The following is a 57,671-nucleotide window of genomic DNA, read 5'->3' on the forward strand; positions in this document are numbered from 1 at the left end:
CAAGATCGACACCGTCCACCTCCCAAACTTCGAACAAAGTCGAACAGAAAAGACCAGGAGAGGACATTACTCCAGGTGCAGCGGGTCTTACCCCGTGTTGATGATCACCAAACCACGAGGTGACCCGGGTCGCTCACTGAAGCCGGGAGGTGGGGAAATAAGGGTGCGCTGAAGCACGCTCGGGCCCAACACTGATCACGTGACCGAGCACCGTCCCGCCGCGCGCGAGTTCGTCGACGGCCTGCCCGCGGAACGCGCGGGCGTCGAGCTCGCCTGCCCGGACTGCGGCGAAGCCAGCACGTCCGGCGAACCCTGCTCCTGGTGCCGGATCCTGCGGACCTGGCGCGCACTGCCGCAGTCCGTCCGCGACGAACTCCGCCCAGCGATGGAGGCGAGGCAGACCACCGTCGCGGTGATCGAACAGATCCGTACAGCACTGGGCTGCGGACTCAAGGAGGCGGTCGAGTTCGTCCACCTCCCCCACTACCGCGACCTCGACTAGAACAGCCGGAACTCGTCCGGCTCGATCCCGCGCAACGCGTCGTAGTCCAGCACCACACACCGGATCCCGCGGTCCTCCGCCAGCGTGCGGGCCTGCGGCTTGATTTGCTGCGCCGCGAACACGCCCTGCACCGGCGCCAGCAGCGGGTCGCGGTTCAGCAGCTCCAGGTACCGGGTCAGCTGCTCGACGCCGTCGATCTCCCCGCGCCGCTTGATCTCCACGGCGACCGAGCCGCCCGCGGAGTCGCGGCACATCAGGTCCACCGGGCCGATCGGCGTCGGGAACTCGCGGCGCACCAGGGTCCAGCCGTCGCCCAGGGTGGTGACGTGCTCGGCCAGGAGCTTCTGCAGGTCGGCCTCGACGCCGTCCTTCTGCAGGCCCGGTTCGGGGCCCAGCTCGTGCTTGGAGTCGTGCAGGACCTCTTCGAGGGTGATGATCAGCTTCTCCCCCGCCTTGTTCTGCACCGTCCAGATGTCCGGGTCCTCGATCAGCCAGCAGGGCGGGCTCATCCAGTTCAACGGCTTGTACGCGCGGTCGTCGGAGTGGATCGACACCGAGCCGTCGGCCTTGATGAGCAGCAAGCGCTGGGCCATCGGCAGATGGGCGGTGAGTCGGCCTACGTAGTCGACCTTGCAGCGAGCGATGACGAGACGCACCGCGACAGGCTACGGGGTGCGTCCAGCATCCGGACGTTAGGTACGGTCCGTGGCGTGGAAAGCCTCGGCACCCGTCAGGTGTACGCAAACCCGTGGATGACCGTTCGCGAGGACGAGATCCAGCGCGCGGACGGATCGAGCGGCATCTACGGCGTGGTCGACAAGCCCGACTTCGCGCTGGTCATCCCGCTCGACGGCGAACGCGTGCGGCTCGTCGAGCAGTTCCGCTACCCGATCGGCCTGCGCCGCTGGGAGTTCCCGCAGGGCACCGCGCCGGACCGCGCCGACTCGGACCCGTTGCAGCTCGCCGCCCGCGAGTTGCGCGAGGAGACCGGGCTGCGGGCCGGGAAGATGATCGAGCTCGGCCTGCTCGACGTGGCGCCGGGCATGTCGTCGCAACGCGGCCGGGTGTTCCTCGCGACCCAGCTCACGGAGGGCTTCCACGAGCGGGAGCACGAGGAGCAGGACATGCGGTCGCGGTGGTTCCCGCGCGCCGAGTTCGAGGCGATGATCTCCAAGGGCGAGATCACCGACGCCCAGTCGATCGCCGCGTACACGCTCCTGCTGCTGCACGAGCACTCCCAGCCCTAACTCCGCTGGAAAGCCGCGCGGTAGCTCTGCGGTGAGGTGCCGGCGATCCGCTTGAACCTGTCGCGGAACGCCGTGGCCGAGCCGAATCCCACCCTGCTCGCGATCAGCTCGACCGGGTCCTTCGTCGTCTCCAGCAGGTGCTGCGCCTGGCGGACCCGTGCCCGGTGCAGCCACTGCAACGGCGTCGTGCCGGTCTGCTCGCGGAACCTGCGGTTCAGCGTGCGCGTGCTCATCCCCGCCTGCCGCGCCAGGTCTTCCAACGCCAGGTCGCGTGCCGCGTTGCTCTCCATCCACAGCAGCAGCGGTTCGAGCTCCGCGCCCTGGGGCGCCACGGGTGGCGTCACGATGAACTGCGCCTGCCCGCCCTCCCGTTCCAGCGGCATCACGGCGAACCGCGCCGCGTCGGCCGCCACCGCCGAGCCGTGGTCGCGCCGGATCATGTGCAGGCACAGGTCCAGCCCCGCCGCGGCACCGGCGGACGTGAGGAACTGGCCGTTGTCGACGTAGAGCACGTCCGGATCGACCTCCAGCGCGGGGAACCGCGCGGCCAGCTCCTCGGCGCCGAGCCAGTGCGTGGTCACGCGGAGCCCGTCCAGCAACCCGGTCTCCGCGAACACGAACGCGCCCGTGCAGATCGACGCGATCCGGGCGCCCCGTGCCGCGGCCTTCCTCAGCGCCTCGACCAGCGGCCGCGGCACGACCATCGCAGGGTCGTGGCCCGGCAGCACGATCGTGTCCACTTCGGACAGCAACTCCAGGCCGTGCGGCACCTTGATCTCGAAGCAGCCCGCGTCGACCGTCCTCTTCGGACCGCAGACGCGCACCCGGTACCGCCCGACCCAGTTGAACGCGTCGACCCCCGTCGCGAAGTCGAACGGGACCACGCTGTCCATCGCCACCACCGCCACCTCGTGCACGTCCACCACCGTAGCTGGCGAGAATCCGTTGGAACATGGCATTCCAGCCAGTTCTCGACGGGATCCGGCCCTCCTACGGTTTTGATCACCGACGCGAGGAGTGGGCGCAGTGAAAGCTCAAGTGGTGTTGTTCGACGGCTTCGACCCGTTGGACGTGATCGGCCCGTACGAAACGCTGACCGCAGGCGGCATCCCGACCGAACTGGTGACCGTCGAGGGAGACCGCGAGGTACCCGCCGGTCTGGACCTGCTGTCCCTGAAGGCGACCGCCCGGCTCGACCCGGCCGTCGGCCTCGTGGTCGTGCCCGGCGCGGCGGCCCACGCGGAGGACGAGATCTTCGCCCTGCTCAGCGCGGGTGCCGCCACGGTCGGTCCGGCGCTGAAGGACACGAGCGGGATCATCGCGACCGTATGCGGTGGCTCGCTGCTGCTGGCCATCGCCGGGCTCATCAAGGGCCGCAACGCCACCACCAACCACCTCGGCCTGCACGCCCTGGAAGCCATGGGCGTCAACGCCGTCCGCGCCCGCGTGGTCGACGACGGCGACCTCGTCACCGCCGCCGGCGTCACCTCCGGCGTCGACCTCGGCCTGCACCTGCTCGAACGCCTGGCAGGCGCCCAGAAGGCCCTGGAGGTCGAGGAGATGTTCGCCCACGAGCGGCGCGGCACCGCGTGGAGGGCCGCGTGAGCAAGCTCTTCCTCTCGCTGCACGTCCTGGCGGCCATCATCGCCATCGGCCCGGTGACGGTGGCCGCCAGCATGTTCCCGAAGGCGGTGACCACGGCCGGCAACCCCGAGCTGTTGCACCGGATCTGCCGCGTCTACGCGCTCATCGGCATCTCGGTGCCGGTCTTCGGGTTCGCGACGGCCGGCGTGATGGGCGTGACCGGCCACCCCTGGGTGGTCGTGTCGATCGCGCTCACCACCGCCGCCGCGTTCGTGCTCGCCCTCAAGATCCTGCCCGGCCAGGAGAAGGCGCTGAAGACCAAGGACGTCAAGCACCTGGCGATGTACACGGGGATCTTCAACCTGCTGTGGGCCACCGTGACGGTGCTGATGATCCTCCGGCCGGGCTCGACGACGGGCGCCTAGCGCGTCGCCACCGGCCGCACCACGATCTCGTTGACGTCGACGGACTCCGGCTGCGAGATCGCGTACGCGATGGCGTCACCGATCGCCGACGCGGGCAGCGCGTTCTTGCGGTACTCGTCCATGAACGACGCCGCGTAGTCCTCGGTGATGGTGTCCGCCAGCTCGGACTCCGTGACACCGGGCGAGATCACGGTGACGCGCAGGTCGTCGCGCTCCTGGCGCAGCCCCTCGGACAGCGCCCACACCGCGTACTTGGTCGCGCAGTACACCGCGGCCGTCGGCGTGACCAGGTGCGCACCGATCGAGGCGACGTTCACGACGTGCCCGCCGCCGGTGAAGAGGGGCAGCACGGCGGCGAGGCCGTTCAGCACGCCCTTGATGTTCACGTCCACCATGCGGTCCCACTCGTCGACCTTCAACGAGTCCATGAGGGACAACGGCATCACGCCCGCGTTGTTCACCAGCACGTCGACACGGCCGTGCTCGGCGAAGGCGGCATCCACAAAGGACTGGAAGGACTCGCGCGAGGTCACGTCCAGCGGCGCGTAGGAGGCACCGATCTCGGTCGCCAGCGCCTTCAACCGGTCCTCGCGCCGTGCACCGAGGAACACCTTGTGCCCCGCCGCGGCCAGAACGCGGGCCGTGGCCTCGCCGATACCGCTGGAAGCTCCACTGATCAGAACGACTTTGCTCATGGCCACAACACTCGGCGCACAACCCAGGTCCGACCAGGACACCTTCTCCCTAGGAGTGGCACACCCAGGCAGGGAACGACCCCGGCGCCTAGGCTCGCAGGCATGCTCGGCGAGTTCCTGAAAGCACACCGCGCCCGCGTCAACCCCCAGGACGCGGGCCTGCCGAGTCACACCCAGCGCAAGGTCAAAGGCCTGCGGCGCGAGGAGGTCGCGGTGCTCGCCGGGGTGAGCGCCGACTACTACGCCCGCCTCGAACAGGGCCGCGAGACCAACCCGTCGGCGCAGGTCCTCGACGCCCTCAGCCGCGCGCTGCAGCTCGACACCGACGCCCGCGCGCACCTGCACCGCCTCGCCGGCGTGGTGGCGGACGAGGGCCACACGACCGACAAGGTGAGCCCGGAACTGCGGCGGCTCATCAGCGGCATGCACGACATGCCGGCGTTCGTGATGAGCTCCTACCTCGACCTGCTGGCCACGAACGCGCTGGCCGACGCCCTGTACGAACCGTTCGCGCCCGCCGACAACCTGGCCAGGATGGCGTTCCTCGACCCCGCCGCCACGAGCTTCTACCCGCGCTGGAACTGGGTCGCGCAGAGCACGGTCGGCAACCTGCGGCTGACGGCCGACCCGAACTCGGCACGGCTCGGGCGGATGGTCGCGGAACTGCGCCGGAACCCGGTGTTCGAGGAGCTCTGGGAGAACCACGAGGTGCGCGGGAAGACCCAGGACGCCAAGGAGTTCGTGCACCCCGCGGTCGGTTCGATCAAGCTGAGGTACCACTCGTTCGACGTGCGCGAGGCACCCGGCCAGTTCCTCGTGATCTACCAGGCCGAGCCGGGCCCGAACGCAGACGCGCTGAAGCTCCTCGCGACTAGTCGGGCCACACGGGAGGGCGCTTCTCCAGGAACGACGCCCGTCCCTCTTTGGCTGACGGGGACTGGGAGGTCTCGGCCATGACGTTCAGCGCGACCTTGTAGGCGTCCGCCTCGGGCCGGTCGAGCTGCGCGTAGATCGTCCGCTTGCCGATGGCCTTCGAGGCCCGGCTCCCCCGCGTGGCCCTCGCCAGCAAATCGTCGACCTCGGCGTCCAGGGATTCGGCGGGCACCGCCCGGTTGATCAGACCCCACTCCACCGCCGTGGCCGCGTCGATCACGTCCCCGGTCAGCACGAGCTCCATCAACCGCTTGCGCCCGATCGACCGCGCCACCGGCACCGCGGGCGTGTGGCAGAACCAGCCGGCCTTGCCACCGGGCAACGAGAACCCGGCCGTGTCCGCCGCCACCGCGAGATCGCACGACGCCACCAGCTGACACCCGGCCGCCGTCGCCAGCCCCTGCACGCGCGCGATCACCACCTGCGGCGCGGACTGGATGGTCTTCATCAGCACGGTGCACAGCTCCAGCAGCAGCCGAACACCCTCTTCGTCCCGTGCGTGCACGTCCGCGAAGTCGTGGCCGGCGGAGAACACAGGCCCCTCGGCGGCCAGCACGATCCCGGCCGCGTCGGACGCCCTGACCTCGCGGAACGCGTCCAGCAGCTCGGTGAGGTGCTCCGCGGACAGCGCGTTGCGCCTGGCCGCGCGGTTCATCGTGATCCGGACGACCGACCCGTCCCGCGAAACGTCAACCATGCATCGACGCTAACCCAGAATCTCGTCCGCGAACCGCTGGAGCACCGGTAGGTCGACCTTTCCGAGCGCAATGAGCGCTCTCGACCAGTCCTTCGTGGCAAGCACGTCGGCCACGAACTTCCGGGATCCGGTCGTCTCCCTGCCGTCCGCCACGGCCCGCAACCGGATGTCCCGCAACGTCTCCTCCCGCACCGCCGGATCGTCGATGAGCTGCGCGATCCGCAACGCTTCCGCGTGTTCGCCGTCCTTGTCGCGCATCGCCGCGAAGTTGCGGTAGACCCCGTCGCGGAAGTACGGGCTGGGGATTGCAGCGGCTGAGGCCAAACACCGAACCGTCAGGTCATGACGCTGCCTGAGGTCGTCCGGGGCGACGTTCGGCACGGCACGCAGCGCAACCGACTTCCTCATCGACTCCGTGCTGCCGTCCACCAGGGACAACGCGAGGTCGTTCTCGCCTGCCGACACCAGGGCCTTGACCAAGTCCTCGATCCAGAGCTCCTGTCCGTTGACCAGAACCCCTCGTGCCAGTTGTGTCAGGACGGCTCGCGCGGTGTCACCCACGGGGCTGGCCGACGCCATCCGCGCGATGTCGGCCAGCGCGTAGAACTTGTCGGCATCGCCGCGAATCTCGTCCACGAGCGCGTATGCCTGCGCACTCCGACCCAGGGTGGCCAACGCCCTGGCCAGCACCGAACAGTAGCGTGGGCGGTCGAACTCGTCAGTGGTGGTACGCGTGAGTGCTTCAACCGCCGCGGCGAACTGTTCGACGGTCTCCCGAGCGCCCGTGCGTTGCAGGAACTCGATCGTTTGCTGAAGGTCCCACGTCTCGTCGCGACCACGGATCCTCGCCGCGTCCGCGGCGAGCGCTTGGGCGCGTGCGACGTCTCCGCGATCCAACGCGGCGAGGCTCATGCCGGACAACGCGAGAAACCGCAGGTTGCCGCTCTTGGGAATCAACGCGTGCCGATCGGCACGGCTCTCGTCCCCTGCGAGGTCGAGTGCTTTCACCAGAGCACCGTGCACCTGGTCCAGCAAGCCTCCGCCAACGTCGTCCCTCACGACTTCCTCGGCCTCGACGCACAACGCCCGAGCACGTTCGGAGTCACCCGACGCGGCGACAGCCGCGGCAAGCGCGGCCATCCCGGCCGAACGCTTGGACTTCATGGGCACCGCGGCCAGGAACGTCCGCGCCCTGGCGAGTTCACCTCGGCGGCAAGCGGTCAGTGCGCATTCGGTCAGCAGGTCAGCAAGGCGGAGGTCATCGTCATGGGCACTCACGTAGTGAACAGCCCGGTCGTAGCACCCCTCGTCCACCAGTGAGGTGATGATCTCGCCGAGAACCTGATTCTGGTGGTACGCCGTTCCGATGGCGGTGATCAGCAACCGCGCGTGGTCGTCCTTGCCGAACGCCATGGCGGCCTTCGCAGCACCGATGAGGCGCTGGCTCCGGTCGAACACCCGATCGCCGCTGTTCGCGACGACGATCGCAAGGTCGATCTCCTCCAACTGCACGAGCAGTTCGACAAGCTCTTGCCGCGCAGAAAGAAGCGGTCTCCCGGCTGCGGCGTCCATGATCTGGTGAGCTCGCTCGCGGTCACCCGCGAAGACCGCGGCGGCGAGCAACGAATGAACCACCTCGGTCTTCTCATCGAACTCCAGCAGACGCAGTGCCAGATCAACGGCTCCGATTTTCGCGACGACACTCAGGGCGGCACCGAACAGACGAATTCTGGAGCGCCACTCGTCGATCACGTTTCCCACGAGCCGCCGCGCCCGTGCGTCGTCCTCCACGTCAGCGGCGACATGGGCGAGATCCAGCAGAGGCCGCATGTCACGGGTCTGCCCGATGACCGGCCCCGCGACGGCCTCCGCCAGGTCCATCAGCCCGACGTACCGGTCCCGGTCGCCGCACAACGAGGCCACCGCCGCCATGGCGCTGAGCGTCTGAACGCGGACGAGCGGGTCCTCGATCGTCGCCGCCTGCTCGTCCGCCTGCGCCGACAGCCGTCCGACCTGACCCGTCCCACCCGTCACACACGCGATCCTGGCCAGTCCGACGAGGACGCGTGCCTGGTCCTCCGGCTTTTCGAGGTCGGGGAGCAAGGCTTTCACCGAGGCCATCAGTCCTGCCGCCCGCTCCATCTCCCCCGCTTTGGCGCACATGGTGGCGAGCTCGCACCACGCCATCGCGCGCAGCGCCGGTCCCGAGATCTCATCAGCGCACCGGGAAGCGCGCGTCACATCGCCCTCGTCCACGGCCTGCTCCACCAGATCTGCGAGCAGCTCGTCAGGATCGTTGCACGCCAACGCGTACACCACCGCGCTGTCGTCATCACCGGCCGCCATAGCCGCGACGCCAAGGGCGCGCAACCGGTGTTCGCGCAGCTTCTCGTCCGCCTCCCGGAGCAAACCCAGCGTTCGCTGGGCGTCGTGCCGCACCTCGGAGAGGAGCAGTTTCAGCGAACGGGAGCGATAGTAGGAATCCGTCATCGCCCGCAGGAAACGCGAGGCCAGGGCGTCGTCCGAGGCTCGTATCGCGACCAGCGCCCTCTCCTCGCAGGTCGCGCTCTGCTGGTAGTCGGAGCTCATGGCCGCGATGTGAGCCAGAGCCTGGTCGTGGTCACCTCGTGCGCAGGCGACTCGGACGAGGTGCCCCAGCGACACGTCGTGGAGGTAGGAGTCTCCGAGCAGAGGCACGTTGGCGTGGATCTCCGCGGCGAAGCGGAGCGCTTTTTCGTCTTCCGCACCACCCGCGAACGCCATCGCCAGGGTGGCCAGCGTCTCGTGGAGTGTGAGCGGATTACCCGTTCTTCTGGCCAGCCGTTCCGCTTCGTCGGCGAGACGGGGCACCAGGCGGAGGTCGTCTCGGGTGACGAGGGCCGACACGATGCCCGCCAACGCCTTCGCGCGCAGCATTTCCGACGTGAAGCTCTCGGCCAGGGCGATCGCCCGGTCGACGTGACCGATGCGGGCCCAGACACCAGGCAGTTCGGCAGGGATGCCCTGGTTGCGGGCTCCGAGTTCCGTGCGGGCCGCCGCCACCCGCAGCATGGTCAACAGGTCGGGCTCCGGTGCGCGGGCGAGAAGACCGATTGCCGAGACGATCTCCGTCAGCGCCAGCGAGTCCGCACCGGTCAGCAACAGCATGCGGTCGTGGCGCGGCCGGTCGACCGCCAGCGCCACCATCCGGTCGGTGTCGCCGAGAGCCGCGAGCAACCGGGGATGGCCGCGGAACAGGTAGACGGGCGTGTGCTCGGGCCACCCGTCCGCCCGGTACCGCTCCGCCCACGCGTCCAACTGCTCGCGGTAGGCGGCGAGACCGGTTCCGTACTTGTGCTCGGCCTGCTCACGCAGGGTGTCGTGGGTGAAGAGGTACACGCGCTCCGCTGGGTCCCTGCCTGCGCGGGCGCCGACGCTGCGGCCGAGCATGCCTCCGAAGAGCGCGTCCAGTTCGTAGCGCGGGCGGCCGGTGAGCTCTTCCAGATCGCGTTGGGTGAGACCACCGCCGGATGCGGTGATGAGGCCCAGCACGTCGCGTTGCAGACCGGGTTTGGCGAGCAGGGTGGTGAGTTCGCGCTTCGCCTCGCCCTCCAGGTTCTTGGCGTAGGGCGAATCCCTCAGAAGGCGTGGCACGACCGTCCTGAGCGGATGGTCGCCGACGACGTCGTCCGGCAGCTCGGGGTGCGGGCGGCTCGCCACGAGCACGCGGACCGAGCGGGGCAACCGGCGCGGGAGCAGGCTCGCGATGCTGGGGCGGTCCAGCCCTTCGGCCCGGCTGGTGTCCTCGTCCAGGCCGTCGACGACGAGCAGCAGCGTGCGGCCGGTGGCGGCGCAGGCGGCGGCCGCGGTGTTGAGCAGGCGCAGTGTGTGGCCGCGGCGGGCGCGCGCTTCCAGTGCCTGGTTCGGGGGTTCGCCCACGAGCGCGGCGAGTTGGTCGATCAGCGCCTCGGTGAAGGCGTCGCTGTCGGACTGCCCCGCCCAGCGGCCGGTGACGAAGAAGGACACCACGTCCACGCCGTCCGGAGGATGCTGGGCGAACCACGCGAGCAGCGCGGACTTGCCCGCCCACGGACCCGCGTGCCACCACGCGTACGGCTCGTCGCCCGCGCAGAACCGGACCAGTTCGCCCAGCTCCCAGTTGCGGTCGTGGAGGTGCTGGGGCGCGGCCTCTGCGACCAGGGCCTGGTAGGCGTTCGTGATCAACGCCGACCGGGCGGGAGGCAGCACGCCCGGCAACGGGGCGGGCACGCGCAGCACGTCCCTCAGCGGAGTGCCCTGATCTGGATCGACCCGGTCCAGTGCCAGGTCGACACGGGCGGCCGCGAGCCTGCCGAGTCCGTCTCCTGGGTGGTGCTTCGCGATGACGCCGACGACGTGGCCGCCCGACCACAGCGCCGATCCCGACATCCCCTGCCAGGGCGAGGAATCACCGTCGGACGAACCGGCCGGCTCAACCACGACCTCCAGGGTGCCCTCCCGCCAGTTCGACAGGACGGCCACGGTTCCGCTCGCGTGGCACGAATCGCGGTACTTCAGACCGGCGGCGTCCGCGCGCATCTTCCACAGCGGGAACCCGACGGCCTCGACCGCCAGCACGGCGGCGCGGTTCTCGATGCGGCCGAAGCTGACCGGTGACACGGGATCTTCCGCCTCGATCGTCACGACGGCTATGTCCGACACCGGGTCTGACCACCAGGAGACTGCGTCGACGACGCGTTCGCCGGGAAGATCGGGTTCGAACCGGATGCGCACGGAGGACGCGCCATCGACCACATGCGCCGCGGTCAGCACGGCATCGGTGCGCACGCGGTAACCGGAGCCGCGCTGCCGTTCGCCGTCCCGGGTCACGATCAGCTCCGCGACCCGGGAACGGTCGAGCGGCGCCCCGGTCATTTCTCGTCCGCCACCTCGCCGCCGGAGATCTCGACCTTGCCGGTCTGTCCCTTGCGGCGCGGGTCGAGCACGAGCTTGATCGTCTGCGTCGTGCTCGACCCAGCGGTGACGTCGGCGCCCAGCTCGACCACCCAGAACTTGACCTTCGCGCCCGGCTTGGCCTCCTTGGTGACCTCGACGGTCAGCTCCAGCTCGACCGGCCCGACCTCGAAGCGCAGTTCCTCGTTCTCACCGGCGCGCATCGCCTCGGTCAACTCGGCACGCAGCTGGCTGATCAGCTCCGCGAGCTCCACCTTCATCGGACGCCTCCCCGCATGTGAAAGATCTACGGGGACTTTCTGCTCAGGCCTGGGATTCGTTACGCACCGAATGATCAGCTCAGGCCGTGGACCTCCCGGATCACGGTGACGATCTCGTCCATGATCTCGGTCAGCTCGTAGTCCTTGGGCGTGAACACCCGCGCCACCCCGCGCTCGCGCAGCTTGGCCGCGTCGTCCGGCGGGATGATGCCGCCGACGATCACCGGGATGTCCCCCGCGCCCGCCGCGCGCAGGCCGTCGACCACCGCGGGCACGACCTCCAGGTGCGAACCGGAGAGGATCGAGAGACCGACGACGTGCACGTCCTCCTGCACGGCCGCCGCGACGATCTGCGACGGCGTCAGGCGGATGCCCTGGTAGACGACCTCGAAGCCGACGTCGCGGGCCCGCACGGCGACCTGCTCGGCGCCGTTGGAGTGGCCGTCGAGGCCCGGCTTGCCGACGAGCATGCGCAGCCGCTCGCCCAGGTCGTCGCCGGTGGACCGCACGCGGTCGCGCACGCGGGCGATCTCCGAGCCCGCCTCGCCCGAGGCCGAGGCGCCGGAAACGCCTGTGGGGGCACGGTATTCGCCGAACGTCTCACGCAACGCCTGCGACCACTCGCCCGTGGTCACGCCTGCGCGCGCACACGCCAGCGTCACCTCCACGAGGTTCTGGTCGGTCTTCGCGGCCTCGCGCAGCGCGTCCAACGCCGCTTCGACAGCGGAGTTGTCGCGGTTCGCGCGCCACTGCTGGATCGCTTCGACGGCGTGCATCTCGACGATCGGGTCGATGGTCTCGATGGCGTTCGCGCCCTCGGCCTGCAGCGGCGACGGCTCGGTCGTGTCGAACTTGTTGACACCGACGACGACCTCCTCGCCGGACTCGACGCGACGACGCCGGTCCGCCAGGGAGGACACGAGCTGGGACTTCATGTAGCCGGACTCGACGGCCGCGACGGCGCCGCCCATCGCCTGCACGCGGTCGATCTCCTCGCGGGCACCGGCGAGGATCTCGTTCACCTTCGCCTCGATGACCGGTGAGCCGTCGAAGATGTCCTCGTACTCCAGCAGGTCCGTCTCGTAGGCGAGCACCTGCTGCATGCGCAACGCCCACTGCTGGTCCCACGGGCGTGGCAGGCCCAGGGCCTCGTTCCACGCCGGGAGCTGAATGGCGCGCGCACGGGCGTTGCGGGACAACGAGACGGCGAGCATCTCCAGCACGATGCGCTGGACGTTGTTCTCGGGCTGCGCCTCGGTGAGGCCCAGCGAGTTGACCTGCACGCCGTAGCGGAACCGGCGGTGCTTCGGGTTCTCGACGCCGTAGCGCTCGCGCGTGATCTCGTCCCACAGCTGGGCGAACGCGCGCATCTTGCACATCTCCTCGATGAACCGCACACCGGCGTTCACGAAGAAGGAGATGCGGGCGACGACGTCACCGAACTTCTCCTGCGGCACCTGACCGGAGTCGCGCACCGAGTCGAGGACCGCGATCGCCGTGCACATCGCGTACGCGACCTCCTGCGCCGGCGTCGCGCCGACCTCCTGGAGGTGGTAGCTGCAGATGTTGATCGGGTTCCACTTCGGCACGTTCGACACGGTCCACGCGACCATGTCGGTGATCAGCCGCAGCGACGGTCCCGGCGGGAACACGTACGTGCCGCGGGACAGGTACTCCTTGATGATGTCGTTCTGCGTCGTGCCGGCCAGGGCGGACGGGTCGGCGCCCTGCTCCTCGGCCACGGTGACGTAGAGCGCGAGCAGCCACATGGCCGTCGCGTTGATCGTCATCGACGTGTTGGCGCCGCCGAGCGGGATCTGGTCGAAGAGCTGCCGCATGTCGCCGAGGTGGCTGATGGGCACGCCGACCTTGCCGACCTCACCCTTCGCGAGCTCGTCGTCGGGGTCGTAGCCGGTCTGCGTGGGCAGGTCGAACGCCACGGACAGGCCCGTCTGGCCCTTGGCGAGGTTCCGGCGGTAGAGCGCGTTGGACGCCGCTGCCGAGGAGTGACCCGCGTACGTCCGCATCACCCAGGGGCGGTCGCGTTCGCGGTCAGCTGGATACGGCACAGCAACCTCCCACATCGTCGTTCTCCGGAGCGTACTGGCCGGTAACCATTGCTGCGCGTGCGCTTGCTCACTGAATCGAGACCAATGGGCGCATGATGGAGAGGTGACGGGGATTTACCAGACGGTCGTCGTGTTCGGCGCGCTCGCACTGCTGGCGCTGACGCTCCGGTACTTCGCGGGCAACGACAGGCGGCCCGTGCCGGATCTGGACGGCACGGACTTCGGGTTGCTGAGCGAGGTGGCGGTCGTGCCCACCGAGGAGGCCGCGAAGGTCCTCGTGCAGAAGCTGAAGAAGAACGGTGTGCGGGCCACGCGTTCGCGGAACGCCCCCTACCAGGTGATGGTCTGGCCGCAGGACGTCCCGAACGCGCGGCTCGTGCTCAAGAGCTGACGCGCTCCACGTCGGCACCCAGCTTGCGGAGGTTCTCGACGAACCCGGGGTAGCCGCGCTCGATGTGGAAGATCTCGTAGACCTCGGTGGCCCCGTCCGCGCACAGACCGGCCAGCACGAGCCCGGCACCGGCGCGGATGTCCGACGCCCACACCGGCGCGCTGGACAGCTTCTCGATGCCGCGGATGACGGCGTGATGCCCGTCCGTGCGCGCGTCGGCCCCGAGGCGGATCATCTCGTCGATGAACCGGAACCGGGACTCGAACAGGTTCTCGGTGATCATCGAGGTGCCCTCGGACACCGTCGACAGCGCGATCGCGAACGGCTGGTTGTCCGTGGCGAACCCGGGATAGGGCAGCGTCACGAAGTCGACGGCCTTGGGGCGGCCCTCCATGACGACGCGGAAGCCCTCGTCCTCACCCTCGTAGACGGTGACCTCGGCGCCCGCCATGCGCAGCTTCTCGAGCACCAGGTCGAGGTGGTGCGGGTTCACGCCGCGCACCCGGACGTCACCACGGGTCATGGCGGCGGCGAAGCCCCAGGTGGCGCCCACGATCCGGTCACCGATCACGCGGTGCTCGGTCGGCTTGAGCTCCGTGACGCCGTGCACGGTGAGCGTGGACGTGCCGGCGCCCTCGACCTTCGCACCCATCTGGTTGAGCATCAGGCAGAGGTCGACGATCTCGGGCTCGCGGGCGGCGTTGTCGATGACCGTCGTGCCGTTGGCCAGCACGGCCGCCATCAGGATGTTCTCGGTCGCGCCCATGCTGGGGAAGTCGAGCCAGATCTGCGTGCCGTGCAGCCCCTCGGCCTCGGCGACGATGCAACCGTGCTCGATCCACGTGGTCGCACCGAGCTTCTCGAGACCGCTCTGGTGCATGTCGAGCGGCCGCGACCCGATCGCGTCACCACCGGGCAACGCCACCACGGCACGCTTGCAGCGCCCGACCAACGGCCCGAGCACGCAGATGGAGGCCCGCAGCTTGCCCATGGCCTCGGAGTCGGCCCGGTGACTCAGCTCGGCGGGCGTCGTGATCCTCGCCACGTCGCCTTCGAGCTCGACCTCGCACCCGAGGCTGCGCAGCGCGTCGGCCATCAACGGCACGTCGAGGATGTCCGGGCAGTTCGTGATGGTCGTCGTGCCCTCGGCCAGGAGGGCGGCCGCCATCAGCTTGAGCACGCTGTTCTTGGCGCCGACGACATCAACTTCGCCGACCAGCCTTGCGCCACCGTGTACCCGGAAATGCTCGCTCACGCGGCAATCCTACGTACGGCCTTAAAGTGCCAGCCATGGCGGTACATCTCACCAAGATCTACACCCGAGTCGGCGACGACGGCACGACCGGCCTCGGCGACTTCTCGCGCGTCCCGAAGACCTCACCACGCATCGAGGCCTACGCGGACGTGGACGAGACGAACGCCTCCCTCGGCGTCGCTCTGGCCCTCGGCAACCTCGCTGAGGACGTCCACGACGTGGTCCGCAAGGTGCAGAACGACCTCTTCGACGTCGGAGCGGACCTCTGCACCCCGATCGTCCCCGACCCCCAGTACCCGCCCCTGCGCATCACCCAGGCCTACGTGGACCGCCTGGAGGGCTACTGCGACAGGTTCAACGAACGACTGGGCAAGCTCGACTCGTTCATCCTCAACGGCGGCACGCCGGGAGCGGCCCTGCTGCACCAGGCCCGCACCATCGCCCGCCGGGCGGAACGCCGGGCCTGGGCGCTGATCGAGGACGACGCCGAGCACACGAACGTCCTGACGGCCAAGTACCTGAACCGGCTGTCGGACCTGCTGTTCATCCTGGCCCGGGTGGCGAACCCGGACGGCGACGTGCTGTGGCAGCCGGGCGGCAACGCCTGACGACGAAGGGCGCGTTCCGAGGTGGAACGCGCCCTTCGCGGTGTTCAGGAAGCCCAGGGGATCGATCGGCCCGGAGGCGCGGACTCGAGCCAGGAAAGGAACCCCGTCAACGCGTCCGGCCCCATCGCGATCTCGACCTCACCGGAGGCCGACCGGCACCGCAGCACCGTCGCCCCCACGGGCATCGCATAGGCCTCGGGCCCGGTCGGCTCCCGCCGGGCGTCGATCTCCAGCCCGTCCCGCGAGATCAGCTGGTTCGGACCCGACCCGAGCGACAGCACCCGGAACCAGGCGAACTTGTCGCCCCGGTAGTGCCCCACGCCCAGGTGCCAGCCACGCCCGCGATCGTCGAACTGACTGCGCAGGGCGACGTGCACACCGCCCTCGCGCAGCAGCCGGATCCGGCGCCAGGCGAAGTAGGTGATGACGATCGCCACCCCAAGAAGGATCAGGCCGGCAATCTCGGTGATCCCCACGGCTGCGGCCTCGTGCCCGGTCTCAGGCCGACTGTTCCACGGCCCGCACGCGCGCTGCCGCCCGTGCGCGCTCTGCGTCGTCCGCGTCCTGCAGCGCCGTGCGCGCCGCGTCCACGTCGATCTCGCCCGCGAGCTCGGCGTCCTCGGCGAGAATGGAAACGCCGGTGCCGGTCACGGAGAGGAAGCCACCGTGCACAGCGGCGGTGACCAGGCCACCGTCCGTCGTGCGCACACGCACCACGCCACCCTCGACCAGCTGGCCGAGAACGGGCTCGTGACCGGGCAGGATGCCGATCTCGCCCTCGGTCGTCTGTGCCGAAACAGAGGTGGCCTTACCGGACCACAGGCGGCGTTCAACGGCGACCAGTTCAACGGTCATCTCGGCCACGCGTATCTCCCTCGTCGTCTGGAGTCGAACTGAGTCTAAACGGTCGCCTGACAACCTTGCCGCCCCGCCCGGTGTCAGTACCTTCGACGACCGCCGAAGGGGGGACATGCAGGACTTCGAAGACTTCGTGGCGTTGCGTTCGCAGGCACTGCTGCGCACGGCATACCTGCTGTGCGGCGGCGACAAAGGCGCCGCAGAGGACATTCTGCAGGACGTCCTGATGAGCATGTACGGCAAGTGGCGCCGCATCAGGTCCTCGCCGGAGGCGTACGCCCGCGCGGCGCTGGCCAACGCGGCCGCGAACCGCTGGCGCCGGCGTTCCCGCAAGCCGGAGGCACCGCTGGAGCTGGGGACCGTGCCCCCGGCCCCGGGCCACGAACAGCAGGTCGTGGACGCGGACAGCGTCGTGCGCGCGCTGGCCCGGCTGCCGGTGAGGATGAGGGCCGTCCTGGTGCTGCGGTTCTTCGACGACCTCAGCGAGGCCGAGACGGCCCGCGTGCTCGGCTGCGGCCTCGGCACGGTGAAGAGCCAGACCTCGCGCGGCCTCGCCCGCATGCGGGAACTCATGGGTGAGCAGGTGCTGACGTGGAACTGAAGCAGGCGATGGAGACCGCGACGGCGGGACTGGACGTGCGACCGGGATTCGTGGGGGACGTGATGGCCGGGGGACGGCGGAGGCAGACCCGCAAGCTGGTGACCTTGACCGCGGTGGTGGCGCTGGTGGCCGGTGCGACCGCGGGGGTCGTGCTGACGCGCCCCTCCTCCGACGACCGCGCGTCCGGCATCGATGCACGACTGACCGCTCCTACGGCCGGCGACCTGTCCTCCAGCAAGGACGACGTGGACCGCGCACTCGACGTGTGGCACAACGCACAGAAGTCGCCGACGGTCGGTGAGGGCATCACGGACTTCTCGATGGCCTCGCACGTGTACTGGATCGGCACCACCGAGGACGGCCCGGCCGCGGTGGTCGTCCAGCCTGTCCAGGTGAGCGGAGTGCCCGAGCCCAAACCGCTCGTCGGCCTGGTCGCGATGGGCAAGGTCGTGGACCGCGAGGTCGTGATCGAACCGGGCGAGGAGCGCGGCCGGTACGACCTCGGTTCCCCCAGCGGCACGCAGGTCGTGCTGAGCCTCGGCAAGAGGCTCTTCCTGTCGCAGGACCCCGTGCGCGGCCAGGACAACCGGCTGTCCCGCGAGTGGCGCGAGGTCGCGGCCGACGCGGCGGGGGTCGCGGTGGTGTCCGCGCGGCCGCAGAGCAAACCGGTCTTCGTGCGCGCCGACTCCCCTCCCCGTCCGGACGACTTCACCGCGCAGCCCGTCCGGTCGAAGGCCGAAACCGGACAGGGCAGGGCCTTCCTCCCGCGTTCCGGGCTCGGCTGGTCGACGGTGAACTGCAAGGCGGAGTCCGCCCCGCCGACCCACTCCCCCGCGCAGGTGCAGGAGGACCTGCAGAGGCGCGCCCTGCTCGACTTCCTGGTCGGCTTCGACGCCGCCGGCAGCTGGGAGGCCTGCGCGTGGACGCCGGACGGACGGTTCGCGATGGCCTTCGAGGCCTTCGGCCAGCTCTACGGCGCCCTGTACACGGCCCAGGGCACGTTCAGCGCCGGCGTCGTCGGCGGGCCCGCGGTCAAGGACACCGTGGCCCCCGTCCGGCTCGCGCTGCCCGACGGGCAGGGCACGATCGTCGCCGACGCCGGCACCCTGATCGGGCCGGAGCAGCGCGAGAACGTCTGGCTGGCGCCCGCGGGCACGACCGAGGTCACGGTCGTGCGGAACGGAACTCCCACGGTGGTGCCGCTTCCCTAGCAGGTGTTCGGTGTCTGCTGTGGCCTCGTCGCAGAAGCGGCAGACCCAGCGGTGAGCGCACAGCCGTGACACACCGTCACCAATGTCCGGCCGGGTACGACTAGCCGTGCCACGAACGCCAGAGCGTCGCGTAGACCCCCTCTCTGGCCACCAGGTCGGCGTGGGAGCCCAGCTCCACGATCCGCCCCGCGTCGACGACCGCGATCCGGTCGGCGTCCCGCGCGGTCTGCAGGCGGTGCGCGATCGCGATCACCGTGCGGTTCTCGCGCACGGCCGCGATCGCGCGCTCCGCCTGCCTGGCCGTGGCCGGGTCGAGCGAGGACGTCGCCTCGTCCAGCACCAGCGTGTGCGGGTCCGCGACCTCGACCCGTGCGAGTGCGAGCTGTTGCGCCTGCGCGGGATCGAGCTCCACCCCGCCCGCACCGAGCTGCGTGTCCAGCCCTTCGGGGAACTCGTCGAACCAGCTCGCGCCCACCGTGCGCAACGCTTCGAGCAGCCGGTCGTCCCCGGTGTCCGGGGCCGCCATGGCGAGGTTCTCCCTCACCGTGCCGATGAAGACGTGATGCTCCTGCGTCACCAGCACGATGCGTTGTTCCCCCGCCGCCACCAGATCCGCGACGGGCACTCCCCCGACGAGCACCGACCCCTCGGCAGGCCGGTCGACACCGGCGATCAGTCTTCCCAGCGTCGACTTGCCCGCACCCGAGACGCCGACGATCGCCAGCCGTTCTCCCTGCTGCACCACCAGGTCGACGCCGTGCAGCACCTCGTGGCCGTCCACATAGGAGTACCGGGCGCCGCTCACCTCGACGCGGTCACCGTCCGGTTCCCCGACGGCGGGCGCGGGTTCGACCTGGACCCCGATGCCTTCGACCCGCGCGAACGACGCAGCACCCCGCTGCAGGAACTCGACCCACAGCATGACCCGTTCCAACGGCTCGATGAGCCGCCACACGTAGAGACTTCCGGTGACGACGACCTCGATGCCGGCACCGTCCGCCGGGTAGAACAGGCCACCGATCAGCAGCACCAACGCCGTCGGCACGGCGCTCACGAAGCTGACGACGGGGAACAGCACGTTCCGCAGCCGCAAGGTCCGCATCCTCGCGCGGAACGACCGCGCGATCGCCCCTTCCGCGACCGCCACGAGCCGGTCCCGCAGCCCGTAGGTCTCGATCGTCCTACTGCCCTCACCGACCGCGGCCGAGATCTCCGCCACGTCGCTGGCCGCCTGGCTCTCCACCAGGTACGCGTCGCGCGCACGGACCAGGTACCAGCGCAGCACCCACGCCACGAAAGGCATGCCCACCAGCGCGGCGAGACCCAGCACGGGATCGAGCAGGAAGAGGGCCACATACACGACCACGAGGTGCACGAGGCCCGTGAGGACCTCCGGCACGCTGTCCCGCAACGCCTGCCCGACCGTGCCGATGTCGCTCGTCATGCGGGTGAGCAGGTCGCCGGTGCCCAGCCGGTCGACCACCCGTGCCGGCAACGCGAGCGTGCGCGTCACGGCCTCCTCCCGCAGCGAGGCCAGGAACCGCTCACCGAGCCGCGCGGACCGCAAAGCGCTGTACCGCACCAGGAGCAGGTGCGCGACGGCCGCACCGAGGACCCCCAGGGCGAACCTGTCCACAGTGGACGTGGTGAGGCCGCCGCCTTCTATCCCACCGACGATCTTGCCCAGGAGGTACGGCCCGACGAGTCCCGACGCCGCGGTGAGGGCGGTGAGCGCGAGCACCACGGCCAGCGCCCGCCGTTCGCCCCGCAACAGCCTCACGGCCGCCTGCCGCACCTCACGGCGGCCGGCGATCGGCAGCTCGCTCACCGGCCGGTCTCCAGGTGCACGACCTGGTCCGCCTGCCCCGCCCACAGCGGCGAGGACGAGACAACGACGGTGGTCCGCCCGGACCGCCTCTCCCGCACCCGTCTCGCGACCGCCGCCTCGGTCACCGCGTCGAGCGCCGAGGTCGGTTCGACCAGCACGAGCAGTTCCGGCTCGCTCAGCAGGGCCCGCACGAGCCGCAACCGCTGGCGCTGACCACCGGACACGTTGCGCCCCTGCGGTTCCAGGCGCGAGTCGAGCCCGTCGGGCATCGCCTCCACGACGTCCACCGCGGCCGCCGCCCACAGCGCCTCGTCGAGCGCCCTGTCGTCGTGCTCGGTGACCGACACCGCCTTGCGCACCGTCCCGGGGAACAGGTAGTCGTCGTTGTCCGCCACCACCCCCGGCAACCGGTCGACCGCGTCCCTCGCCAGCGCGGCGTTGGCCGACACCACGACCGTGAGCGCGCCGGTCTTCACCTCGAGCGGCCCGGCTCCGCCGTCCTCCTCGTCGGGCCGCAGCCGCAGCACGTCCACGACCCGCCGCGCCGACACCAGTGCACGCGGGATCGTGTCCGCGCCCTCGACGAAGAAGCTGACGGGCACGATCAGCGTCGTGACGTACAGGTAGACCGCGATCATCTCCTCGACCGAGATCGCGCCGCTCACCGCCAGCCGCGCCACGATCCACGTGACCACCGCGAGGAACAGCGCGGGCAACCCCCACGTGAGCGCCTGGACCCAGCTGAGCCAGGTCGACACCCGGTACCCGTCCCGCAGCACGTCCTGCGACATGCGCCGGAAGCGCTCCTCGAACGCCGGCTTCCCGCCGATCCCGGACAGCACCCGCAACCCGCCCACGATGTCGCCCGCCCGCGAACTCAGCTCCCCGACGCTGTGCCGGTAGCCGGACTCCACCGCGTGCAGCCGCTGCAACACCGGCCCCGTCACCAGTGCGAGCACCGGCACGCCGAGGAGCACGACGACGGCGACGACCGGTGAGATCCGCACCAGCAGCACCGCCGTGACGGCGTACGCGACCACCGCCCCGACGCCGGGCCCGGTGCTGGTGAGCGCGTGCGCGATCCGCTGCGTGTCACCGTTCTGCAGGTACGTCAGCTCCCCGGTGGACAGCTTCCGCCGCACCACCCCACCGAGCCGCGTGACGTGCCGGACGACGACCTGCGCCGTCCTGAGAGCGGCATCCGTGCGCACCAACGTCATCGTGCTGTGCCGCGCTATCCCGACGAGCGCCAGCGCGGCGGCGGTGAGGACCAGCGCCACGCACCACCACACCAGCGCGGCGCGATCACCGCCCCGCAGACCGTCCTCAATGGCCTGCGAGATGAGGTACGGCGGCAGGATCAGCCCGCACATCCACAACGAGCCCCACCACGCCCCGGCCAGCACCCGCCGGCGCTGCGCGACGACGAGCCACCACAGGTACCGCGCGGGCGAGCGGACGTCGGGCGTGCCGGGGTCGGCGTGCGGAGCATGTCGGGCCATGCACCTGACCTTGCCATCACCCGGCGGGCTCGACGACCGATTTCGCCTTCAGCCCAATCGCACCAACGGCCGTTGCACCCAACGCCGCAATGAACGCAAACGCGTAGAAGCCCCACGGGTGCGCCAATCCAGCCGTGAGCAACGCACCGCCGAGCAACGGCCCACTGATCGCACCAAGCCGTCCGACGCCAGCGGCCCACCCGATGCCGGTAGCGCGGTTCTCCTCGTAAACCCGCCCCGCATAGGCGTAAACGAGCACCTGCGCGCTGAACACGAAGCATCCGGCCAGGAACACGGCCACATACACCCCGGCCCCGGGCAACTTGATGCTCAGCAAAGCCAGGAACACCACGGCTCCGGCGAACCACCCGATGGCCGCGGGCCGGATCCCGACCCGGTCGGCAACCGCACCGGCGACCAGAAGTCCCACGACAGCACCGATGTTCAGCGTCAACAACAACGCCAGCGCCGTCCCGAGCTCGTACCCGGCGCTGCGCATGATCTGCGGCAACCACGTGTTGAGCCCGTACACGAGCAACAGCCCCATGAACGAGGCCACCCAGAACGCGACGGTCGCCTTCCGCAACCCGGGCCGGAACAACGACCCGACGGCTTCCAACGCGGGCGCCTTGCGCGTGGCGGTCTCCGGCAAGTGCTTGACCATCAACGGAATCAGCACCAACGCGGGCAACGCACCCACCACGAACAACGACCGCCACCCGAGCTCAGGGATCAACACGATCCCCAGCAACGCCGTGATGACCGCACCGACGTGGTACCCGGTCATGATGAGCGTGGTGGCCCGCCCGCCCTGCTGAGGCCGCGCCTCGTTGACCAACGCGATGGCGGTGGGCAGACACCCGCCGAGCCCGAGCCCGGCGAGGAACCGCAGCACCCCGAACGTGGTCGCGTCCGGAGCGAACGCACAGGCCAGCGTGAACACCGAGAACCCGGCCACCGCGTAGATCATCACCTTGCGCCGCCCGATGACGTCGGTGACGGTCCCGATCACGAGCGCGCCGAGCATCATCCCGACCAGCCCGGCCGTGGACACCACGCTCGCACTCGCCGTGGTGAGCAGCCCGTCCTGCAACAGCACCGGAATCACCGTGCCGAGCACCACGAGGTCGAAGCCGTCGAGCAGGACAGCGGTCCAGCACAGCGGCAGCACCCATTTGTTCACGCGCTTCTCCTCCTCGCTGAGGACCTGGTGATGCCGTGCATCGTGCGGCGGAGGAGGCCTGGATCGGGAGGGCGGTTTCCGGTGACCGGAAAGCGGATGGTCGTGCGGCGGCGCACATCCCGCCTGCCGGCAGCCGTGGTGGCGACAGGTGGGGTGGCGGTGAAAGGGCGGGTGGTGGCCTGTGACGGCGACACGTGGCGATGGCGTTGGTTCAGGTACCGGAGTGTTTGGGGGGTTGCGGCGTGCCGTCCAACGCAATGGCGAAGCCGAGGCGTCCTACCTCAACCACTCTGAGCAGCGGTAATGACTCAACCCCGACGGCGATTGGGGCTTGACTTCGGGTGCGAGGCCTTAAACTTGACCACTCGGCCGGCTTCACAGACCGGCCTTTACCAGGCCGAGAAAGGCCTCGCAAGGGCCCCGAAGTCAAGCCCCAATCGCGATCGTCGCGAAGCGGCGATGACATGACCCGGCTCGACACCGCCCATGCACACCAGCCCACGCAACCCCGAAAACGCCCGAAGGGCCGTCCCTCCACAAAGGAGGAACGGCCCTTCGAAAAGCCGAACTACAACGTCAGTTGCCGGCCAGCTTCTTGGCGTTGGCCTCGACGTCGTCCAACCCGCCGCAGGAGAAGAACGCCTGCTCCGGGAAGTGGTCGAACTCGCCCTTGCAGACGCGGTCGAAGGCCTCGACCGTGTCCTTGATCGGCACGAACGAACCGGGCTGACCGGTGAACTTCTCCGCGACGAAGAAGTTCTGGCCCAGGAAGCGCTCGAGACGACGCGCGCGACCGACGAGGACCTTGTCCTCCTCGGAGAGCTCGTCCATACCGAGGATGGCGATGATGTCCTGCAGCTCCTTGTACTTCTGCAGGATCCGCTTCACCTCCTGCGCCACCCGGTAGTGCTCCTCGCCGACGATCGACGGCTCGAGGATTCGAGACGACGACGACAGCGGGTCGACGGCCGGGTAGATGCCCTTCTGGGAGATCGGACGGGAAAGCTCCGTCGTCGCGTCCAGGTGGGCGAAGGTGGTCGCCGGGGCGGGGTCGGTGTAGTCGTCCGCGGGCACGTAGATGGCCTGCAGCGAGGTGATCGACTTACCGCGCGTCGAGGTGATGCGCTCCTGGAGCTCACCCATCTCGTCGGCCAGCGTCGGCTGGTAACCCACGGCGGAAGGCATGCGGCCCAGCAGGGTCGACACCTCGGAACCCGCCTGGGTGAAGCGGAAGATGTTGTCGATGAAGAGCAGCACGTCCTGGTTCTGCACGTCGCGGAAGTACTCCGCCATCGTGAGAGCGGACAGGGCGACGCGCATACGCGTGCCCGGCGGCTCGTCCATCTGACCGAAGACGAGCGCGGTGTCCTGGATGACACCCATCTCATCCATTTCCAGCAGGAGGTCGGTGCCCTCACGGGTGCGCTCGCCGACGCCGGCGAACACGGAGGTACCGGAGAACTCACGCGCGATACGCGTGATCATCTCCTGGATCAGAACGGTCTTGCCGACACCCGCGCCGCCGAACAGGCCGATCTTGCCGCCCTTGACGTACGGGGTGAGCAGGTCGATGACCTTGATGCCCGTTTCCAGGATCTCGGTCTTGCCCTCGAGCTGGTCGAACGACGGCGCCTTGCGGTGGATGCCCCACTGCTCGCCGTCGCGGCCGAGGCCGGGCTGGTCGAGGCAGTCGCCGAGGGCGTTGAAGACGTGGCCCTTGACGATGTCGCCGACGGGCACCGAGATCGCGGCACCGGTGTCGCTGACGACGGCGCCGCGGACGAGGCCGTCGGTCGGCTGCATCGAGATGGTGCGGACGAGGTTGTCGCCGAGGTGCTGCGCGACCTCGAGGGTCAGCGTCTTGGCGACGGCCTCGAAGGTGATCTCCACCTTCAGGGCGTTGAACAGCTCGGGCACGGCGTCGCGCGGGAACTCCACGTCGACGACCGCACCGATCACCCGGACCACACGGCCGGTGCGGGTGGTGGTGGCAGTAGCACTCATGTCACTCATCACTTCCTGCGCCACCGGTAAGCGCGGCAGCGCCACCGACGATCTCGCTGATCTCCTGGGTGATCTGGGCCTGACGGGCCGAGTTCGCCGCCCGGCTGAGGTTCCGGACCAGCTCCGTCGCGTTGTCCGTCGCGGCCTTCATGGCCGTACGACGGGCAGCCGACTCCGAAGCCGCAGCCTCCAGCATGGCGGAGAACAGACGCGTCTTCACGTACTTGGGCAGCATCGCACCGAGCAGCGTCTCCGCGCTGGGCTCGAAGTCGTACACCGCGCGCGGACCCTTGGGGGTCTCGCCGGTGTACTCGACCTCCATCGGCGCGATCCGCCGAGCAGCGGGCGTCTGGCTCAGCATGGACTTGAACTCGGTGTACACGACGTGGATCTCGTCCACGCCCTGCGCGCCGTTGTCCGTGCCCTCCAGGAACGCCTGCACCAGCGCGTCACCGGCCTCGACGGCGTTGACGTAGTGCGGGGTCTGCGAGAACCCGCTCCACGCACCGACCACCTCGCGGCGACGGAACTGGTAGTAGCCCTGGCCCTTGCGGCCGGTCACGTACAGCACCGGCTCCTTGCCCTCCGACCGGAGCAGCTGCAGCAGCTGCTCGGCCGCCTTGAGCACGTTGGCGTTGTAACCGCCGCACATGCCCTTGTCGCTCGTGATCACCAGCACCGCGGCGCGCTTCGGGTTCGCGCGCTCCGTCAGCAGCGGGTGGTCGAGGTTCGCCGAGGCCTCGGCCAACGCGGAGAGCACGTTCGTGATCTCGTCCGCGTACGGCCGGGAAGCCGCGACCCTGGTCTGCGCCTTCGCGAGGCGAGACGTCGCGATGAGCTCGTAGGCCTTCGTGATCTTCTTGGTCGAGTTGACCGTTCGGATCCGTTGGCGGAGCTCCCGAATCTGTGCGCCCATGGCTCAGATCACTTCTTGGTGGGCTCGGGCTTGTTGACCTTCACCGACTCCTGGCCGACCTTGTCGGCGTCGAGCGCCTTCTCGGGGGCCTCGTTGACGATGGTCGTGCCGTCGGAAGCGGTGAACTGCTTCTTGAACTCGTTCACGGCGTCCACCACGCGCTTCTGGGCGTCGTCACCGAACTGCTTCGTCTCGACGATGCCGTTCAGCACGTCCGCGTGGTTGCGGCGCAGCGAGTCCTTGAAGTCGGCCACGAAGCGGCGGATGTCGCCGACCGGGACGTCGTCCAGGTGGCCCTTGGTCGCGGCGAAGATCTCGACGACCTGCTCCTCGACGGGGACCGGCGAGTACTGGCCCTGCTTGAGCAGCTCGACCAGACGGGCACCGCGGTCCAGCTGGGCGCGCGAGGCGGCGTCGAGGTCGGACGCGAACGCGGAGAAGGCCTCCAGCTCGCGGAACTGCGACAGGTCGAGGCGCAGCGAGCCCGCGACCGACTTCATCGCCTTGATCTGCGCGGCACCACCGACGCGGGAGACCGAGATACCCACGTTGACGGCCGGGCGGACACCGGCGTTGAACAGGTCGGACTCGAGGAAGCACTGACCGTCGGTGATCGAGATGACGTTGGTCGGGATGTACGCCGACACGTCGTTCGCCTTGGTCTCGATGATCGGGAGACCCGTCATCGAGCCGCCGCCCATCTCGTCCGACAGCTTCGCGCAACGCTCGAGGAGACGCGAGTGCAAGTAGAAGACGTCGCCGGGGTAGGCCTCGCGGCCCGGCGGACGGCGCAGCAGCAGGGAGATGGCGCGGTACGCCTCGGCCTGCTTGGTCAGGTCGTCGAAGATGATGAGGACGTGCTTGCCCTCGTACATCCAGTGCTGGCCGATGGCGGAACCGGTGTACGGCGCCAGCCACTTGAAGCCGGCCGAGTCGGAGGCCGGGGCGGCGACGATCGTCGTGTACTCGAGCGCGCCCGCCTCCTCCAGCGCGGCCTTGACGCCCGCGATGGTGGAGCCCTTCTGGCCGATGGCGACGTACACGCAGCGGACCTGCTGCTTGGGGTCGCCCGACTCCCAGGCCTTCTTCTGATTGATGATCGTGTCGATGCAGACCGCGGTCTTGCCGGTCTTGCGGTCACCGATGATCAGCTGACGCTGGCCGCGACCGATCGGGGTCATCGCGTCGATGGCCTTGATGCCGGTCTGCATCGGCTCGGACACCGGCTGGCGCTGCAGCACGGTGGCGGCCTGCAGCTCCAGGGCGCGGTTGTCGTCGGCGACGATGTCGCCGAGGCCGTCGATCGGCTGGCCCAGCGGGTTGACGACGCGGCCGAGGAAGCCGTCGCCGACCGGCACGGAGAGGACCTTGCCGGTGCGGCGGACTTCCTGGCCTTCTTCGATCTTGTCGAAGTCACCGAGGATGACCGCACCGATCTCGCGGACCTCGAGGTTCAGGGCGACGCCGAGGACGCCACCGGGGAACTCGAGCAGCTCGTTGGTCATCGTGCCCGGAAGGCCCTCGACGATGGCGATGCCGTCGTAGGTCTCGGAGACGGTACCGACCTCTTCCCGGCTGACCTCCGGGGAGTAGCTCGAGACGTACTTCTCGATCGCACTGCGGATCTCGTCCGACGAGATCGTCAGCTCCGCCATGTCGTTCCTGCTCTCACTTCTTCGTTCTTGGGAAAGGGCTCGGGGGCTAGCTGGCGAGATTGCGGCGCAGTGCCGCCAACCGGCCGGCGACGCTTCCGTCGATGATCTCGTCGCCGATCTTGATCGAGAGGCCGCCGCCCAGAGCGGGGTCGACCTCCACGTGCAGCGCGATCGGGCGCGAGTAGATCGTGGTCAGCGTCGCGGTCAAGCGGTCGACCTGCTCGGCGGTCAGCTCCACGGCGGACTTCACGTGCGCGACGGAACGCTGACGGCGCTTGGCCGCCAGGTCGGCGAGCTCGGAGAGCCCGTCCGCCACGCGCACTCCGCGCGGGTTGCGGACCAGCTGGTCCACCAGCGTCTTGGTGACCGGGCTGACCTTCCCCTGGATCAGGGAGCCGACCAGCGCGACCTTGCCCGCGGCGTCGCCGGCGGGGTCCGCCAGCAGCAGCTCGAGCTCGTTCGAGCCGGCGACGATGCGGCCGAGCCGGAACAGCTCGTCCTCGGTCGAGTCGAGCTGACCGTCGCGCTCGGCACGCACCAGCAGCGCGGTGCGAGCGAGCGACTCGACACCGTCCACGAGCTCGCGCGGGCTGGACCAGCGCGCGGTCACGACGGCGACCAGCACCTGCAGGGTCGCGTCGCTCACCTTGCCCGCGAACAGGCCGCGGAGCAGCTGCTCGCGACCGGCGGGCTCGGACGAGGCGTCGGCGAGCGCGCCGCGCAGGCTCCGCTGCTCGATCAGCAGGCCGAGCACGGCGAAGAGCTCCTCGCCGAGCTTGGCGAGGTCGTCCGTCGACGTGGTGGCGTCGGCCAGCTCCAGCAGCCGCAGTTCCGCGGCTGCCAGAGCTTCACGACTTGCGGCATGCAACGTCATCGGCAGCCTCTACTTGCTCGCGGGCGCCGCGACGGCGTCCAGCTCGTTGAGGAAGCGGTCGACGGTGCCACGGCGGCGGGAGTCGTCCTCGAGGGACTCGCCCACGACCTTGCTCGCCAGTTCGACAGCGGTGCGGCCGAGGTCGGCGCGCAGCTCCGCGACGATCTGGGCGCGCTGGGCGTCGAGCTGGTGCTGGCCCTGCGCGACGATGCGCGCGGACTCGGCCTGCGCCTGCTCACGCAGCTCCTCGACGATCTGCAGGCCTTCGGCCCGTGCGTCGTCGCGGATGCGGGCGGCCTCGGCGCGAGCCTCGGCCAGCTGCTCCTTGTACTGCTCAAGAGTGCGCTGAGCCTCGGCCTGAGCCTGCTCCGCCTTCTCGATGCCACCCTCGATCTTGGCCGTCCGCTCCGCGTACAGCGCCTCGAACCTCGGCGACACGAACTTCTTGATGACGAAGAGCAGGAGCAAGAACGCGACGAGACCGAGGATGATCTCCGAGGTGTGCGGAATGACCGGGTTGACCGGACCCTCCGCCGCCAGGATGAGGGTGTCCATCACGGTTTCTCCTAACGCGATCAGAATTCGGTCAGGCAGTCGCGATGAAGTACACGACGAAGCCGATCAGCGCGAGGACCTCGACGATGGCGAAGGTGGTCCACGCGAGGCCGAGCAGCACGCCGCGGGCCTCAGGCTGACGGGCGGTGCCGCTGATGACCGAGGAGAAGATCAGACCCACGCCGATGCCGGGGCCGATGGCCGCGAGGCCGTAACCGATGGCCGCGAGACCCGGGTTGATGGAGCCGGCGTCCTGGGCGATCTGGAGAGCGCTCACTGTTGCTGTTCCCTTTCACTTCGGTCCGCCGGGAGTTGGCGGATCGGAGGCTTTGTGTTTCTCAGTGCTCTTCTGCCAGCGCCATGCCGATGTAGCTGGCAGACAGCAGCGCGAAGATGTAGGCCTGCAGGCACATGATCAGTGCCTCCAGGAAGGTCAGCGCGATGGCGAAGGCGAAGGACACCGGCGCCACGATGACGGTCAGCCCACCGTTCAGCAGCAGGAACTCACCAGCCAGGGTGAACACCAGCAGCAGGAGGTGTCCCGCGAACATCGCGGCGAAAACTCGGATCGCCAGCGTGAGCGGGTTCAGGATGAACTTCTGGAAGAACTCGATCGGGATCAGCAGCGGGAGCACGAACCACGGCGCGCCCGGCGGAACCGTCTGGTGCTTCAAGTAGCCCACGAAGCCGTGCCGCTTGAACCCGACGAAGTGGTACACCGGGTAAACGACGAGCAGCGAAACGGCGAGCGGGAAGCCGATGTGCGACATCGTCGGGAACTGGATGATCGGGATGAGCCCGAACAGGTTGTTCACCAGGACGAAGGTGAAGATCGTGAGGATCAGCGGGATGAAGGGCTTGAAGTCCTTCGCACCGATCTGCTCCCGGGCGATGTTGTTGCGCCCGAAGTCGTAAACCGACTCGGCGGCGAACTGGAACTTGCCGGGAACGACCTTCAGGTTGCGGGTCGCCGCAATGAAGAAGGCTCCGATGATCAAGATCGACAGCACCAGCAGGACCATCGGCTTCGTGACCGAGCCGAAGATCGGCGGGAGGAAGAAGTCCTTCACACCGGGAGCGACGAACTCACTCCCCGAAGCCAGCAACTTGGTCACTGTGTTCCTTCCGGTTCTCCCGGCCGGCGTTCACTCCGCCGGGGGAATCGTCACGATCTGGACTTAACGTACCTTACGGTCCGCAAGCGACTACCAGAGGCACCCCTGCGATCGGGTGTCCCTGGTCACGCGGACCATATCAGCAGGTCTAGGCGCCTTCGGAGGCGGGGACCACCATCTGGCTGCGACTGCGCTTGGAGGCTCTGGCCTCCAGGAACGACGTCACCAGGACAGTCGCCACCAGGGTGATTCCGAGCGCCTTGGGTTCGAGCCACGACTGGTTGCGCAGCAGGATCACCGCGAGCAGCAGCACGATCAGCTTGCCCATGAATCCGCCGAGTGCGGCGACCATCACGAACATGGGATCGAGCGCCGCGGTCTTGCGCATCAACAACAGCGTGAGAAGGCTGGATCCGATGGCGATCGCACCACCGATCAATGATCCGAAAAGACCAGCGGTCCCCCAGATCACCGTTGACACGACCACGCCGAGGACAAACGTGCCGAGCGCGGCCCACGCGGCCTCGCGGAACATTTCCCCGGCGAGTCGCTGGACGGTCAGCTCGTGCGTGACGGCCTTGTCCGCGTCGCTCATGTCTCGAAGTGTAGGAACTGGCTCGTGAGGTCCTGCGCGCAGCCCCTCGTTAACGACGGTTAAGCGGCCCCAAACAAGATGGTGGACCAATTTCCCGGCTGTTCAGGATCTGTTCGCGCAACACCGCCTGCGCTCGTCATCAGGACTTGCTGCGGGCGTCCCTCAGCCTGGGGATCACCGAGACCACGAACGTCACGATCAACCCGATGACGAAACAGGTGGCCACGATGATCGGGTCGAACAGCGTCAACGCCACCGCGCCGAACGCCAGCACACCGGCCCACAAGTAGATGAGCAGCACGGCTCGGCGCTGCGAGTGCCCGATCTCCAGCAACCGGTGGTGCAGGTGCATCTTGTCCGGGGAGAACGGGCTCTCGCCGCGGCGCGTGCGGCGGATGATGGCCATCAGCAGGTCGAGCAACGGCACGAACAGCACCGCGGCGACCACGATCAGCGGCGAGAGCAGACCGAGCAGGTCGGCCGCGCTGCCGGTGGCCTGGTTGATCTTGCCGGACGCGCTGGTGGTGGCGGCGGCGAGCATGAGGCCGATGAGCATGGAGCCCGAGTCGCCCATGAAGATGCGCGCGGGGTTGAAGTTGTGCGGCAGGAAGCCGAGGCACGCACCCGCCAGCACGGCGGCGATCAGGGCCGGCGGGTAGGCCTCGACGGCGCCCTGGCGTTCGACGAGCAGCCCGATCGAGAACACCGCGGTGGCCGCGGCGGCGATGAGGCCGATGCCGGCGGCGAGTCCGTCGAGGCCGTCGACGAAGTTCATCGCATTGATCATCGTGACGGCGAGCAGCACGGTCAGCAGCGCGCCCTGGTTCTGGTCGAGCGAGATGGTCGCGCCACCGTCCCACGGCACCCACGCGATCATCCACTGGAGACCGAACAGCACGAGGATGCCCGCCGCGGTGACCTGGCCGGCGAGCTTGGTGAGGGAGTCGAGTTCGAACCTGTCGTCGATCGCACCCACGAGCACGATGACGCCACCCGCGACGATGACGCCCCACGGGTCGTTGGAGAAGTCGAACGCCGCCCGCAGCACCGGCAACTGGTGCGCCACGAACATGCCGCACAGGACGCCGCCGTAGATGGCGACACCACCCATGCGCGGCATCGGCTGCACGTGCACGTCTCGTTGCCGCGGGTAGGCCACCGCCCCGAGCCGGAACGCCAACGCGCGCACCAGGCCCACGAGCAGGAACGTCACCACGGCAGCGATCAACGCGACGAGCAGGTACTCGCGCACGGGAAGGACGAACGAGGATGCGGGCCCCACGGGCCTACCAATCAATCGGGGGTGTCGGGGTGCTCGCCACGGTACTCGCGGCGACCATGATCAATTCTGGCAGCCGCCCGCTACCGGGCGATCTCGACCTCGACGCCGAGCACCTCGTTGACCTCTGCCCTGCTGACCGCACCCTCGCGCAGGATCAGCGCGTCGGGCCCGGTGAGGTCGACGATGGTCGAGGCGATGTTCTCCCCGCTGAGCCCACCGTCGAGGTACACGGGCACGGCGTCGCCGAGCTGGTCACGAGCCTCCTGCGCACTGGCGGCGGGCGCGTGCCCGGTCCTGTTGGCGCTGGACACGGCCATCGGCCCGACGTCGCGGAGCAGTTCCAGAGCAACGGGGTGCAACGGCATGCGCAGCATCACCGTGCCGCGCGTCTGCCCCAGGTCCCACGCCAGGCTCGGCGCGTGGGGCAGCACGATGCTCAGCCCACCGGGCCAGAACGCCTCGATCAGCGCGCGGGCCTGCCTCGGCACGCTCAGCACGAGCCCGTCGATCGTGGTCCAGGACCCGACCAGCACGGGCACGGGCATGTCGGGCCCGCGCCCCTTGGCGTCGAGGAGGCTCCGCACCGCTTCGGCGTCGAACGCGTCGCAGCCGATCCCGTAGACGGTGTCGGTGGGCAGGACGACGAGGCGCCCGCTCCGCACCGCACCAGCGGCGGCGGCAAGACCCGCCGCGCGGTTTTCCGGTTCGCTGCAGTCGTAGACCGTGCTCACCTCGGTGAGCCTAGCCAGCCACCACGACAGGGTGACGAAGAGCCCGCCTACTCACCGCTCGAAGAGGGCTGACAACGGCGGCGCCGCGGGCACAGACCTGCGTTCTCGTTCTCACTTGGAGAATCCGCCAGCCCTCCTACCAGGGCAGGTTTCCGCACGAACGGGTCAAGTAGTTCAACGCATCCCCCGAACGGCCGCACAACTGTAAGGTCATGGGTCGACCACAGAGCGCAATGGGGGAGGGTCGGGCATCGGTGTCTGAAGAAGTGGTGACGAGCGGCAAGGTCGGTGGTTTCGCCGACAAGGCCTCCGGGGGAGCTTGGGACAGCATCTTCAGCGGGGGCTTGAGCGCCGTCATGGCCGCCGGCCAGGCCGTGGCGGTAGCCGTGGAGACCCAGCAACTGTCCGTCGACCCGCACCTGGTCGACTCCATGATCAAGAAGCTGACGGCGATGAAGGACGCGATCGACGACGTCCAACAGAGGGCCGCGGACCTCAGCGCCGACACCAAGCTCGGTGGCGGGTACGCGGAACAGATCAGCCAGAACAACAGGACTTTTGGTCGAGCAGCACAACAGACGCTCAAGGACATGGCCAAGGCCATCGACGATCTGAAGTTGCAGATCGAGAAGAGCCGTGCCTCCTACAAAGCAGTCGACCGCAGCTCCGCCGACTCCATCAAGAAACTCGACGGGAAATGATGAAGCGCATCCTCATCGCCACAATCGGTCTGGCCGCCCTCAGCGCGGGGTGCACCGGCAACACGGTCGGCGGCGACCCGGCCCCCACCAGCGGGGGGTCGACTTCCACCAGCACCTCCAGCTCCGCTTCGGGCTTGGAGGCGGTCAAGCCGTGTGACCTGCTCACCGAGGCCGAGGTCTCCGGTCTGGGCCTCACCTACCCCGGCACTGCGTCGCAGGTGGGAACGTCGGACGGTTGCGCCTGGAACATCAGTGGCAACGGGGGGCTCCGTGCCGGTATCCGCACCAAGTCGGGCATCAAAGACCTGAACCTGGACGGCGACAAGGTCACGCAGACCAAGATCGGCAAGTACGACGCGACCAAGGTCGAGGCGCAGGACGGCGCCAAGAACATCTGCACGTTCGCGATCTCCGTCACCGAATCGTCCTCGGTCGTGGTGATCGGAAACCTGACCGCGACCTCCGATGACACCGCTGCCGCCTGCGAACGGTCGTCCAAGGCCGCCGAACTGATCGCACCGAAACTGCCGTAACGCCGTTCATAAGGGGGGAAATCCCATGGCGCCCGTCAAACCCACCGTTCCACATCCGAACGCGAACTACCCCGGCCAGCAGCACGAAGAGATGAAGAAGCTGGTCACCGAGAAGTACAGCCCGGACGCGGCGAACCAGGTGATCGACGCCTGGGGTGCGCTCGGCGGGAGGTTCAAGGAGCTCGCGACCGACTTCAGCATCCTGGTCAACGGGTCGCAGTCGGCGTGGACGGGCAAGGCCGCCGAGGGGGTTCGGGCCGCGCTCTCCAAAGTCGGCACGTTCGCCGAAACGACGGGTGACGGGTTCGTGCGCACCTCGAACGCCATTGCCCAGCAACGGGATGCGGCGGTCCAGGCGAACCGCAGCATGCCGGAGCCGGTCAAGTTCAGCCCCCTGGACTCGCTCAAGAAGTTCGCCGTTCCCGCGGTCATCTTCCCGCCGGCCATGGTCGGCGCCCCCTTCGACATGATGGCCCAGCACAGCGCGCAGCAGGAGGCCAAGGCCGAGGCCGTCCAGGTCATGCAGACGCGGGACAACACGATGATGGCCGCGGCGATGTCCATGCCCACCATGGAGTCCACCCCGCAGGTCACGCAGGACCAGGGCGTCACGCAGACGAGCAGCAGCACGAGCTCGAGCAGCTTGAACAACGTCAACCCGAACCAGCGGTTCAGCAACAACACGGGCATGCCGTCGATGCCTTCGAGCTCGAACAACGGCACCACCAACGCCGCGTGGGTCGCGCCCCAGACCAAGGACCCGTCGCTGCAGCAGCCCGGCGGCAACGGCCAGAACAATCCCGGCGGGCAGAACCGGCCTCCGTTCACACCTCCGGGCGTGTTGCCGCCCGGCATGCGTCCGCCCGGTGGTGGCGGGCAGGGGCGGCCTCCCGGCGGCGGGCCCGGCATGCGTCCCGGTGGTGGTCCTGGCGGTGCCGGCGGTGGTGCCGGTGGCGGCCGCGGCATGGGGCCCGGCGGCATGGGTGGCATGGGCGGTTCGGGTCGCGGCATGGGCAGCTTCGGGCCCGCCACGCCCGGTGGCAGTGCGGGTGTCGCCGGTGGTGCCGGCGCCGGCGGTCTCGGTGGCGCGGCGGGTGCCGGCGCGGGTGGCCGGGGCGGCGCGGGTGCCGGTGGCATGGGCGGCGGAGCCGGTGCCGGCGCGGGTCAGGGCGGCCAGGAGGACAAGGAGCACAAGTCGAACTACCTCGTGCCCACTGACGAGTTCTTCGACGACGATCGCATGGTCGCGCCGCCGGTGATCGGCGGATGAAGCAGATCGCGCAGCTCTCCCTGCCCGCGTTCGAGGTCCTCTGGGAGGACCTGCGGGCGGGGAGCATCCCGTACCCCTTCGAGGTCAGCTCGCACGGCGAGACGCTCGACGAACGCGCGCGCATCAAGGCCGCGGTGCACGCAGACCTCGAACGCCGGAACCTGGCACGCCGCGGCAGGCCGGAGCCGGAGCTCGAGGACGCGCTGAACCTGTTGGCGCGCCCCGAACTCCGCGTCGTGGCCCTCTGCGTCCCGAACGTGAACCAGGAGAAGTTGGTCCGGGCGAGCGTGGTTGCGCGCGGCGGTTACGCGGTGCTGGTGACCCAGGAGGACACCTCCATCACCCTGAACCTGGTGCAGCCCAACGAGATCGCGACCAGCCTCGCGAACGCGATGCCGCCGGGCAGGCCGGGACCGGGCAAGCCGGTGACGGTGCCGGCCCAGGCGTTCGAGGCGCAGCCGCGGCAGGAGGGCTTCCGCCAGTCGGTCCGGACGACGGAGAACGAAGACGTCCGCCTCGCCAAGCAGATGCTGACCGGCCCGGCCATCGGCAACGGCCACTTCGTCGTGCAGATGGGCCAGGGCCGCGCCAAGCGCGACTTCCCGCCCGTCACCTGGATCGACACGAACGCGGGCCGCTACGCCAACGTGCCGGCCCGTTCGGGCTGGTTCACGATCAGCCCGGTCGACAACACGGGCCTGGCACGCCACCTCGGGCAGGTCCTGGCGATGACGAGCGAACGATGAACTCCGAAGCGCTGGACGGATGACGAGACCTCCGACGAGACCGCTCATCTTGCTGGTCGACGCGGCGTTCATCGCCTTCTTGGGCTAGGCGTATGAGCACGACCCAGCAGACCCCGCACCGGCGGCGGTTCGCGGTGATACTCAGCCTCGCGCTGGCCGCCGCATTCGTCGCCGGCTTCCTCGTCGGCATGCCCGGCATGGCGCCGTTGATCGCCGTACCTGTTGTGATCGTGTGCGTCTTCGCCGCCGGCTTCGCCATGCTGAAGCTCAGACCGGCGTCGACGAGCGTCCTCGCCGCCCCGCTCGCCGTGATCGCAGTGGCCGGACTGTGCGCCTTCGGCGGTCATTCCCTGTGGCTCACGGCCTTCGGCGAGCACGTGCCGGACTGCGAGGTGGTCTCGGTGAACAAGCACACCAGCAGCAAGTCGGCGACCACCTTCAGCAACGACCTCCTGTGCGGCTCGCGGACCATCTCGAGCCACTCCCCCGCCGGCGGTCAGGACGAGCTGCGTGAGCCTGGTGATCGTGTCGCTCTCGTCCTCGACCGGACCGGGTCCTTCAGGGTGCTCGAACCGGGTGAGCCGGCTTGGTGGCGCAACGTCCTGGCGCCCGTCGCGGCGGCTCTGGGCGTGGCCTTCGTCGTGGCCGTCCTGAGAGCGCCGCGGTGGAAGCCGGGCAAGCCGGTCGCGCGGCGTGACCTCCTCGTGCCGCCATATTGCTGATCAACGCGGCACCGAGCACCAACGGAGGTACCTGGACCTGTGACCGAGACGTCCGACCGCCGACTGTGGATCGTCCTGGCCGGACTCTGCCTGTCGGTCCTGGGCATCGCCGGCTTCGTCGCCAACGGCGCGGGCCGCTGGGCCTTGATCTGCGCGCCCGTGGTGCTGCTCGGCCTGCTGGCCCTGATCCCCTGCCTCGAACGGCTCCGGCCGAAGAGTTCGTTGGACGCCTGGGTGGGTTTCCTGGCGGTCTTCATCCCTCTCTTCACCTTCATCGGCGGCCATTCGCTCTGGCTCACGGTCGTCGGCGAGCACCTGCGCGGCTGTGAGGTCACGTCCGTCGACACCCACACCCACACGCGGTCGCCCGACTCCCACACGAACGACATCACGTGCGGTGATCGCAGGCTCGTCTACACGCCCAGCTGGGGTGTGGACGCCAAGGAGAAGGGTGAGCGGGTCGACCTGGTCGTCGACAGGACCGGGTTCACCGGAGACCTCGAACCGGAGAAGGTGTCGATCGGCAGGAACCTGCTGGTCCCGCTCGCCGTCGTCTGGGGCGTCGGCTCTGTCGTCCTGGTGCTCCGGCTGCCTCGCAGGGAGCCGCGGGAGAAGCGCCGGACCGGTCTGCGGGGAGACTTCGTCTGACGAGCAGGCGCACACGCGGTCACGCGCGAGGCGGCGGTTCCTCCAGCGCGTGACCGCGTGCCCTCCCCGCCGACGAACATACGGCCGTTCGGCCTCAACGTGACGAAACGTCGTCTTATTGGCCAGGATTTGGCCATTGCAGCGGTGACCGATCCACCTGGATGCGGGCGGTCTCAGACGGAGAGCAACGGGGTGACGACGGGCGGCAATTGCGCTCGTTCGGCTCATTGACAGATCTTTCTTGCGCCAATCCCGTTCCATTCCGATCGGGAACGGCTATTGTTCCCGATGCGGTACGAGAATGCGTGTTGTTGTTGTCTCATCATGTCCCTGACCAGCACAGATGCGAAGTGCTTGAATCAATGACAGAAAGTGGACAGGACAATGTCAACTCCCGCGGGGGCGACGGGAAACGATTCGACGAGGTTGCGCGACGACACGACCCGCTTCCTCTGCGGAGCCGCTCACCGCGACGAGGAGTTCGCGGATTCGGCCATTCGCGAGTACCTGGTGGAGGCCACTCGGTCGATTCCTCGGTCGCCGGGGGTCAACTCCGGCGCGGTGTTGCGGGAGGCGGTGGCGGCTCGGACTCGGCGCAAGGTGCGCGACGGCGTGTTGCTGGCGTTGGCGTTGCTGGTGTTGATCGCCGCGAGCGGTACGTTCCTCGGGGTCTGGCTGCTGGTCGCGGTGGTCGTGGCGGTCGGGACGGGGATGCGGCCGGGGTTCCGCCGTCCGCGGCGGGTGCTGCCGCCGCACACGCGCGGGCCGGCCGTGCTCGGCGCGATCGTCAGCGCGATCGCGCTCTACTTCTTGCTGTACAAGTACATCGCCGAGATCGAAGCCGCCGGCAGGTACTCCAGCAGGTACTGCAGGCGCAGCTACGTGGAGTGCGCGGAGGAGAGCAGCGGCGGCGGGGTCGCGGTGTCGATCATCGTGATCGCGCTGATCTTCGCGGTGCTGCTGGGCGACCGGGTCGTGACGTGGTTGCTGGTGACGAAGAGCTTCCGGCGCGCCCGGTTCCGCACCGGCAGAGGGACGCGCGAGCTGTGGCGAAACGAGTGGACCTTCCGAAGGCTTGGGCACTCGAGCTACGCCGAAGCGCTCGCGCTCTACCCGGTCGACGACGAGGACGGGCCTGACGAACCCGGCGCCGCGCAGGTGATCGTCTACCACGGGTACCGGCCGTTCGTCGGCTCCGGCACGATGTTCGAGCCGTGGTCCATGGCGCTGCCCCTCAAGCCCGCCGCGGACGGCACCGACGCGCCGCTGCCCGGGTTCGCGCTGCCTGAGCTGTACGAGCGCATCACGGCCGAGCTGGTCAAGACGGGTCGTTCTCCGTCGTTGTCGCCGGGGCACCGGCTGAGCGAGCTGCAGACCGGTGACCGGGTCGTCATCTCGTCGGTCGAGCTGGTCGACCACATCGAGGACGCCGAGGCGCGGATCGTGTTGCCGCACAAGGACCACTCGCCGCAGAAGGCGGTCAGCAGGTCCGTTGTGGACGATCTGATCAGCAGGCCGATGGAGTGGATGCGCTACTTCCGCTCGTTCCAGGTCGAGACGTGGGACCGCGACGTCGTCGTCTCCGCCTACCTGACCTTCGGCCTCGACGAGCAGATGCTCTACGTCGAGTGGACGCCCTGCATCCTGTACCCGATCCGCCCCGAGCACCGCAAGATCGACGTGCTGCCGGAGCAGTCGCTGCGCCCGTTCCTCGAGGCGGTCGTCGACCTGCTGAAGTTCCCGGCGTCGGTGCCGAGGCGGGTCGCGTCGGCCGTCGGGTGGATGAGCCCGATCCGCCAGCCCGAGGGCACCTTCGTCGCGGAGCGCTACGGCGCCAGCACCAGCCTGCGCGAGCTCGTGAGCACGAGCCAGGTCGACAACTACTTCCAGCTCACCGACGTCGAGCGCTACATCAAGGTCCTGGAGTCACGGCTGCTGCGCACGCTCGGCGAGTTCCTCGAGAGCAAGGGCATCTCGGTCACCGAGTTCATGGAACAGGCCATGCAGGTGACGAGCAACAACGTGCACATCACGGGCCCGGTGATCTCCAGCAACATCGGCACGACCGGCAAGGCGCGCACGGGCAAGACCAGCGTCCGCGGGGGAACCTCATGAACGAACGCAACTTCGACGTCCACGGCCCGGTGATCGGCAGCAACATCGGCACCAGTGGCCGCGCCAGGACCGGGGACGTCCACATCGGACACATCAAGGACGTGAGCGCCGTGCTGCGGCTGCTCGACGAACTGCGCGAGGAGCTCAACGAGGCCCAGGCGCCCACGACGACGATCGAGGCGGTCGACGACCTCCGCGCCGAAGCCCGCAAACCCAGGCCCAGCAGGGACGTCGCGGACCACCTGATGGACAAGCTGGCCGACCGCGGCCTGGGCGAGCAGATGAAGGACCTGTCGAAGGCCTTCGACGCGCTGTTCTAGAGACGCGCTGTTCTAGACCTGACCGGCTCGGCGGGCGGTCGCGAACCTCGGCCGCCCCGCCAGGTCGGCGTGGTCCGCCACGTCCGTGAGCGCACGACGTGCGGCCAGCAGCGCCGGCACGGACTCGCCCTGCGTGTCGTCGTGCTCGATGCCGACGGACCCGCCGGGCTTGAGCCACCGCGCGGCCGCCCACACGACGTGCCGGATCACGTCCAGCCCGTCGGCGCCCGAGAACACCGCGTGGTGCGGGTCGTGCTCGCCCACCTCGGGCTGCACCGGGGTTCCCTCCGGCACGTAGGGCGGGTTGCACACCAGGAGGTCCACCTGACCGTCCAGGTCGGACAGCAACGTCGGGTCGGTGGCGTCCCCGGAGTGCAGGCGGATCGGCGTGTCTCCGGCGGCCACCCGCGCGTCGGCGTTGCGGCGCGTCCAGGCAAGCGCTTGCGGATCGATCTCCACCGCGTGCACCACGGCGTCCGGGCGGGCGGCCGCGATGGACAACGCCAGCGCGCCCGTGCCCGTGCACAGGTCCACGACGACCGGCGACGACACGCCGACCAGCGCTTTCAGGCCCCACTCCATCAGCAGCTCGGTCTCGGGCCGCGGCACGAACACGCCGGGCCCGACCTCGACGGAGATGGCGCCCATCGGTGCCCAGCCGAGGATGTGCTGCAAGGGGATCCGCGAGGCGCGGGTCCGGACGAGCTTGTGCAGCTGGTCGATCACCGACGGGTCGACCAGCGGGATGAGCGGCAGCCGCCCGCGCTCGACGCCGAGCACGTGGGCAGCCAGGTACTCCGCGTCGACGCGCGGACTGTCCACCCCCGCCTCGGCGAGGATCTTCGCCGCCTCGGAGATCGCGAGGCGCAGCGGCTGCCGGTTCATCATCGAGGACATCGAGGAGAAGCTATCTCAGAAGTTGATCATGTGCCCGGCCAGGCCGTGCACCGCTTCCTTGACGGCTTCCGAGAGGGTCGGGTGCGCGTGGACGTTGCGCGCGACCTCGTGGACGGTGAGGTCCCACTGCTGCGCCAGCGTGAGCTCGGGCAGCAGCTCGGTCGCCTCGGGGCCGATGATGTGGCCGCCGAGCAGCTCGCCGTGCTTGCCGTCGCTGATCAGCTTCACGAAGCCGCCGGGCTCGGCCAGGCCGTGCGCCTTGCCGTTCGCGGTGAACGGGAACTTCGCGACCTGGACGTCGAAGCCCTTCTCGCGCGCCTGCTTCTCGGTGTAGCCGAAGGAGGCGATCTGCGGCTGGCAGAACGTCGCCCGCGGGATCATCACGTAGTCGAGCTCCATGGTCTCGGCGCCCGCGATGGTCTCCGACGCGATGATGCCCATGGACTCGGCGGTGTGCGCGAGCATCAGCTTCGCGGTGACGTCACCGATCGCGAAGATGTGCGGCACGGACGTGCGGCCGCGGCCGTCGATGTCGATCGCGCCGCGGTCGGTCAGCTTCACGCCGGTGTTCTCGAGGCCGTAGCCCTCGACGCGCGGCACGAAACCGATGGCCTGCATGACCTTGTCGGCCTCGAGGACCTCTTCGGCGCCGTTCTTCGAGACGGTGACGCGGACCTTCGGGCCCGACTCGTCGATCGACTCGACGCGGGTGCCGACGCGCACGTCGACGCCCAGCTTCTTGTAGCGCTTGAGCAGCTCGGCGGAGACCTCTTCGTCCTCGAGCGGCACCATGCGGTCGAGGAACTCGACGATGGTGACCTTCACGCCGTAGTTGTGCATGACGTACGCGAACTCGACGCCGATGGCACCCGCGCCGGCGATGATGATCGACTCGGGCAGGTCCTCGGTCATGATCTGCTCTTCGTAGGTCACGACGCGGTCGGACTTCTGCGTGTTCGGCAGCATCCGGGTCGTGGCGCCCACGGCGATGATCGCGTGGCCGAAGGTGATCGTCTCGTCCCCGACGGTCAGGGTGTGGTCGTCGGTGAAGTTGGCCCAGCCGTTGTACTCGGTGATGCCGTTCTTCTTCATGAGGAAGTGCACGCCCTTGACGCGCCCGTCCGCGACCTTGCGGCTGCGCTGCCACGCAGCGCTGTAGTCGAAGCTCACGTTGCCGTCGACCTTGATGCCGAACGTCTTCTGCTCGTGCGTGAAGATGTGCGCCAGCTCGGCGTTGCGCAACAGCGCCTTCGACGGGATGCAGCCGACGTTCAGGCAAACGCCGCCCCAGTACTTCTCCTCGACGATGGCGGTCTTCAGCCCGAGCTGAGCCGCACGGATCGCGGCGACGTACCCGCCGGGACCCGCACCCACGACCACGACATCAAAGTGTGCGCTCATAGGCACAACCTAGCTCTTGAGCTGCACCTGCAAGAACTCAACCGTCCGTTTCCAGGCGTCCGCGCGGGCGTGCGCCGTGGCCTGCGGAGAACCGCCACCCGAGAAGGTGACACCGGGCCCCGGATACGTCACGTCCGTGGCAGGGCGGTGCGGCGGGCCCGCGATCAGGTGTCCTGCCTCGGGATACACGACGTGCTCGTACGGGAACGCGTGCTCGTGGTCCTTCAACCGCCGCATCGCGACGTCGCTCAGCTCGGTGCTCGGCCAGCTGTCGTCCTGTCCGGACGAGATGAGCAACACACCCCCGGAGATCCGCTCGACCGCGATCTCGGTGTCCTCGGGGATGCCGTCCTCGGTGCTGAAGGCGAGCCGCAGGGGCACCGGTTCGTCGTTGACGATCTTCGCGCGCAGTTCGTCGCCGATGTCGTACGGCAGGTACGGCAGCGGCTCGCCCTTGTGCGTCCACGACGCGGCCTCGTAGGAGAGCTTCTGCAGCAGGTTGCGGCCGGGCCCGATGGCCTGGGTGACCACGCCGCTACCGACGACGCTCACGACGGCGCTGACCTCGGGGAACGTTGCGCCGATCAGCAGTGCCAGCTCGCCACCGCGCGATCCCCCGACGACACCGATCTCGCCGGCGTGACCGGAGAGGAACTCGATGGCATCGCCGAAGTACTCGAGCGGGATGTCGACGAGGTGCTCGGGGAGGCCCTTCAGACCGAAGTAGCCGAGGGCGAGCGTGACGAACCCGTGCGCGGCCAGGAGCGCCGCGTCAGTCTCGTGGAGGCCGCCTTCGGACCCGCTGAGCACGATCACGCCCGGCAGCACGGCTCCGTCGTCCTCAGGGGCGAACAGGGTGCCCACGAGTCCGCTCTCGCGGACCTCGAGGCGCTCGACGCCTTCGGGGACCTGCTGCCGTTCGAGGACCCGGTCGCCGACGCCCTCGACGGACAGCACCGTCTTGGTGGCCTTGCCACCTGTGCGTTCCAACGACCAGAAGAGGCCCATCGGGTCCACGCCGCGATAGCTGCCTTCGAGCGGAGCGTGCCGTGTGAGATCAACGACACCATGGTCATCGGCCTCGAACACGGCGTGAGAAGCGCGATCACCCGTCGAGAGCTGCACGGTGATCGTCTGGCCGGGTTTGAGCCCCACGACCCGCGTCTCGACCGGCTGGTCGAGGGGCGCTGTCTGAGGATCTACCAGGATCTCGGCCACAACGCGCCCCTCTCACGTCGGTCTACCCGCCTGCGAGCCGTTCTGCCCGGTCAGCGGCGGCCAGAGCCTCGACCACCGCGTCCAGGTCACCGTCGAGCACCTGGTCCAGGTTATGCGCTTTGTACCCAACCCGGTGATCGGAGATGCGTGATTCGGGGAAGTTGTAGGTCCTCACCCGTTCGCTGCGGTCGACCGTGCGGATCTGGGTGCGCCGGGCGTCCGACTGCTCCTGCGCCTTCTGCTCCTCGGCGAGGGCGACCAGGCGGCTCTGCAGCACCTGCATGGCGCGGGCCTTGTTCTGGAGCTGGCTGCGCTCGTTCTGGCAGGACGTGACGATGCCGGTGGGCAGGTGGGTGATGCGGACCGCCGAGTCGGTGGTGTTGACCGACTGACCGCCCTTGCCGCTCGACCGGTAGACGTCGATGCGGAGGTCCTTCTCGTCGATCTCGATCGCGGCGGTCTCCTCGGTCTCGGGGAAGACCAGGACGCCGGCCGCGGAGGTGTGGATGCGGCCCTGGCTCTCGGTGACGGGCACGCGCTGCACGCGGTGCACGCCGCCCTCCCACTTCAGCCGGCTCCAGACGCCGTCCGGGGTCGTCGCCTTGGCCTTGATGGCCACCGTGACGTCCTTGAACCCGCCGAGGTCGGAGTCGGTGCCGTCGAGCATCTCGACCTTCCAGCCCTGCCGCTCCGCGTACCGCGTGTACATGCGCAGCAGGTCTCCGGCGAACAGCGCGGACTCCTCGCCGCCCTCACCGGACTTGATCTCCAGCAGCACGTCGTCGCCGTCGTGCGGGTCGCGCGGCAGCAGCAGCTCGGTGAGGCGCTCCTCCAGCTTGGGGAGCTGCGCCTCGATGTCGTCGACCTCGCTCTGGAACGACCTGTCCTCGGCCGCGAGCTCCTTGGCCGCCTCGAGGTCGCTCTTCGCCTGCTCGATCTCCCTCGCGGTCTTCACGATGGGCCCGAGCGCGGCGTACCGCTTGCCGAGCTTGCGCGCCCCCGCCTGGTCAGCGTGCACGGAGGGGTCCGCGAGCTTCTTCTCCAGCTCGTCGTACTCGGCGAGCAAGCTGTCCAGCGACTGCGACACGTCTCCTGCTTTCGGTTCGGGTTGCCTGGAAACGGCGACGGCGCCCGCCCCGGCCGTGGAGGCCGAGGTCAGGCGCCGTGAAAGCAGCTACTTGTTGCGCTTGCCGTAACGCGCCTCGAAGCGCGCCACGCGACCGCCGGTGTCCAGGATGCGCTGCTTGCCCGTGTAGAACGGGTGGCAGTTCGAGCACATCTCGACGCGAACCTCGGACGCCGAGGTGGTGCTGCGCGTGGTGAACGCGTTGCCGCAGCTGCAGGTCACTTCGGTGACCGTGTACTCGGGGTGGATTCCACTCTTCAAGATCTTGTCCCTTTCAAGGATGGCCGCCGGGTCCCTGTTGGTGAACGGGTGAACCGGAGCCGGACTCGACCGTTTAGTTTGCCAGACCGTTCAACACGTGCAAAAACGCGGTTGTTCCCGCCGGTCGGTCGTGGCTCATGTCACAACCGCTTAACCTCCGTGGTACGCCGTTCAGCGCAAGGTGTCGCCGTTGGGCCAGATGCGGCTGCGTGTTGTTGGTGAGTGTCCATCAGACTATCCCGCGTGTTCTGCACCCTTGAGCGGCCGATGGACCAGCGCGTGTGGCTGGTCCTGCCGTTCGTGTTCTCCGCGGCCGTGTTCGGCCTGATGGGAGCGGGTGGCCTGCTGATCGGCGACTGGAGTTCGGTGCCGTTGTCGCCGGTCGTGTCCGGGGCCGGTGTGGCCGTGGCCGCCGCCGTGTCCGGCGGGGTCAGGTGGAGGCGGTCCTGGCAGCGGAACTGGTTGCGGTGGCCCTACCTGGCGGCCGTGCTGGTCCTCGGGGTCGTGGTGGGCGCGGTGGAGGTTCCCGCGCTGGCGGCCGCGGTGGTGGGACTGCCGGTGCTGATGGGCCTGGTGTTCCAGTGCCTGGTGCAGAGCGACGAGAACCGCCACACCGCCGGCTGCCGCTGAGCGGACCGCTCGCGAGGCCTTCGGCATTCGAGTGACAAGCATGAAAAAGCCCCCGCTGACCTGCAGCGGGGGCGATTTCACGTGAAACTCACGTCGAGCGTCAGTCCTGCTCGGCGCCCGGCGTCGTCTTCGCGACCTGCATCAGGAACTCGATGTTGGTGCGGGACTTGCGCAGGCGGTCGAGCAGCAGGTCGATGGCCTGCTGACCGTCGAGCGCGTGCAGCACGCGGCGGAGCTTGTGCGTGACCGCCATCTCGTCCGGCGAGAGCAGGAGCTCTTCCTTGCGGGTGCCGGAGCTGTCGACGTCGACCGCCGGGAACGTGCGCTTGTCGGCGATCTTGCGGTCGAGCTTGAGCTCGGCGTTGCCGGTGCCCTTGAACTCTTCGAAGATCACCGAGTCACCGGCGGAACCGGTCTCGACCAGCGCCGTCGCGATGACGGTCAGCGAGCCGCCGCCCTCGATGTTGCGGGCGGCGCCGAGGAAGCGCTTCGGCGGGTAGAGGGCCGTCGAGTCGACACCACCGGACAGGATTCGGCCGGACGCCGGGGCTGCCAGGTTGTAGGCGCGGCCCAGGCGGGTGATCGAGTCGAGCAGGACGACGACGTCGTGGCCCATCTCGACCAGGCGCTTGGCGCGCTCGATCGCGAGCTCCGAGATCGTCGTGTGGTCCGACGGCGGCCGGTCGAAGGTCGAGGCGATGACCTCGCCCTTCACCGAGCGCTGCATGTCGGTGACCTCTTCCGGACGCTCGTCCACGAGCACGACCATGAGGTGGCACTCGGGGTTGTTCTTCGTGATCGCGTTCGCGATCGACTGCAGAACCGAGGTCTTGCCGGCCTTCGGCGGCGACACGATCAGGGCGCGCTGGCCCTTGCCGATCGGCATCACCAGGTCGATGACGCGGGTGGTGAGGATGTGCGGCTCGGTCTCGAGGCGCAGGCGCTCGTTCGGGTAGAGCGGCGTCAGCTTCGTGAAGTCCGGGCGGTTGCGCGCCTCTTCTGGGTCCAGGCCGTTGATCTTGTCGACGCGGACCAGCGGGTTGAACTTCTGGCGCTGCTGCTCGCCGTCGCGCGGCTGGCGGACGGCGCCGGTGATGGCGTCACCGCGGCGCAGGCCGTACTTGCGGACCAGCGAGAGCGAGACGTAGACGTCGTTCGAGCCCGCGAGGTAGCCCGACGTGCGGACGAACGCGTAGTTCTCCAGCACGTCCAGGATGCCCGCGACGGGGAGCAGGACGTCGTCCTCGCGCACCTCGGTCTCGCGGTCGCCACGGCCTCCGCCGTCCTGGCCCTCACCACGGCCACCACGCCTGCGGCGGTCGCGGAAGCGGCCGCGACGGCCGCCCTCGTCGTCGCCGTCCGGCTGGCCGCCACCCTGGCGGTCGCCGCGGTCACCGCGGTCGGAGCGCTCGCCCCGGTCGCGGTTGCGGTCACGGCCGCCGCGCTCGTTGCGGTCGCCGCGGTCCGAACGCTCGCCGCGCTCAGAGCGGTCGCCGCGGTCGGAACGCTCACCGCGGTCCGAACGCTCGCCGCGGTCGGAGCGGTCGCCGCGGTCCTGGCGCTCGGCGCGCTCAGGGCGCTCGGCGCGCTGCTCGGACTGCTGCGGCTGGCCCTCGCCCTCGGCGTTGCCGCCGCCACGGCCGGAACGGCGGCGGCGGTTTCCACGGCGCCCCCCGTCCTCGGACGAGCGGTCGTCGGCGGCCGGAGCCTCGACGGACGCGGGCTTCTCCGCGACCTCGAGCTGCTGCTGAACAGGCTTTTCCACGGGCTTCTCGACGACCTTGGCCGCAGGCTTCTCGGCCGGGGCCTCCGCCTTCGGGGCCTTCGCGGGCTTCTCGGCCTTGGCGGCCGGGGCGCCGGAGCCCTGCTTCTCCTTGATGGCCGCGATCAGGTCGCCCTTGCGCAGGCCTGCGGTTCCGGTGATGCCCATTTGGCCGGCGAGCTCGCGCAACTCAGCGAGCACCATGCCGGACAGACCCGCGCGGCGGCGCGGCGTCGTGCCGTTCGATGGGGTGGACAGAGCGTTCTCCTCGGCTCCAGAACCAGCGGCAGCTGCGACTTCGCTGCTCAGCAAATCGGTGTTGGTCACACAAGTCCTTCCTGACCAGGCCCCGCCTCCTACGCGGCCCAGCGGACCCGCCTTCCCACTTCAGCGGGGAACGGCGGTCAAGTCCGATGAAGACGGAGGCACGAAGGCCTCCCTCGAGCACGGGACTTTTCTCAGATCACGGCGATCGGGTGCCTTTTCGCGTCCGCCCCGCCCGCACGGCACAGAGCCGGAACACAAAAGGATTGCGACCCGGAACGAGTGTCCGAGCGCGACACCGGCGCCCGTGCGCGCAGTGACTGATCGCCCCCGAGGGTAGACGCCACTCTTCCACCATGCAACAACCGGGGTCGGGCGTGTCAGTCCAATGGACGAACGCGCACGCCAGCGGCGTCGACGTCGAGTCTGCGCACGTCGAAGCCGTGCGTGTCGACCTCGGCCGGAAGATCACCGAAGGCGATCACGGTGGGTCCCGCTCCGCTCACGCAGGCGGGAACTCCGAGCTTGCGAAGATCGTTGATCACCCGAACGGTGTCGGGCCATGCGGGCTCGCGGTAGTTCTGGTGGAGTCGATCCTCAGTCGCGGCAAGGAGAACGGACGGGTCCCGCGTCAGCGCGTGCACCGCGAGGGCGGCGCGCCCCGCGGCGTGCGCGGCGTCGGCGTGCGGCACCTCGGCCGGGAGCAGTCCGCGCGTCGTCTTGGTGGACGACTCCTGCGACGGGATCAGGACGAACGGGCGCACCCGTGCGTCGGCGTCCGCCCGGACGGCCCGGTAGCGCTCACCTTCCGACCACGCAACGACAACACCGCCGTAGAGCGAGGCGGCCGCGTTGTCCGCGTGGCCCTCGAACTCGGCGGCGATTTGCAACGCGTCCGTGTCCAACTCGCGACCCGAGAGGGTGAACCCGGCTACGACACCCGCCACGATCGCGGCGGCCGACGAGCCCAGGCCGCGTGCGTGCGGAATGGCGTTGCGGCACTTCAGCACCAGCCCGCCGGTGTAGCCCGTGGCGCGGACGGCCCGCACGACGAGATGAGTCTCGTCGAGCGGGACGTCGGCCGATCCGGCACCCTCGACGGCGATCGAGAGGACTCCGGCCTCCGCGGAGGCCACCTCGACGTCGTCGTACAGGCCGAGCGCCATGCCCAGCGCGTCGAACCCCGAACCGAGGTTCGCGGTCGACGCGGGGACGGAGACGAGGAACTTCACGCGAGCTCCAGCGCGTGCGCGACGGCGCCGGGGTCGACAGGGACCGGCTCGACCTCGGTGGTGCCGAGCAACGCGGTGTCGGGGTCCTTCAGACCGTGACCGGTGACGGTGCACACGACCGTCGAGCCCTTGGGCAGCCTGCCGTCCTCGGCGGTCATCAGCAGACCGGCGATGGACGCGGCCGACGCGGGTTCGACGAAGATGCCCTCGGACGACGCCAGCAGGCGGTACGCGGCGAGGATCTGCTCGTCGGTGACGGCGTCGATCAGGCCACCGGACTCGTCGCGGGCCTTGACCGCGCCCGCCCACGACGCCGGCGAACCGATCCGGATCGCGGTCGCGATGGTCTCCGGCTTCGCCACCGGCTGGCCGCTGACCAGCGGCGCGGCCCCCGCGGCCTGGAAGCCGAACATCTTCGGCAGGCCCATGTCGTACGACGTGTAGCCCTTCCAGTACGCGGTGATGTTGCCCGCGTTGCCGACCGGCAGGCAGTGCACGTCCGGCGCGTGCCCGAGCACGTCGGCGACCTCCCACGCGGCGGTCTGCTGACCGACCAGGCGCACGGGGTTGACCGAGTTCACCAGCGTGACCGGGTACTCGGCGGCGGTCTTGGAGGCGAGTTCGAGGCAGTCGTCGAAGTTGCCGTCGATCTGCAGGATCTTCGCGCCGTGCATGACGGCCTGGGCGAGCTTGCCCATCGCGATCTTGCCGCTGGGCACCAGCACGGCCGCCGTCAGGCCCGCCTTGGCCGCGTAGGCCGCCGCGGACGCGGAGGTGTTGCCGGTGGAGGCGCAGATCACGGCCTTGAGCCCGGAGGCGAGGGCGTACGTCATGGCCACGGTCATGCCGCGGTCCTTGAACGAGCCGGTCGGGTTCGCGCCCTCGACCTTGACCCAGACGTCCGACCCGGTGGCCGCGGAGAGGCGCTTCGCGTGCACCAGCGGCGTGCCGCCCTCGTGCAGCGTCACGACCTCGGCACCCTCGGGGATCTCGATGCGGTCCCGGTAGGCGTTGATGAGACCGGGCCAGCCCGCTCTGACAGCACTCACTCTTCGCCCTCCACCCTCATGACGCTGACGACGTCCCGCACCACGGGGAGGCCACCGATTTTGTCCACAGTGGACCGCAGCGCGGCGTCGGTCGCCGCGTGCGTGACGATCACCAGGCTGGCGTCCTCGGTGCGGCCTTCCTGGCGCACCGCGGCGATGCTCACGTCGTGCTCGGCGAACACGGCGGCGACCTGCGAGAGGACACCCGCCTTGTCCGCGACGTCGAGGCTGATGTGGTAGCGGGTGGGCGTGTTCCCCATGGGCTGCACGGGAAGCGCGGCGTACGCGGACTCGCGCGGACCGTGCCCGCTCGCGACCATGTTGCGCGCCACGGCGACCAGGTCGCCCACGACGGCGCTCGCCGTCGGCGCGCCACCGGCACCCTGCCCGTAGAACATCATCTCCCCCGCCGCGTCGGCCTCGACGAACACGGCGTTGAACGCGCCGTTGACGCTCGCCAGCGGATGCGTCCTGGGGATCATGGCCGGGTGCACTCGAACGGCGACTGACTCCTGGCCGGACGGGCTGACCACGCGCTCGCAGATCGCGAGCAGCTTGACCGTGCGCCCGAGGCCCTTGGCGGCCGCGATGTCCGCCGCGGACACCGCGCGGATGCCCTCGCGGTACACGTCCGAGGCCGTCACGCGGGTGTGGAACGCGAGGGACGCGAGGATCGCGGCCTTCGACGCGGCGTCGAACCCGTCGACGTCCGCGGTCGGGTCGGCCTCGGCGTACCCGAGGCGCGAGGCCTCCTCGAGCGTCTCGGCGTAGCCCGCGCCCGTGGCGTCCATCGCGGACAGGATGAAGTTCGTCGTGCCGTTCACGATGCCCATGACGCGCGTGATCCGGTCTCCCGCAAGGGATTCCCGCAACGGGCGCAGCAACGGGATCGCGCCGGCGACGGCGGCCTCGAAGTAGAGGTCGGCACCGGACGCGTCGGCGGCCTCGAAGAGGTCGGGACCGTGCTCGGCCAGCAGCGCCTTGTTCGCCGTCACGACGGACTTGCCGCCCCGCAACGCCTCCAGCAGCAGCCCGCGCGTGGGGTCGATGCCGCCGATGACCTCGACGATGACGTCCACGTCGTCGGACTTCACGAGCGCGGCGGCGTCCGTGGTGAGCAGGTGCTCCGGCACCTCACGATGCTTGTTCGGCCTGCGCACGGCGATGCCCGCGAGCTCCACCGGCGCGCCGATGCGCTGGGTGAGGTCCTCGGCCTGGTCCGTCAGCAGCCGGACTACCTCCGTGCCCACCGTGCCACAGCCGAGCAAGGCGACCCGAATCGGTTTCACGGCTTTCATACCTCCAGACGGAACAGGTCGTCCTCGGTCTCGCGACGCAGCAGCAGCCGCGCCTCCCCGTCGGTCACCGCGGCGAGCGCGGGCCTCGGGAGTCGGTTGTACCCGCTCGCCATCGAGTAGCAGTAGGCCCCTGTGGCGGCGATCGCAACCAGGTCACCCGGCGCGAGGTCGTCGGGCAGCCAGCAGTCCCGCACCACGATGTCACCGGACTCGCAGTGCTTGCCCACCACACGACACAGCACGGCCCTCGATTCGGGCTCGGACGCGCGTGAGACCAGCTTGCAGTCGTAGACCGCGTCGTACAGCGCGGTGCGGATGTTGTCGCTCATGCCGCCGTCGACGCTGACGTACCGGCGGCGCGCGCCACCGTCGAGCTCGATGTCCTTGATCGTGCCGACCTCGTACACGGTGACCGTGCCGGGGCCGACGATCGCGCGGCCGGGCTCCACCGCGATGCGAGGCATCTCCAGGCCGTTGTGCTCGCACTCTTTCTGCACGATGTTGTGCAGCTGCCGCGCGAGCTCCGCGGGCGGGGGCGGGTCGTCGTCCGGCGTGTAGGCGATGCCGAGACCACCGCCGAGGTCGACGACGTTCAGCGACCCGACGTCGCCGTGCTCCTCGCGGATCTCGGCGAGCAGGCCGATCACGCGGCGCGCGGCGACCTCGAAGCCGGACGCGTCGAAGATCTGCGAGCCGATGTGGCTGTGCAGGCCGACGAGTTCGAGGCCACCGGCCTTGAGCACGCGGCGCACGGCCTCGGCCGCGTCGCCGGAGGACAGCGAGAAGCCGAACTTCTGGTCCTCGTGCGCGGTCGCGATGAACTCGTGCGTGTGCGCCTCGACGCCGACCGTGACGCGGATCAGGACCTTCTGCACCACACCGCGTTCGCGGGCGATCTGGTCCAGGCGCGCGATCTCGTGGTAGGAGTCGACGACGATCCCGCCGACGCCCGCCTCGACGGCCGCGATCAGTTCGGGAACGCTTTTGTTGTTGCCGTGCAACGCGATCCGCTCGGCCGGGAAGTCGGCCCGCAGCGCGATGGCCAGCTCGCCGCCGCTGCAGACGTCGATCGAGAGGCCCTCTTCGGCCACCCACTTCGCGACCTGCACGCTCAGGAACGCCTTGGAGGCGTAGTGCACGAGCGTCGGGTCGCCGAACGCCTCGGCGTGCTCGCGGCAGCGGGCGCGGAAGTCCTGCTCGTCCATGACGAACAACGGGGTGCCGTACTGCTCGGCCAGCGACCGCACGTCGACTCCGGCGAGCTCGACCACGCCGGTCTCGGTGCGCTTGGCGTTGCGGGGCCACACGTGCGGCGTCAGGTAGTCGAGCTGGTCGGCGCCGGAGGGGCGGTCGCCGGCGGTGTTGCCGGGAACCATGACGTCGGCGTGCCGGGGTCCGGCCGGGTGCGCGCGCATCACATGCGCTCCGGGGCGGTCACGCCGAGCAGGCCGAGGCCCGCGGCGAACACGCGCCTGGTCGCGTTGACGAGCTGAAGCCTGACCTGGTGCAACGGAGTCGTCTCCTCATCGCCGCGGGGAAGGACGCGGCAGTCCTGCTGGAAGCGGTGGTACGTGCCCGCGAGCTCCTCGAGGAAGCGGGCGACGCGGTGCGGTTCACGCAGCTCGGCGGCGGTGGCCACCACTCGCGGGAACTCGCCGATGGTGCGGATGAGGTCGCCCTCGCGCTCGTGGGTGAGCAGCGCGAAGTCCTCACCTGGGGTGATGCCGAGATCGGCGGCGTTGCGCAGGATCGACGACGTGCGCGCGTGGGCGTACTGCACGTAGTAGACCGGGTTCTCGTTGCTGTGCTTGCGCAGCAGGTCGAGGTCGATGTCGAGGCCGGAGTCGACGCTGGAGCGAATCATCGCGTAGCGGGCGGCGTCCACGCCGACGGCGTCGACCAGGTCCTCCATCGTGATGACGGTGCCCGCGCGCTTGCTCATCCGGACGGGCTGGCCTTCGCTGACGAGGTTCACGAGCTGGCCGATCAGCACCTCGACGCTGTCCGGGTCGTCGCCCAGCGCGGCGGCCGCGGCCTTGAGGCGCGCGATGTAGCCGTGGTGGTCGGCTCCGAGCATGTAGATGCAGAGGTCGAAGCCGCGGGCGCGCTTGTCGACGAGGTAGGCGATGTCGCCCGCGATGTACGCGGGGTTGCCGTCGCTCTTGATGACGACCCGGTCCTTGTCGTCACCGAAGTCCGTGGACCGCAGCCACCAGGCGCCGTCCTTCTCGTACAGCGAGCCGTTCGCCTTGAGCTTCTCGACGGCCTCGGCGACACGGCCGCTTTTGTGCAGCGAGTCCTCGTGGAAGTAGACGTCGAAGTCGGTGCCGAACTCGTGCAGGCTGCGCTTGATCTCCTCGAACATGAGCCCGACGCCGACCCGGCGCACGGTCTCCGGGTCGCTCAAAGCACCTGGTTCGCGGCGCAGCACCTCGGCGGCGATGTCGCTCACGTACGTGCCCGCGTAGCCGTCCTCGGGGGCCGGTTCGCCCTTCGCGGCGGCGATCAGCGACCGGACGAACCTGTCGATCTGCGCGCCGGCGTCGTTGAAGTAGTACTCGCGGGTGACCTCGGCGCCACGGGCCTGGAGCACCCTGCCGAGCGCGTCCCCGACGGCCGCCCAGCGCGCGCCGCCCAGGTGGATGGGGCCGGTCGGGTTCGCGGAGACGAACTCGAGGTTGATCCGCCTGCCGCCGAGCTCGCCGCCGGTGCCGTAGCCGTCTTCGAGAGCCGCACGAACGATCGCTCCCTGTGCCTCGGTGGCGATGGTGAGGTTCAGGAAGCCCGGCCCGGCGACGTCGGCCTTGGCGATGGCGGCCTGGGCCAGCAGGGCCTCGGCGAGCCACGTGGCGAGCTCGCGCGGCGGCACCCCGGCCCTCTTGGCGATCTGCAGGGCGACGTTCGTGGCGTAGTCCCCGTGTTCGGGGTTCCTGGGTCGCTCGACCGTCACCTGCTCGGGGAGCGAGGTGGCGTCCAGGCCTCTGTCGGTCAGCACCTGCGCAACCGTGGACCGGACGAGATCGGCGAGCACTTCAGGGGTCACGACAGAAGAGTTTAGAGAAGCGTTGTCGCAGGTCTCGACCGGGTTACCGGGTCTCGGAGGGTGAGACGGCAAGTGTTAACGCGCACGTGGTATCGCCCTGCGCTGACAGTGACCAGACACGATGTCCCTACACTGGCGCCGGTTGACCAGGACGACATCTGAGGCGGACATGACCAGCGGCAAGAAGACGAAGGCCACGCGCAACAGCGTGGCCGCGGCCCGTTCCTCGGTGGTGGCGAGCAAGCCGAAGCCGTGGGGCACGATCATCGCGGTGATCGCCGTGCTGGGCCTCGCGGGCGGTGTTTTCGGATATGCGTACTCGCAGATCCACGCGAACAACGTCAAAGAGGCCGCCCTGGCCAAGTGGAAGCCCTCCGACACGAACAAGGACCCGTCGACCGCGCTCGCGGGCATCGTGATCAAGGAGTACAAGGGCTCCCGCCACGTGACGGCCGACCAGCGCGTCGCCTACGACCAGACCCCGGCGTTCGGCGGCCCGCACGACGCCACCTGGGCCGACTGCACCGGCGTCGTCTACGACAAGGCGATCCGCACGGAGAACGCGGTCCACGGCCTCGAGCACGGCGCCGTCTGGATCGCGTACAACCCGGACCAGGTCAAGGACGAGGCCCTCAACAAGCTGAAGGTCAAGGTCGAGGGCATCCCGTACATGATGCTGTCGCCGTTCCCCGGTCTCGACAAGCCGGTCTCGCTCCAGTCCTGGGGCCACCAGCTGAAGGTCGACAGCGCCGACGACGAGCGCATCGACCAGTTCATCTCGTCGCTGCTGCGCAACGCGAACACCTACCCCGAGGTCGGCGCGTCCTGCGAGAACCCGCAGTTCCTGTCGAACCCGGCCCCGTTCGTGGCCGAGAAGCCGGGCGCCGACGCCGTGCCGATGGACGGCGGCAAGGACGACTCCGTCACCGAGCAGCAGCCGAGCATGAGCACGCCCCCGGCCTCGAGCTCCGTCTCGACGCCCCCGTCGAGCTGATGTCCGCTCCGACCGACACCGACGAGGCGTCCGGCAACGGCCCCACGGGCCTGACCCGGACCCTCGTCATCGGCGCAGCGGTCCTGGCCGTGCTCCTGCTGGGCGCGGCCGTGGGCCTGCTGGTGAAGCTCCCCGGCTCCTCGTCGTCGTCCGCGGCCCCGGCCTCGGGCTCCGTGGACGTCGGCTTCTGCCAGGACATGTCCATGCACCACCTGCAGGGCATCCAGATGGCGAACATCGCCCGCGACCGCTCGACCGACCCGGAGATCCGCCAGCTCGCGTTCGACATCTCCTCCACCCAGCTCGAACAGGTGGGGCGGATGAAGGGCTGGCTGATGATGTGGAACGAGCACGAGCAGAACATCTCGGGCGTCTACATGAAGTGGATGGACGCGGCCGGAGTGCACGGCCACGGCGCCACCACCCCGGAGGCGGGCAAGCCGATCATGCCCGGCATGGCCACCACCGAGGAGCTGACCAAGCTCCGCACGGTGGCGGCCGGACGGGACTTCGACGTCTACTGGCTCCAGCTCATGCTCCGCCACCACCAGGGCGGCGCACCGATGGCCGAGTACGCCTCGACGGCCGCCGGTCAGCCGTTCGTGCGGACGCTGTCGGACAACATGCTGAAGTCGCAGTCCGCCGAGACCGAGCTGATGAAGGACTACCTGGCGAAGCGCGGAGCCGCCCCGCTGCCGTAGCCGGTATCGCCGATCAGTCCGCGAGGGCCGTCCCCGAGGTGTGGGGGCGGCCCTTTCGCTTGTCGCAGGGCGCCATCCGCACTCGCCCACCCACGGCGACCACGCACGCAGCCTGGTGTGGCGATGCGCAGCGAGCCGTCCGAACTATGACGCGATGGCAGCCGGTGCACACCCGCACATCAGCCGCCCCGCACATCAGCCGCCCCGCACACCGGCCGCCCCGCACCCAACGTGCCCATTCACCGCCACACCCATGGACAACCGCCTACCCCTGAGTAACGTGGGTCACACCCCTACTCGGAGGTAACCATGACCGTCGACGAGCGCGCGGCCAGGCAGGTCGCCGAACAAGCACGGGAAACCCGCTGGCAGCGACCGAGCTTCGGCAAGGAGCTCTTCCTCGGTCACTTCCGCATCGACCTCATCCACCCCCATCCGAGTGGCACCGCAGAAGACCGCACCCGAGGCGAGGCGTTCCTCGCCAAGCTCCGCGAGTTCACCGAGAAGCACATCGACAACACCGTCATCGAGCGCGACGCCCAGATCCCCGACGACGTCCTGAAGGGCCTGAAGGACCTCGGCGCGTTCGGCATGAAGATCAAACCCGAGTACGGCGGCATCGGCCTGACCCAGGTCTACTACAACAGGGCCCTCATGCTGGTCGGTTCCGCCAGCCCCGCGATCGGCGCGATGCTCAGCGCCCACCAGTCCATCGGCGTCCCCCAGCCGATCGCCATGTTCGGCAACGAGGAGCAGAAGCAGGAGTTCCTGCCGAGGTGCGCCAAGGGCGAGATCACGGCGTTCCTGCTCACCGAACCGGACGTCGGCAGCGACCCGGCCAGGCTCGGCACCACCGCGACGGTGGACGGCGACGACTACGTGCTCAACGGCGTGAAGCTCTGGACCACCAACGGAGTCGTGGCCGACCTGCTCGTCGTCATGGCGCAGGTGCCGGACAAGGGCATCACGGCGTTCGTCGTGGAAGCGGACGCCGAGGGCATCACCGTCGAGAACCGCAACGCGTTCATGGGGCTCAGGGGCCTCGAGAACGGCGTGACCCGGTTCCACGACGTCCGGGTCCCGAAGAAGAACGTGATCGGCAAGGAGGGCGCCGGCCTCAAGATCGCGCTCGCCACCCTCAACACCGGACGGCTGAGCCTGCCCGCCCTCTGCGCCGGCAGTGCCAAGTGGTGCCTCAAGATCGCCCGCGAGTGGTCCGGTGAACGCATCCAGTGGGGTCTTCCCGTCGGCAAGCACGAGGCCGTCGCGGGCAAGATCGCCTACATCGCCGCCACGGCGTACGCGCTGGAAGCGGTGCTGGACCTCAGTTCCGAGCTCGCGGACGCCGGCAGCCACGACATCCGCATCGAGGCGGCGCTGGCGAAGCTCTACGCGTCCGAGAAGGCCTGGCTGGTGGCGGACGAGCTGGTCCAGATCCGCGGCGGGCGCGGGTACGAGACGGCGGAGAGCCAGGCGGCACGCGGGGAACGCGGGATCGCGGCCGAGCAGGTCCTGCGCGACCTGCGCATCAACCGGATCTTCGAGGGCTCCACCGAGATCATGCACCTGCTGATCGCGCGGGAGGCCGTCGACGCGCACCTCAGCGTCGCCGGGGACATCATCGACCCGGACGCCGACCGCCAGGCCAAGGTGAAGGCCGCGGCCAGGGCGGGCGGGTTCTACGCGAAGTGGTTCCCGACCCTGATCGTCGGCAAGGGCCAGACCCCGGCGGGCTACACGGAGTTCGGGCCGCTCGCCAAGCACCTGCGGTTCGTCGAACGCTCCGCGCGCAAGCTGGCGCGGCAGACGTTCTACGCCATGTCGCGGTGGCAGGGGAAGATGGAGCGCAAGCAGCGGTTCCTGAGCCGGGTGGTGGACATCGGGGCCGAGCTGTTCGCGATCAGCGCCGCCTGCGTGCGCGCCGTGCAGGACGAGAACCGCAACTCCCAGGTGCTGGCCGACGCGTTCGCCAAGCAGGCGCGGATCCGGGTCGACGAGCTGTTCGAGAAGCTCTGGAAGAACACCGACGACAGCGACCAGGCGGTGGCGAGGCAGGTCCTCGCCGGCGAGTACGCCTGGCTGGAGGAGGGCATCGTCGACGCGTCCATCCCCGGGAGGTGGATCGCGGACTCGACGCACCACGAGTCGACGGCGCGCAACGTCCACCGGCCCACGCCCCGCTAGAGGCGTTGACTGCACTGGGCAGGCTGATGGTGGTGCGGGCGCGGCACC

The 57,671-nt window shown here is 69.2% G+C and carries 56 protein-coding genes (1 of these 56 cut by a window edge); 21 read left to right on the forward strand and 35 right to left on the reverse strand.

From position 1 onward, the window contains the following. On the reverse strand, positions 1-12 hold the beginning of the coding sequence (locus BMY74_RS28605) for a sodium:solute symporter family protein (RefSeq protein ID WP_089921561.1). It extends 1,680 nt beyond the left edge of the window; 12 of the gene's 1,692 nt are visible here — the first part of the coding sequence; its start codon is at positions 10-12; its stop codon lies off the left edge, out of view. Between the two features lie 187 nt (positions 13-199). On the opposite strand from BMY74_RS28605, the gene BMY74_RS28610 reads away from it, so the two are divergent. After that, complete coding sequence (locus tag BMY74_RS28610) at positions 200-502, forward strand: hypothetical protein (protein ID WP_089921562.1); 303 nt, start codon at positions 200-202, stop codon at positions 500-502. Here BMY74_RS28610 and nucS read toward each other — a convergent pair. After that, positions 499-1,158 (reverse strand): endonuclease NucS, encoded by a 660-nt coding sequence (gene nucS, locus BMY74_RS28615; RefSeq protein ID WP_089921563.1) that lies wholly within the window; start codon positions 1,156-1,158, stop codon positions 499-501. The genes BMY74_RS28610 and nucS overlap by 4 nt on opposite strands. 54 nt (positions 1,159-1,212) lie before the next feature. Here nucS and BMY74_RS28620 point away from each other — a divergent pair, with 54 nt between their 5' ends. Continuing rightward, positions 1,213-1,749 carry an NUDIX domain-containing protein gene (locus BMY74_RS28620; RefSeq protein ID WP_089921564.1) on the forward strand — a complete coding sequence of 179 codons (537 nt, stop codon included), beginning with the start codon at positions 1,213-1,215 and terminating at the stop codon, positions 1,747-1,749. Here the strand turns inward: BMY74_RS28620 and BMY74_RS28625 are convergent. After that, entirely contained in the window at positions 1,746-2,666 is a 921-nt protein-coding gene (locus BMY74_RS28625; RefSeq protein ID WP_089921757.1) for a GlxA family transcriptional regulator, read from the reverse strand. The genes BMY74_RS28620 and BMY74_RS28625 overlap by 4 nt on opposite strands. Positions 2,667-2,775: 109 nt before the next feature. Between BMY74_RS28625 and BMY74_RS28630 the strand changes: the two genes are divergently transcribed. Together BMY74_RS28630 and BMY74_RS28635 are read left to right on the forward strand one after the other, a co-directional pair. Beyond that, positions 2,776-3,354 carry a DJ-1/PfpI family protein gene (locus BMY74_RS28630; protein WP_089921565.1) on the forward strand — a complete coding sequence of 193 codons (579 nt, stop codon included), beginning with the start codon at positions 2,776-2,778 and terminating at the stop codon, positions 3,352-3,354. Next, entirely contained in the window at positions 3,351-3,758 is a 408-nt protein-coding gene (locus BMY74_RS28635; protein ID WP_089921758.1) for a hypothetical protein, read from the forward strand. Before BMY74_RS28630 ends, BMY74_RS28635 begins: the two co-directional genes overlap by 4 nt. On the opposite strand, the gene BMY74_RS28640 is transcribed toward BMY74_RS28635, so the two are convergent. Further along, complete coding sequence (locus BMY74_RS28640) at positions 3,755-4,453, reverse strand: SDR family oxidoreductase (RefSeq protein WP_089921566.1); 699 nt, start codon at positions 4,451-4,453, stop codon at positions 3,755-3,757. The two genes, BMY74_RS28635 and BMY74_RS28640, sit on opposite strands and share 4 nt — an antisense overlap. A gap of 102 nt (positions 4,454-4,555) precedes the next feature. On the opposite strand from BMY74_RS28640, the gene BMY74_RS28645 reads away from it, so the two are divergent. Continuing rightward, positions 4,556-5,410, forward strand: a complete 855-nt coding sequence (locus BMY74_RS28645; RefSeq protein WP_089921567.1) for a helix-turn-helix transcriptional regulator — start codon at positions 4,556-4,558, stop codon at positions 5,408-5,410. On the opposite strand, the gene BMY74_RS28650 is transcribed toward BMY74_RS28645, so the two are convergent. The 4 genes from BMY74_RS28650 to BMY74_RS28665 all read right to left on the reverse strand — a co-directional run bounded on the left by BMY74_RS28650 (position 5,325) and on the right by BMY74_RS28665 (position 13,344). Next, the gene (locus BMY74_RS28650) at positions 5,325-6,083 is read right to left on the reverse strand and encodes an enoyl-CoA hydratase-related protein (RefSeq protein WP_089921568.1); all 759 of its coding nucleotides are present in this window, start codon (positions 6,081-6,083) and stop codon (positions 5,325-5,327) included. The two genes, BMY74_RS28645 and BMY74_RS28650, sit on opposite strands and share 86 nt — an antisense overlap. Positions 6,084-6,092: 9 nt before the next feature. Further along, positions 6,093-10,976, reverse strand: a complete 4,884-nt coding sequence (locus BMY74_RS28655; RefSeq protein ID WP_089921569.1) for a trypsin-like peptidase domain-containing protein — start codon at positions 10,974-10,976, stop codon at positions 6,093-6,095. Next, positions 10,973-11,275, reverse strand: coding sequence for a trypco2 family protein (locus BMY74_RS28660; protein WP_089921570.1), 303 nt, complete (start codon positions 11,273-11,275; stop codon positions 10,973-10,975). The genes BMY74_RS28655 and BMY74_RS28660 overlap by 4 nt, the downstream gene beginning before the upstream one ends. A 74-nt stretch (positions 11,276-11,349) precedes the next feature. After that, positions 11,350-13,344 (reverse strand): protein meaA, encoded by a 1,995-nt coding sequence (locus tag BMY74_RS28665; RefSeq protein ID WP_089921571.1) that lies wholly within the window; start codon positions 13,342-13,344, stop codon positions 11,350-11,352. Positions 13,345-13,447: 103 nt separating this feature from the next. Here BMY74_RS28665 and BMY74_RS28670 point away from each other — a divergent pair, with 103 nt between their 5' ends. Further along, positions 13,448-13,735: a hypothetical protein gene (locus BMY74_RS28670; RefSeq protein WP_089921572.1), complete on the forward strand. Its 288-nt coding sequence runs from the start codon at positions 13,448-13,450 to the stop codon at positions 13,733-13,735. Here the strand turns inward: BMY74_RS28670 and murA are convergent. Continuing rightward, positions 13,725-14,990 (reverse strand): UDP-N-acetylglucosamine 1-carboxyvinyltransferase, encoded by a 1,266-nt coding sequence (gene murA / locus BMY74_RS28675; RefSeq protein ID WP_089921573.1) that lies wholly within the window; start codon positions 14,988-14,990, stop codon positions 13,725-13,727. The two genes, BMY74_RS28670 and murA, sit on opposite strands and share 11 nt — an antisense overlap. 35 nt (positions 14,991-15,025) lie before the next feature. Between murA and BMY74_RS28680 the strand changes: the two genes are divergently transcribed. Next, positions 15,026-15,598: a cob(I)yrinic acid a,c-diamide adenosyltransferase gene (locus BMY74_RS28680; protein ID WP_089921574.1), complete on the forward strand. Its 573-nt coding sequence runs from the start codon at positions 15,026-15,028 to the stop codon at positions 15,596-15,598. Positions 15,599-15,642: 44 nt separating this feature from the next. On the opposite strand, the gene BMY74_RS28685 is transcribed toward BMY74_RS28680, so the two are convergent. Together BMY74_RS28685 and BMY74_RS28690 are read right to left on the reverse strand one after the other, a co-directional pair. Next, positions 15,643-16,074: a DUF2550 domain-containing protein gene (locus tag BMY74_RS28685; protein ID WP_089921575.1), complete on the reverse strand. Its 432-nt coding sequence runs from the start codon at positions 16,072-16,074 to the stop codon at positions 15,643-15,645. Between the two features lie 22 nt (positions 16,075-16,096). Beyond that, positions 16,097-16,462 carry a F0F1 ATP synthase subunit epsilon gene (locus tag BMY74_RS28690; RefSeq protein WP_089921576.1) on the reverse strand — a complete coding sequence of 122 codons (366 nt, stop codon included), beginning with the start codon at positions 16,460-16,462 and terminating at the stop codon, positions 16,097-16,099. A 106-nt stretch (positions 16,463-16,568) separates the two neighbouring features. Between BMY74_RS28690 and BMY74_RS28695 the strand changes: the two genes are divergently transcribed. Together BMY74_RS28695 and BMY74_RS28700 are read left to right on the forward strand one after the other, a co-directional pair. Further along, positions 16,569-17,057: a SigE family RNA polymerase sigma factor gene (locus tag BMY74_RS28695; RefSeq protein ID WP_089921577.1), complete on the forward strand. Its 489-nt coding sequence runs from the start codon at positions 16,569-16,571 to the stop codon at positions 17,055-17,057. Continuing rightward, complete coding sequence (locus BMY74_RS28700) at positions 17,048-18,268, forward strand: hypothetical protein (RefSeq protein WP_089921578.1); 1,221 nt, start codon at positions 17,048-17,050, stop codon at positions 18,266-18,268. Before BMY74_RS28695 ends, BMY74_RS28700 begins: the two co-directional genes overlap by 10 nt. Positions 18,269-18,368: 100 nt before the next feature. On the opposite strand, the gene BMY74_RS28705 is transcribed toward BMY74_RS28700, so the two are convergent. The 13 genes from BMY74_RS28705 to BMY74_RS28765 all read right to left on the reverse strand — a co-directional run bounded on the left by BMY74_RS28705 (position 18,369) and on the right by BMY74_RS28765 (position 32,508). Continuing rightward, positions 18,369-20,096, reverse strand: a complete 1,728-nt coding sequence (locus BMY74_RS28705) for an ABC transporter ATP-binding protein (RefSeq protein WP_089921579.1) — start codon at positions 20,094-20,096, stop codon at positions 18,369-18,371. Beyond that, the gene (locus tag BMY74_RS28710; RefSeq protein WP_089921580.1) at positions 20,093-21,598 is read right to left on the reverse strand and encodes an ABC transporter ATP-binding protein; all 1,506 of its coding nucleotides are present in this window, start codon (positions 21,596-21,598) and stop codon (positions 20,093-20,095) included. Before BMY74_RS28710 ends, BMY74_RS28705 begins: the two co-directional genes overlap by 4 nt. Positions 21,599-21,614: 16 nt before the next feature. After that, positions 21,615-22,781, reverse strand: coding sequence for an MFS transporter (locus BMY74_RS28715; RefSeq protein ID WP_245786416.1), 1,167 nt, complete (start codon positions 22,779-22,781; stop codon positions 21,615-21,617). A gap of 576 nt (positions 22,782-23,357) precedes the next feature. Continuing rightward, the gene (gene atpD, locus BMY74_RS28720) at positions 23,358-24,794 is read right to left on the reverse strand and encodes a F0F1 ATP synthase subunit beta (RefSeq protein WP_218159780.1); all 1,437 of its coding nucleotides are present in this window, start codon (positions 24,792-24,794) and stop codon (positions 23,358-23,360) included. After that, entirely contained in the window at positions 24,787-25,701 is a 915-nt protein-coding gene (locus BMY74_RS28725) for a F0F1 ATP synthase subunit gamma (RefSeq protein ID WP_089921582.1), read from the reverse strand. The genes atpD and BMY74_RS28725 overlap by 8 nt, the downstream gene beginning before the upstream one ends. Before the next feature lie 8 nt (positions 25,702-25,709). Continuing rightward, positions 25,710-27,356: a F0F1 ATP synthase subunit alpha gene (gene atpA, locus BMY74_RS28730; RefSeq protein WP_089921583.1), complete on the reverse strand. Its 1,647-nt coding sequence runs from the start codon at positions 27,354-27,356 to the stop codon at positions 25,710-25,712. A gap of 46 nt (positions 27,357-27,402) precedes the next feature. Next, a complete protein-coding gene (locus BMY74_RS28735) occupies positions 27,403-28,236 on the reverse strand; it encodes a F0F1 ATP synthase subunit delta (RefSeq protein ID WP_089921584.1) in 834 nt (277 codons plus the stop codon). A 3-nt stretch (positions 28,237-28,239) separates the two neighbouring features. Beyond that, positions 28,240-28,785: a F0F1 ATP synthase subunit B gene (locus BMY74_RS28740; RefSeq protein ID WP_089921585.1), complete on the reverse strand. Its 546-nt coding sequence runs from the start codon at positions 28,783-28,785 to the stop codon at positions 28,240-28,242. A gap of 31 nt (positions 28,786-28,816) precedes the next feature. Further along, positions 28,817-29,062 carry an ATP synthase subunit c family protein gene (locus tag BMY74_RS28745; protein WP_089921586.1) on the reverse strand — a complete coding sequence of 82 codons (246 nt, stop codon included), beginning with the start codon at positions 29,060-29,062 and terminating at the stop codon, positions 28,817-28,819. A 61-nt stretch (positions 29,063-29,123) separates the two neighbouring features. Beyond that, the gene (gene atpB / locus BMY74_RS28750) at positions 29,124-29,900 is read right to left on the reverse strand and encodes a F0F1 ATP synthase subunit A (protein ID WP_089921587.1); all 777 of its coding nucleotides are present in this window, start codon (positions 29,898-29,900) and stop codon (positions 29,124-29,126) included. A 148-nt stretch (positions 29,901-30,048) separates the two neighbouring features. After that, positions 30,049-30,495 carry a Cg1360 family ATP-synthase-associated protein gene (locus BMY74_RS28755; RefSeq protein ID WP_089921588.1) on the reverse strand — a complete coding sequence of 149 codons (447 nt, stop codon included), beginning with the start codon at positions 30,493-30,495 and terminating at the stop codon, positions 30,049-30,051. Positions 30,496-30,634: 139 nt separating this feature from the next. After that, a complete protein-coding gene (locus BMY74_RS28760) occupies positions 30,635-31,777 on the reverse strand; it encodes a glycosyltransferase family 4 protein (protein WP_089921589.1) in 1,143 nt (380 codons plus the stop codon). An 80-nt stretch (positions 31,778-31,857) separates the two neighbouring features. After that, entirely contained in the window at positions 31,858-32,508 is a 651-nt protein-coding gene (locus tag BMY74_RS28765) for an L-threonylcarbamoyladenylate synthase (protein ID WP_089921590.1), read from the reverse strand. Positions 32,509-32,762: 254 nt separating this feature from the next. Between BMY74_RS28765 and BMY74_RS28770 the strand changes: the two genes are divergently transcribed. From BMY74_RS28770 to BMY74_RS28805, 8 genes are all read left to right on the forward strand, one after another. Beyond that, entirely contained in the window at positions 32,763-33,209 is a 447-nt protein-coding gene (locus tag BMY74_RS28770) for a type VII secretion target (RefSeq protein WP_177229969.1), read from the forward strand. After that, positions 33,206-33,742: a DUF3558 family protein gene (locus tag BMY74_RS28775; RefSeq protein ID WP_089921592.1), complete on the forward strand. Its 537-nt coding sequence runs from the start codon at positions 33,206-33,208 to the stop codon at positions 33,740-33,742. The genes BMY74_RS28770 and BMY74_RS28775 overlap by 4 nt, the downstream gene beginning before the upstream one ends. A 25-nt stretch (positions 33,743-33,767) precedes the next feature. Continuing rightward, a complete protein-coding gene (locus BMY74_RS28780; protein ID WP_089921593.1) occupies positions 33,768-35,012 on the forward strand; it encodes a hypothetical protein in 1,245 nt (414 codons plus the stop codon). Further along, positions 35,009-35,758, forward strand: coding sequence for an ESX secretion-associated protein EspG (locus tag BMY74_RS28785; RefSeq protein WP_089921594.1), 750 nt, complete (start codon positions 35,009-35,011; stop codon positions 35,756-35,758). The genes BMY74_RS28780 and BMY74_RS28785 overlap by 4 nt, the downstream gene beginning before the upstream one ends. Positions 35,759-35,850: 92 nt before the next feature. Continuing rightward, positions 35,851-36,480 (forward strand): hypothetical protein, encoded by a 630-nt coding sequence (locus tag BMY74_RS28790; RefSeq protein WP_089921595.1) that lies wholly within the window; start codon positions 35,851-35,853, stop codon positions 36,478-36,480. 39 nt (positions 36,481-36,519) lie between these two features. After that, positions 36,520-37,128, forward strand: a complete 609-nt coding sequence (locus tag BMY74_RS28795) for a hypothetical protein (RefSeq protein ID WP_089921596.1) — start codon at positions 36,520-36,522, stop codon at positions 37,126-37,128. Positions 37,129-37,554: 426 nt separating this feature from the next. Continuing rightward, positions 37,555-39,243, forward strand: a complete 1,689-nt coding sequence (locus tag BMY74_RS28800) for a hypothetical protein (protein ID WP_089921597.1) — start codon at positions 37,555-37,557, stop codon at positions 39,241-39,243. After that, the gene (locus tag BMY74_RS28805) at positions 39,240-39,563 is read left to right on the forward strand and encodes a hypothetical protein (RefSeq protein ID WP_089921598.1); all 324 of its coding nucleotides are present in this window, start codon (positions 39,240-39,242) and stop codon (positions 39,561-39,563) included. Before BMY74_RS28800 ends, BMY74_RS28805 begins: the two co-directional genes overlap by 4 nt. 12 nt (positions 39,564-39,575) lie before the next feature. Here BMY74_RS28805 and prmC read toward each other — a convergent pair whose 3' ends face one another. The 5 genes from prmC to rpmE form a co-directional block, all read right to left on the reverse strand. After that, entirely contained in the window at positions 39,576-40,448 is an 873-nt protein-coding gene (gene prmC, locus BMY74_RS28810; protein WP_089921760.1) for a peptide chain release factor N(5)-glutamine methyltransferase, read from the reverse strand. Between the two features lie 27 nt (positions 40,449-40,475). Further along, positions 40,476-41,861 (reverse strand): dihydrolipoyl dehydrogenase, encoded by a 1,386-nt coding sequence (gene lpdA, locus BMY74_RS28815; RefSeq protein ID WP_089921599.1) that lies wholly within the window; start codon positions 41,859-41,861, stop codon positions 40,476-40,478. 9 nt (positions 41,862-41,870) lie between these two features. Next, positions 41,871-43,079: an acyl-CoA thioester hydrolase/BAAT C-terminal domain-containing protein gene (locus BMY74_RS28820; protein ID WP_089921600.1), complete on the reverse strand. Its 1,209-nt coding sequence runs from the start codon at positions 43,077-43,079 to the stop codon at positions 41,871-41,873. Between the two features lie 22 nt (positions 43,080-43,101). Continuing rightward, complete coding sequence (prfA, locus tag BMY74_RS28825) at positions 43,102-44,166, reverse strand: peptide chain release factor 1 (RefSeq protein ID WP_089921601.1); 1,065 nt, start codon at positions 44,164-44,166, stop codon at positions 43,102-43,104. Positions 44,167-44,253: 87 nt separating this feature from the next. Beyond that, on the reverse strand, positions 44,254-44,466 hold the full coding sequence (rpmE, locus tag BMY74_RS28830) for a 50S ribosomal protein L31 (RefSeq protein WP_089921602.1): 213 nt from the start codon (positions 44,464-44,466) through the stop codon (positions 44,254-44,256). A gap of 243 nt (positions 44,467-44,709) precedes the next feature. Here rpmE and BMY74_RS45265 point away from each other — a divergent pair, with 243 nt between their 5' ends. Next, positions 44,710-45,096, forward strand: a complete 387-nt coding sequence (locus BMY74_RS45265) for a hypothetical protein (protein WP_177229970.1) — start codon at positions 44,710-44,712, stop codon at positions 45,094-45,096. Positions 45,097-45,196: 100 nt separating this feature from the next. Here BMY74_RS45265 and rho read toward each other — a convergent pair whose 3' ends face one another. From rho to argS, 6 genes are all read right to left on the reverse strand, one after another. Next, entirely contained in the window at positions 45,197-47,185 is a 1,989-nt protein-coding gene (gene rho / locus BMY74_RS28840; RefSeq protein ID WP_089921604.1) for a transcription termination factor Rho, read from the reverse strand. A 317-nt stretch (positions 47,186-47,502) separates the two neighbouring features. Continuing rightward, positions 47,503-48,354, reverse strand: a complete 852-nt coding sequence (gene thrB / locus BMY74_RS28845; RefSeq protein ID WP_089921605.1) for a homoserine kinase — start codon at positions 48,352-48,354, stop codon at positions 47,503-47,505. Further along, positions 48,351-49,403, reverse strand: coding sequence for a threonine synthase (gene thrC / locus BMY74_RS28850; protein WP_089921606.1), 1,053 nt, complete (start codon positions 49,401-49,403; stop codon positions 48,351-48,353). Before thrC ends, thrB begins: the two co-directional genes overlap by 4 nt. Further along, a complete protein-coding gene (locus tag BMY74_RS28855; protein WP_089921607.1) occupies positions 49,400-50,701 on the reverse strand; it encodes a homoserine dehydrogenase in 1,302 nt (433 codons plus the stop codon). The genes thrC and BMY74_RS28855 overlap by 4 nt, the downstream gene beginning before the upstream one ends. Next, entirely contained in the window at positions 50,698-52,116 is a 1,419-nt protein-coding gene (gene lysA / locus BMY74_RS28860) for a diaminopimelate decarboxylase (protein ID WP_089921761.1), read from the reverse strand. The genes BMY74_RS28855 and lysA overlap by 4 nt, the downstream gene beginning before the upstream one ends. After that, positions 52,116-53,744, reverse strand: a complete 1,629-nt coding sequence (gene argS / locus BMY74_RS28865; protein ID WP_089921608.1) for an arginine--tRNA ligase — start codon at positions 53,742-53,744, stop codon at positions 52,116-52,118. Before argS ends, lysA begins: the two co-directional genes overlap by 1 nt. 169 nt (positions 53,745-53,913) lie before the next feature. On the opposite strand from argS, the gene BMY74_RS28870 reads away from it, so the two are divergent. The 3 genes from BMY74_RS28870 to BMY74_RS28880 all read left to right on the forward strand — a co-directional run bounded on the left by BMY74_RS28870 (position 53,914) and on the right by BMY74_RS28880 (position 57,623). Further along, a complete protein-coding gene (locus BMY74_RS28870; RefSeq protein ID WP_089921609.1) occupies positions 53,914-54,738 on the forward strand; it encodes a thioredoxin-like domain-containing protein in 825 nt (274 codons plus the stop codon). After that, positions 54,738-55,439, forward strand: a complete 702-nt coding sequence (locus BMY74_RS28875) for a DUF305 domain-containing protein (RefSeq protein WP_089921610.1) — start codon at positions 54,738-54,740, stop codon at positions 55,437-55,439. The genes BMY74_RS28870 and BMY74_RS28875 overlap by 1 nt, the downstream gene beginning before the upstream one ends. 309 nt (positions 55,440-55,748) lie before the next feature. Next, positions 55,749-57,623, forward strand: a complete 1,875-nt coding sequence (locus BMY74_RS28880) for an acyl-CoA dehydrogenase family protein (RefSeq protein ID WP_089921611.1) — start codon at positions 55,749-55,751, stop codon at positions 57,621-57,623. The last annotated feature ends 48 nt before the right edge of the window (positions 57,624-57,671 follow it).

The organism is Lentzea albida (genome assembly GCF_900111005.1).
Lineage (GTDB): Bacteria > Actinomycetota > Actinomycetes > Mycobacteriales > Pseudonocardiaceae > Lentzea > Lentzea albida.

Bases quoted from the DNA above. Each gene is read 5' to 3' on its own strand.
- BMY74_RS28640 (WP_089921566.1), bottom strand. From the start codon at position 4,453: ATGAGCAAAGTCGTTCTGATCAGTGGAGCTTCCAGCGGTATCGGCGAG.
- BMY74_RS28645 (WP_089921567.1), top strand. From the start codon at position 4,556: ATGCTCGGCGAGTTCCTGAAAGCACACCGCGCCCGCGTCAACCCCCAG.
- BMY74_RS28650 (WP_089921568.1), bottom strand. From the start codon at position 6,083: ATGGTTGACGTTTCGCGGGACGGGTCGGTCGTCCGGATCACGATGAAC.
- BMY74_RS28655 (WP_089921569.1), bottom strand. From the start codon at position 10,976: ATGACCGGGGCGCCGCTCGACCGTTCCCGGGTCGCGGAGCTGATCGTG.
- BMY74_RS28660 (WP_089921570.1), bottom strand. From the start codon at position 11,275: ATGAAGGTGGAGCTCGCGGAGCTGATCAGCCAGCTGCGTGCCGAGTTG.
- BMY74_RS28680 (WP_089921574.1), top strand. From the start codon at position 15,026: ATGGCGGTACATCTCACCAAGATCTACACCCGAGTCGGCGACGACGGC.
- BMY74_RS28695 (WP_089921577.1), top strand. From the start codon at position 16,569: ATGCAGGACTTCGAAGACTTCGTGGCGTTGCGTTCGCAGGCACTGCTG.
- BMY74_RS28710 (WP_089921580.1), bottom strand. From the start codon at position 21,598: ATGGCCCGACATGCTCCGCACGCCGACCCCGGCACGCCCGACGTCCGC.
- atpD (WP_218159780.1), bottom strand. From the start codon at position 24,794: ATGAGTGACATGAGTGCTACTGCCACCACCACCCGCACCGGCCGTGTG.
- BMY74_RS28725 (WP_089921582.1), bottom strand. From the start codon at position 25,701: ATGGGCGCACAGATTCGGGAGCTCCGCCAACGGATCCGAACGGTCAAC.
- atpA (WP_089921583.1), bottom strand. From the start codon at position 27,356: ATGGCGGAGCTGACGATCTCGTCGGACGAGATCCGCAGTGCGATCGAG.
- BMY74_RS28740 (WP_089921585.1), bottom strand. From the start codon at position 28,785: ATGGACACCCTCATCCTGGCGGCGGAGGGTCCGGTCAACCCGGTCATT.
- BMY74_RS28755 (WP_089921588.1), bottom strand. From the start codon at position 30,495: ATGAGCGACGCGGACAAGGCCGTCACGCACGAGCTGACCGTCCAGCGA.
- BMY74_RS28775 (WP_089921592.1), top strand. From the start codon at position 33,206: ATGATGAAGCGCATCCTCATCGCCACAATCGGTCTGGCCGCCCTCAGC.
- BMY74_RS28780 (WP_089921593.1), top strand. From the start codon at position 33,768: ATGGCGCCCGTCAAACCCACCGTTCCACATCCGAACGCGAACTACCCC.
- BMY74_RS28785 (WP_089921594.1), top strand. From the start codon at position 35,009: ATGAAGCAGATCGCGCAGCTCTCCCTGCCCGCGTTCGAGGTCCTCTGG.
- BMY74_RS28790 (WP_089921595.1), top strand. From the start codon at position 35,851: ATGAGCACGACCCAGCAGACCCCGCACCGGCGGCGGTTCGCGGTGATA.
- BMY74_RS28805 (WP_089921598.1), top strand. From the start codon at position 39,240: ATGAACGAACGCAACTTCGACGTCCACGGCCCGGTGATCGGCAGCAAC.
- prmC (WP_089921760.1), bottom strand. From the start codon at position 40,448: ATGAACCGGCAGCCGCTGCGCCTCGCGATCTCCGAGGCGGCGAAGATC.
- lpdA (WP_089921599.1), bottom strand. From the start codon at position 41,861: ATGAGCGCACACTTTGATGTCGTGGTCGTGGGTGCGGGTCCCGGCGGG.
- BMY74_RS28855 (WP_089921607.1), bottom strand. From the start codon at position 50,701: ATGAAAGCCGTGAAACCGATTCGGGTCGCCTTGCTCGGCTGTGGCACG.
- lysA (WP_089921761.1), bottom strand. From the start codon at position 52,116: ATGCGCGCGCACCCGGCCGGACCCCGGCACGCCGACGTCATGGTTCCC.
- BMY74_RS28870 (WP_089921609.1), top strand. From the start codon at position 53,914: ATGACCAGCGGCAAGAAGACGAAGGCCACGCGCAACAGCGTGGCCGCG.
- BMY74_RS28875 (WP_089921610.1), top strand. From the start codon at position 54,738: ATGTCCGCTCCGACCGACACCGACGAGGCGTCCGGCAACGGCCCCACG.
- BMY74_RS28880 (WP_089921611.1), top strand. From the start codon at position 55,749: ATGACCGTCGACGAGCGCGCGGCCAGGCAGGTCGCCGAACAAGCACGG.